We start from the raw sequence: 56,359 nt of genomic DNA on the forward strand, positions 1-56,359 counted from the left end.
ATCGCCTAGTCGGGCGGCTTGCATCAGCGGGGTGGTGTTGTTGTGGATGGTTACATTGAGATTGTCTGCCGGAAAGCCTTGTGCTGTCAGCCAGGCAGTGAGTGTGGGCGATAGGGTCATGGCCGGGTCTTTCAGGTGCGGGGATAGGGCGGCAGGCTGGCGATGCGATGGTCGGTTAGCGGGTAGCCTACGGTAAAGTGGTACATCGATTGGAATGTGGTGTCTTGTAGCCCGAGCAGGTCGTGGCAGGTGTCGTCGAAGTAACAGCCGATACCGGTGCCGCGCAGGGTGGCGGCTTCGGCTTGCAGGTATAGCACTTGTCCTAGCAGTCCGGCTTCCCAGTATAGTTGGCGGTAGCGCCAGGAAGCGTCTTGCAGCGTTGCGTCGAATTCGGCGAGCATGGCCAGCGTGAAGGTGCTGTCGGTGGCGATGGCCTGATGGCAGCTGATGGCTTTCAGTGCTTTGCCCAGATTGGCAACCTCTAGCAGGTATAACGGGAGTTGTTCGGGGCAGCCTGCGGGTTTTTGCCAGAGAAAATCGGCACGCATCGTGGCCTGCATTTGCGCTTGAGCCTTGGTGCTGCGTGGCAGCGCGTAGATGCCGGGTGCGAGGCCGTCGATGCGGTGGACGAACAATACCGGATGCACGCGCGGTGTTTCGTTCCATACATCCCAGGGCGTGCCGGAGTCGGGTAGCAGCGCTGCCAGCATGGTGTAAAAACTGTCGACATCCTGCACGTAGCGGGGTTCGAAGTGCTGGGCACTGCGGCGCTGACGGATCAGGGTAGCTGCTGTTATGGTACAGGACGATTTCGCAGCGGACATGGTCGGACGATATGTTGATGGTAGCGTTACCGATTTGCGGCTGGCTGCGGCTACTTCGGCTATGACCGGCCAGCGGTACATGGGGTGATGGTCGAGTATGTTGGCCTGTCCGCACCAGTTGTTTCGCGTTGCTGCCAGCAGCCAGTCTATGGTTGCTTCCGTATCTGGTGCCGCGGTGATTTCCAGCAGCAGCTCAGCTTCTTCGCGCTCGGCGTGGGTAAAGTCGGCATCTCTATCTAGCCCCAGCCATTGCGTGAGTTGGTGGTGGCTGACGGTATCCGCAATACGCACATGCCAGCCCAGTGTAGCAGCGGCATAGCGCAGTGCGCCGATGGCGTGGCCGGTATCGAGCTGACAGTAGCGGAAAGCACGTTCGCCATATTTCCATGCTTCACGCCAGGTGATCGACGATATGCCGACTAGCAGGCCGGGTTGATTAACAGGTGCGGCGGCGATGTGGCAGCGCTGTTCCAGCGTGTGGTCGCGGCTCAGGTAGTGATAAACGCCGTCATCCAGATCGGGGATGTCGCGGCTGATGATATAGGCTTCGGTCGGGTGCAGGTTGCCGCTGGATGGGTTGCAGCGCACGGCCCAGCGATCTGGACCGTATTCTTTCCATGCGGACAAACCGAATGCCAGCTCCAGCATGGCGGCGACGTGATCCAGTGTGAATGGCTGTGGGGCAATAGCGCCGGGTATATGCAATGCGGCGAAGCTGGCGGTTAACTGGTCTGCGACCAGTGGCAGCATGACACGCGGTGCGCCGCTGAATTCACGGAATGGGTTAGGTTGCGCGCTCCAGTCCAGAGTTTCCGGGCCGGCGGCATAGCGTTCCAGACGGTGTTTGGTACGTTGGTGATAGGCGATGACTTGCACCAGCTGTGGCGAAACCGCACCCGATGCAGGCTGGGTGCGGTTGTTTTCGTCAGGGGTAAGCGTCATGCCTGATGCACGGTGATCAGACCGGGCGATTTTCGCGGATTTTGATTGGGCCCATAATCTTGAGACCTTCTTCAAAGCTGATTTCTTTCCATTTGGCGGAGAAGTTTGCAGCTTTATCAGCGATAGCATCCAGCTTGGCGCCAGTATCGAGTTTTTTCAAGTCGCTCTTCTCTATGCGGAACAAGTCCAATAATTCATTGTATACCGTTGCTTCATCCAAAGGCATAACCCAGAAAGTCGTGCCCGCATAAGGAATCTGGTATTTCTCGGAGATGTCGAGGTTGGCGGCAAAGAAGAAGTATTTACCAGTGGGCGATAATTTGTCGCCGACCTGTTCGCATAGCAGCTTTAAATGTTCTAGTGATGGGGCGAAACCAGCGAGGAACGAAATCGTGCTATCTCCGGCAGTAGCCACCATCATGACCTGGTCGAGCTTGATTTCGGGCGGGCGTTTTTCGTCGGCCATGGATTCCTGGAATGCCAGTGCAATTTCACCGCGGAAGCCAAAACGGCCAGGTTTGGTGGTTGCGCCTTTGAATACCGGGCTGAGTAACAGACCGGCTGCGTCCAGCTCGGCAAATGGGGTTTCGGTGATGAGGGTCATGGGATACTCCTTGGGGTTGTGCAGAACATCTGCGGTTTAATTAAAATTAAAATCGATTGTTAACTTCGTACTACCGGGATGCCGATAGGAACTGCGCGTCCCAATGCGGAATCAACCTTACGTCGTACAGTTTCTATCCTGAGTGGCGTCAGCAGTGTGCCATTAGCACCTTGTTCAAGTGCCAACTTAACCGTACTGTCGTCGGCACTGTCACAAACCAGCAATATCCGTACATCATTCATGGCTGCCTTGATCAGACTGATAAGGGACGCGCCTTCATTACGTACCATCCCTATACCCAATAACACCAGATGGGGTGGCCATGCCTTGGATTTGTCTATAGCGGCAGCGATGTTGGAAAAAACATGGGTTTCGTTTTCATCAGCCAGCATGAATTGCAGACCCATGCTATTGATATCATCGTTTTCCACTACAAATACGCGCTTGTTTTCTATTGAGCGCTGACTATCTACTCCGATTTGCATACAGCCTCCCTGGTTACATTTAGCAGGCACGTCAGTCGTGCGAGTGCTACATATGCAAGCTTCGTTCCAGTTATTGAAACTATCCGATAGTCAACTCTGTACACCTTTATACATAAGGCGTGCAGCGCTACCGACAAAAAAATTGTAGCGTTCGTCGCATGCAGGTGGCGTTGTATTGTTTGCTACAGAGGCAGGCTGTTTTGTGAGTTTTGTAACAGATGATTATTTGCTGTAAAAACACCAATTTTAAAAATTAATATAAATATAATCATGTAGTTACGTGTTTATTTTTGGACTGGCACGGCAGTTGCTAATGCTGGACTGCACCTAAAATGTTTTGCCGAACGAGTGACTTGAAGACTAAGAATTATTAAGAGTATTCGGAGGGCGTCATGTCGGTCGCATGGTTATCTGGCAATTACCAGGTTTTCAATTTGAACTGAACTTGTTATTTTTTAAGGAGCTACAAAATGGCTGCATTAAGACAAATCGCGTTTTATGGTAAAGGTGGTATTGGTAAGTCTACGACTTCACAAAATACCCTAGCCGCACTTTCTGATCTGGGTCAAAAGATCCTTATCGTTGGCTGTGATCCTAAGGCTGACTCAACCCGTCTGATTCTGCACGCTAAGTGTCAGGACACTATTCTTTCATTGGCTGCTGATGCTGGCTCCGTGGAAGACCTGGAACTGGAAGATGTAATGAAGGTTGGTTTCAAAGACATTCGTTGCGTTGAATCTGGTGGTCCTGAGCCTGGTGTTGGTTGTGCTGGTCGCGGTGTTATCACCTCGATCAACTTCCTCGAAGAAGAAGGCGCTTACGACGGTATTGACTACGTTTCTTACGACGTGCTGGGTGACGTGGTATGTGGCGGCTTCGCTATGCCGATTCGTGAAAACAAAGCGCAAGAAATCTACATCGTTATGTCTGGCGAAATGATGGCTATGTACGCTGCCAACAACATTTCTAAAGGTATTTTGAAGTATGCCAACTCGGGTGGTGTGCGTTTAGGTGGCTTGATTTGTAACGAACGTCAAACCGACAAAGAGTTGGAATTAGCTGAAGCATTGGCCGGCATGCTCGGTACCAAGCTGATTCACTTTGTGCCACGCGACAACATCGTTCAACACGCTGAATTGCGTCGTATGACTGTGATCGAGTACGCACCTGACTCTAAACAAGCTAACGAATATCGTCAGCTTGCCGACAAAATCCATGCAAATGCAGGTAACGGGACTATCCCAACACCTATCACTATGGATCAATTAGAAGACTTGTTGATGGAGCATGGTCTCATGCCAACCATTGATGAATCTTTGGTCGGTAAAGGTGCTGAAGCAGCTGTAGCGTAATCACCGAATTTGGGTCTGTTAAATAGGTTTAGCAGACCCAGACGGGTAGCAACACCGGGAGATCTCTGTAAATGGCTGCAGGTTTGCAGTCTGGACTGGGAGCCATTTGCAGAGCGCTTTCGGAAGTATGGAATCTCAATCACGTTTTTTGATTTTTTAATGTTAGGAGGGCAAAAATGAGCCTCACAGTGGAAGAAACCAAAGTACGCAACAAAGAGCTGATTGACGAAGTTCTCAAGGTTTATCCTGAGAAAAGCGCTAAACGGCGTGCCAAACACCTCAGCGTTCATGAGGAAGGCAAGTCTGATTGCGACGTCAAATCAAATATCAAATCACTACCAGGTGTGATGACCATCCGTGGTTGCGCCTACGCTGGTTCCAAAGGCGTGGTATGGGGTCCGATCAAGGACATGATCCATATCAGTCACGGTCCAGTTGGTTGCGGTCAGTATTCATGGGCTTCACGCCGTAACTACTACATCGGCACAACCGGGATCGATTCTTTCGGCACCATGCAATTCACTTCCGATTTCCAGGAAAAAGACATTGTGTTCGGTGGCGACAAGAAGCTGGAAAAGATCATGGACGAAATCGAAGTCCTGTTCCCGCTCAATAAAGGTATCACCGTACAGTCAGAATGCCCTATCGGTCTGATTGGTGACGATATCGAAGCGGTATCCAAGAAAAAATCCAAGGAATATGGCGGCAAGACTATTGTGCCAGTTCGTTGTGAAGGTTTCCGCGGTGTATCGCAATCACTGGGTCACCATATCGCCAACGACGCAGTTCGTGACTGGGTGTTTGAAAAAGCTGATCCAGAAAAGAACAAGTTTGAAGCTACACCTTATGACGTAGCCATCATTGGTGACTACAACATCGGTGGTGACGCATGGTCTTCACGCATCCTGCTGGAAGAAATGGGCTTGCGCGTAATCGCTCAATGGTCTGGCGACGGCACCATTGCTGAGTTGGAAAACACACCTAAAGCTAAATTGAACGTGCTGCACTGCTACCGTTCGATGAACTACATCTCTCGCTACATGGAAGAGAAGTACAACATACCTTGGGTTGAGTACAACTTCTTCGGTCCGTCGAAAATCGAAGCCAGCTTGCGCGAAATCGCCAGCCACTTCGACGACAAGATCAAGGAAGGCGCAGAACGTGTTATCGCTAAGTACAAAGCGCTGACCGATGCTGTGATCGCCAAGTACAAACCACGCCTGGAAGGCAAAACCGTGATGCTGTTCGTGGGCGGTTTACGTCCTCGGCACGTGATCGGCGCGTATGAAGACTTGGGCATGAACGTGGTAGGTACTGGTTATGAATTCGGTCACAACGACGATTATCAACGTACCACACACTATGTCAAAGACGGCACGCTGATTTACGACGACGTCACTGGCTACGAGTTCGAGAAGTTCGTCGAAAAGATCCAGCCTGACCTGGTTGGTTCCGGCATCAAGGAAAAGTATGTATTCCAGAAGATGGGCGTACCTTTCCGCCAGATGCACTCGTGGGATTACTCCGGTCCTTATCACGGCTACGACGGCTTTGCCATCTTCGCCCGCGACATGGATATGGCGATCAATAGTCCTGTGTGGGCGCTGACCAAGGCGCCTTGGAAAAAGTAACGCAGCAAATGTAGGGTGGGTTGAGCAACGCAAACCCACCACCGAATCGGCGGGTTACGGCGCGATCAACGCCTAACCCACCCTACAGCTTAAGGAGATTTGAAATGAGTCAAAACGCTGAAAAAGTTATCGACCACGAAATGCTGTTCCGCGAGCCGGAATATGTGGAAATGTTCAAGAACAAGAAGGAAAACTTCGAGTTCGGATTCCCCGTGTCGAAAATGGAAGAAGTCCGTGACTGGACTAAAACCAAAGAATATCAGGATCTGAACTTCGCCCGCGAAGGATTGACGGTCAATCCTGCTAAAGCTTGCCAACCACTGGGCGCCGTGTTCGCTGCCGTCGGCTTTGCCAAGACCCTGCCTTTCGTGCACGGTTCGCAAGGTTGCGTGGCTTACTACCGTTCACACTTTTCCCGCCACTTTAAAGAGCCTACCTCTTGCGTATCGTCTTCGATGACTGAAGATGCTGCAGTGTTTGGTGGTCTGAACAACATGGTGGACGGTTTGCAGAATGCTTACAACATGTACAAGCCAGATATGATCGCGGTCAGCACCACATGTATGGCTGAAGTGATCGGTGACGATCTGGGTTCATTTATCCGCACTTCCAAGCAAAAAGGTAGCGTGGCTGAAGATTACGATGTGCCTTACGCACATACTCCAGCTTTCGTCGGCAGCCATATAACTGGTTACGACAATGCCCTAAAAGGCGTGCTGACTCACTTCTGGGATGGCAAGGAACGCACTCCAAATGAATCTATTAACTTCATAGGCGGCTTCGACGGTAATGTGGTTGGTGACATGCCTGAAATTCGTCGCATCTTCGACCTGTTCGGTGCTGACTATACCGTGGTGTGTGATCCTTCTGATGTGTGGAATACCCCTACTGATGGTGAGTTCCGCATGTACGACGGCGGTACCACCAAGGATGAAGTCAAGAATGCATTGAATGCTAAAGCGACCTTGTCATTCCAGGGCTTCTCTACTGAAAAGACCATGAAGTACATCCATGAAAAAGGTCAGGAAACCGTGTCCTTGTACCACCCTATGGGTGTAGCTGGCACTGACAAGTTGTTGATGGAAATCTCCCGTCTGACTGGTAAGCCTATCCCTGAAGCACTGGAAAAAGAACGTGGTCGTCTGATGGATGCCATCGCTGACTCCAGTGCACACATCCATGGCAAGAAATTCGCGCTGTACGGCGATCCTGATCTGATGCTGGGCATGACCGCATTCCTGCTGGAGTTGGGTGCTGAGCCAGTCCATGTGTTGTCTACCAATGGTGATAAAGACTGGGCTGAAAAAGTACAAGCTTTGTTTGATGCTTCACCGTTCGGTGCAGGCTGCCATGTCTATCCGAAGAAGGATCTCTGGCACATGCGTTCGTTACTGTTCACAGAGCCAGTTGACTTGCTGATTGGTAACACCTACGGCAAATATCTGGAACGTGATTGCGGCGTACCGCTGATCCGCATGGGTTTCCCGATTTTCGACCGCCACCATCATCATCGTTTCCCGATCTGGGGCTACGAAGGTTCGATGCGCGTCATGGTTGCGATACTGGATGAAATTTTCGAAGCGCTTGATGCTAATACCATCGACACAGCGAAAACTGACTACAGCTACGACATTATCCGTTAATCGGCTTTGGGCGGCAGGCCAGGCTTGCTGCCCATAGATTGCCAAAAGGAAAAGCAAAATGGCCACAATTACTTTTAGTTCTCCCCTGATGGAAAAAGACCTTACGGTTTACGCCGTAGCTGGGGAAACTGCACACAGCGTGCTCAAGCTTGCCAAGAAAAACAAGATACCTTTGCCATTTGAATGTGAAGACGGCGAATGTGGTTCTTGCGTGATCAAGGTGACTTCACTGGAAGATAAGCCACGCATGAGTCAGGCGCTGACTGAAAAAGAGCGTCATACACTGGTAGCAGAAGGTTTGATTACCAAGCAGGAATTGAAGGATGCAGAAGTGGCAGATATGCCGCCTGCTTATCGACTGGCTTGCCAGTTTATCCCTCGCGATGAAGATATTCTGGTGCGCTTTAGCGGCGAACCAGGTGTTGGCATCAGCTAGCAGCAAAGTTACAAGGGGTGAAAGCTATGGGAAACGTAAGCTTTATAGGCATGAAATTGCCGGATCGGGTAAGGGTAGATGTGCACCGTGAAGCGGGGCGTAACTTACTTGATGTAGCAATGGAACATAGCATTCCACTTCCTTGTGATTGTATGCGTGGCAATTGCGGCGCATGTGCCGTTAAGGTGGCGTCATTATGTGGCAAAACTAACATGATCCGGCTCAGCGACAAGGAACGTTATCTGTTGCTGACTGCTGGCAAGATTTCCCAGATGCAGTATGACGCAGCATCATTACCAGACCATCCACCGTTGTGGCGACTGGCCTGTGAGTATCAGGTAGCAGACGAAAAAATCATGGTGGCTTTTTAGTAACCTAGTTGGGATGGGATAGAAAATGTCGGCTAAACTTGCGGTGAAAGTACAGGAAGTCCTCAACGAACCCGGTTGCGATGCTAACCAGGGCAAGTCCGAGAAGGAGCGCAAGAAAGGCTGTACCAAGCAGCTGGTGCCAGGTGCAGCAGCGGGTGGCTGCGCATTCGATGGTGCCAAGATTGCCCTGCAACCGCTGACCGACGTAGCCCATCTGGTGCATGGCCCCATTGCCTGCGAAGGCAATTCCTGGGATAACCGCAGCGCCAATTCATCCGGCTCCACGCTCTACCGTACCGGTTTCACCACCGACATTGGCGAACTTGACGTCATCTACGGCGGTGAGAAACGCCTGTATCGCTCTATCAAAGAAATCATCGAAAAATACGATCCGCCTGCTATATTCGTCTACCAGACTTGCGTTACTGCGCTGATCGGCGACGACATCGAGGCAGTATGCAAGGCGGCAGCACAGAAATTTGGCAAGCCGGTTATTCCTGTGGATGCACCCGGTTTCGTCGGTAATAAAAACCTCGGCAACAAACTCGGCGGCGAAGCGCTGCTGGATTATGTCATCGGCACTGCTGAGCCAGAGTACACCACACCTTACGACATTAATATCATCGGCGAATATAACCTGTCCGGCGAGCTGTGGCAGATCAAGCCGCTGTTGGACGAGCTCGGCATCCGCTTGCTGGCTTGTATCAGCGGCGATGCCAAATACAAGGAAGTCGCTTATTCGCATCGCGCCAAGGCAGCGATGATGGTGTGTTCAAAAGCGATGATCAACATCGCGCGCAAGATGGAAGAGCGTTACAACATTCCTTACTTCGAAGGTTCATTCTATGGCGTGTCCGACATGTCGGATTCACTGCGTCAGATTTCCGGCCTGCTGGTGCGCCAGGGTGCGCCAGCTGAATTGCTGGATCGCACCGAAGCGCTGATCAAGCGCGAGGAAGCGCGCGCCTGGGAACGCATGAAATCCTACACGCCGCGTCTGCAGGACAAGCGTGTGCTATTGATTACCGGCGGTGTGAAGTCCTGGTCAGTAGTGGCTGCCTTGCAGGAAGTCGGTATGGACGTGGTCGGTACCAGTACCAAAAAATCCACGGTTGAAGATAAGGAAAAGATCAAGGGCATGATGGCCGACGACGCGCATGCAGTCGACGATATGACGCCCCGTGAGCTGTACAAATTGCTCAAGGACTCACGTGCCGACATTATGCTGTCGGGTGGCCGTTCGCAGTTCCTCGCGCTCAAGGCAAAGATGCCCTGGCTGGACATCAATCAGGAACGTCATTACGCCTACGCTGGTTACGAAGGTATGGTCGAGCTGGTCAAGCAGATTGACAAGTCGTTGTATAACCCGGTCTGGCAGCAAGTGCGCATTCCCGCGCCTTGGGAGGTGTGACATGGCTAACGTCGTCGAATCGAAAAAATCCTGCACAGTTAATCCGCTCAAAATGAGCCAACCGCTGGGCGCCAGCTACGCCTACATGGGTATGAATAACTGCATGCCGATGATGCACGGCTCACAAGGCTGTACTGCATTTGGTCTGGTGCTGATGGTGCGCCATTTCCGTGAAGCCATACCGTTGCAAACCACGGCGATGAATGAAGCCACGACCATATTGGGCGGCATGGACAATATCGAAAAAGCCATCGTCAATATCAAAACGCGTGCTAAACCGGACCTGATAGGCATCTGCTCGACCGGGCTGACCGAAACCAAGGGTGAAGACGTGGCGGGTGATCTTAAACTTATTCGTGCCAAACACCCCGAGTTGGGCGCGACCGAAGTGGTGTACGTATCGACACCAGATTATGTCGGCGCATTTCAGGATGGCTGGGCTAAAGCCGTGCAAGCCATGATAGTGGCGCTGGCCGTGCCTGCAACCGAGCGCAACGACAAGCAGATCAATGTGCTGGCAGGCTGTCATCTGACACCGGGCGATATCGAAGAACTGCGCGAAATTATCGAATCCTTTGGCCTCAGTGCGATCGTCATGCCTGATCTGTCCGGTTCGCTGGATGGCCATATCCCTGAAGAATTTAGCCCAAGCACGCTGGGCGGTACCACGCTGGCAGAAGTACGCAGCATGGGTGCATCAGCGTTCACCATTGCCATAGGTGAGCAAATGCGCGCCAGTGCCGAGGCGCTGGAATCCATCACGGGTGTCGGCTTCGAGTTGTTTGACCGGCTGACCGGGCTGGAACCTAATGATCGTTTGCTGAAAACGCTGTCACGCATATCCGGGCTGCCGATACCGATGAAATTCCGCCGTCAGCGCAGCCAATTACTCGATGCCATGCTGGACGGGCATTTCTATTTCGGTGGCAAGAAAGTTGCCATCGGTGCCGAGCCTGATTTGCTATGGGCGACTGCCAGCTGGCTGGCTGAAATGGGTTGCGAACTGACTGTGCTGGTGACTACCACCAAATCACCAATACTGAGCCAATTGCCTGTTGAGGAAGTGCTGATCGGTGATCTGGAAGATCTGGAACTGCGTGCCAAAGGCTGCGACATGCTGATTACCCATTCACATGGACGTCAGGCAGCCGAGCGGCTGGATATTCCTTTTTTCCGCATGGGCATCCCGATGTTCGACCGTCTTGGCGGCGCACACAGGTTATCAATAGGCTATCGCGGCACGCGTGGACTGGTGTTCGAGCTGAGCAATATGTTCCTGGCGGCAAAACGTGAAAATCATCCGGACAGCTGGCCATTACCTGCTGCAGAACCGGCGAAGGCGGTGGTTCCCGTAGCTGGCAGTGCTGAACCCGTTGCTGAACTGGTTCATTGATTCATTAATATTGAAAAGGAGTCATCCATGAAAGTCGCATTTGCTACACAAGACATGCAGCGCGTCGACGCCCACTTTGGCTGGGCAAAGAATATAGCGGTCTACGATGTCAGAGCCGATGGTTATGATTTTGTTGAATCGTTTACTTTTGAGGGTGACCTGAAAGAAGACGGTGACGAAGACAAACTGGCGCCGAAGCTGGCTGCGATTATGGATTGTGCCATTCTTTATGTCGCCGCTATTGGTGGCTCGGGTGCGGCGCGCGTGGTCGCCAGCAAGATACATCCGATCAAAGTGCCACAACCAGAAGCCATTATGGACATACTGGAAAAGTTACAAGAAGTTGTAAAAGGGACGCCGCCACCATGGCTGCGTAAAGCACTGCTCAAGGATCAGGAGCGGGTAATGGATTTTGAAGACGAGGTGGAAAATGACTGAAGCCGCAATGATAGAAGCTGTAGTGTCACCGATGAGTTCGGGTTTTGTGCAGGAGCTTGTGAAGCAATGGCGGGCACAGGATACCAATGGTGTATGGGAAGGAAAGTCCGATGAAACATTATTGGCACCTTACATTATTACCAAAGAACAGCGTCGGGAGATGCCTATTATTGGTGATCCTGATCCGGAGACTTTATGGCGTCTGGAGCTGTTTTATAACGCGGTCGGACTGTCTATAGAACGTCGTAGCGGCGTTATGGTTTCTCCCATGATGAAAATGTCGCATGAGGGTTTTGGTCGTCTGGTGTTGATGGCAGGCCGCTTGATAGTCGTCAACAAACAGTTGCGTGACGTGCATAGATTCGGCTTCGTGAGCATGGAAAGTCTGGCAGAAGAAGGCGAGAAATTTGTGACTTCTGGCCTGGACATGATTAATCAGTTCCCTGCTGTGGCGAAATACGGTTAGGAGCTCGACATGGAAGACCTCGACACGATCAAAGCTAAGGTTAAAAAACTTAACCAGCAGGCGACTGCGCTGAAAATGGATTTGCACGACCTGTCGGAAGACTTGCCAACCGGGTGGGAGCGCATCATGGAAGTCGCGCAAAAGGCGTATGACGCCCATGCAGCGCTGATTGAAGCTCGTAAAGCGTTAAGTGCAGCTGGTGGCTGATTTTAAGGAGAAATGTCATGGCCTCTTTTAGTATTACCTTGCCTAGTGGTGAGATTTGGACACCGAATTTTGTTGCTGAACTCAACCAGGAGAAATGTATAGGTTGCGGTCGTTGCTTCAAGGTTTGTTCGCGTGATGTGCTGCAACTGGTGGGCATTAACGAGGATGGTGAAGTGATAGCACTGGCGTCAGATGAAGACGACGATGATGACGAGGAATACGAAAAAAAGGTCATGACCATAGCCCATCAGGAAAACTGTATCGGCTGCGAGGCGTGTTCCAAGATTTGCCCGAAAAAATGTTATACCCACAGCCCGTTACCGGCTGAGTGAATTTCAGGAGAAAAGCATGAATACGAACATACAGGCAGTGAGTTATGACTGGTTGATGGCGCATGCCAGAAGTCCCGAAGATGGCATGACCATGGCGTTTGCCGGGGTGATACAGTCCGCAGGCAAGGGCGAGATTCAGCCCCCGAATCTTGGCATGGGCTTGTCGGTGAATAAATTTATCGAATTGCTGGATCAATATTTCCCCGGTGCAAGTCCTGAAATGTGTGATGTCAGCGATAAAGCTGAGAGTGCGGATTGTCTGCCTTTTCGTATGGATGAATTTCAGGATCTGGTGGAGCTGTTGCTGGAGCATCGTAGCAATGACAGTGAGCAAACTGAATGGCTAGCGTACGCTTTTGCCAGTGGCTGTATGGGTAAGGATCATCTATATGCAGATATGGGATTGCCGGGACGGCCAGCTGTATCTGCATTGCTGGAATTTCATTTTACTGCGCTGTTTCTGAAGAACGAGGGCAGGAAAATGAAATGGAAAAAATTCCTCTATAAACAATTATGTGATCGAGCTGAAATTAAGGCTTGCCCAGCGCCTAGTTGCAGTGTGTGCGACGAGTATCGTAATTGTTTTGGGACTGAGGATAGCGCTGTGAAGGTGCAGCCAGATGTTGTGGTTACAGTTGCTTAGTGTTGATTAACAACCAGCGATGAAGCGCGAGTCTGCATGATTAAACGGCAGGTTGTATATGACCAGCACCCAAACACGGCTACCTGGATCATGTCCCGTACCAGTCAATATGCAATTCAGGCGCTGACCTTTATGGCGATACAGCCATTTGGGACTTTGGTGACTGTGTATGATATTGCGAGTCAGCTTAATGTGCCGGCGGCATATCTTGCAAAGATTATGCAGTCTTTGAACAAGGCGAAGTTTTTATCAACGCAACGCGGTCGTCATGGTGGAATTTACCTGCATGCAGGTGCAGAAACGGTGGGGTTGCTGGAGATACTTGCTTATACCGAGCGTGGCTCGCTAGTGCATGATTGTTTACTGGGGCTGAAAACTTGCAGTGATGAAACAGCTTGCCCGATACATAGTACATGGCAACCGATCAAGCAAGCTATTATAGATTTGCTGGAGGAATGTACTTTGCAGCGGTTGGCAGAGGATGTACGGAGTGGTCGTTATCGGCTGGCAGATTTGCCGCAGGAGTTAATTGCGTCAAGGTTGTCACTTGGGACAGTTTGATTTGCAGCATGTATGTTTAAAGCTTAAATATTGTTGCAGTCGTTATGTAGTTAAAAGTAATATCGCTTATGAGTCAGCAATGCATGGTGATAGCAGGAGATTTTGGCGGCAGGGTGTTTGAGTGTGTGGATTCGATGTGGAGGCAATATGCAATCTAACTTGAAAGTCGATTTTTCAGCGGATATGGGGATCAATGCGATATCGATCATCCCAACGCGTTTTGAATATTTTGAGGAACCTTCTGCGTATGCAGAAAAAGTACTGGGTTACGATCAGAGTGGGCGTTGCTGTTATTACCAGCATGCCTACACGATTACGCGTGATGTGCTGGATGACGACGATAACTTTTACGAGGAAGCGACCTATCACGAAATGTTGACGGCCTGGTTGCTGGATAGTGGGCAATGGCTGAGTCGCACGACTAGTCGTAATGATACGGTGCAGAGCTGTAATTCAGTTATGTCGCCACGTTATGAATTGATACAGAGTAGACCGAGATAATCCACACATGAAAGGAAGCAGATGACTGAATTAAGTAGTCCTGTAATGCGACTGATCGCTGATGAAGGCGGGCGGCAGCGTGGTAAGGGACGTATAGAATTGCTCGAGAAGATTGGTGAGGTGGGTTCAATCTCGGGCGCTGCCAAAGCGTTGGGGCTAAGTTATAAAGCAGCCTGGGAAGCGGTAGAGGGTATGAATAATTTGTCCGATGAACCTCTGATCATCAGGGTCGCTGGCGGTAAAAACGGCGGTGGCTCGGTACTGACTGCCTTTGGCTTGCAGGCTTTATCTGCCTTCAGGCGACTGGAGGGCGAGTATCAGCAGTTTCTAAGCGCTTTGCGAGAGCGTGAGGATTTTGACAAGTTTTTCCACCTAATGAGGAAAATGGATATGAAAACCAGTGCGCGTAATGAATTTCTGGGGCGGGTCAAGACTGTGAATAAGGGGTCGGTCAATGCAGAAGTCATACTCGACATCGGTGGTGGCAACGAATTGGTTGCCATCATTACGCAAGAGAGCGTGGACAATCTGGAACTGGCTGTCGGCAAGGAGGCTTATGCGCTGATCAAGGCACCGTGGGTGATTATCATGGCCGAAGACAGCAATCTTAAAACCAGCGCACGCAACAAATTATGTGGTGTGGTGAGTCGTTGCCAGGAAGGTGCTATTAACGGCGAAGTCGTGATCGCACTTGATGCCGGCAAGAGTGTGGCTGCCATCATTACCAACGAAAGCATCAAATCCATGGGGCTCAAGGAAGGCGTACGCGCCTGCGCCCTGATCAAGGCTTCGCACATTATTCTGGCTGTCATGGCCTGATATCTTTTATTAAGGAGAAAATCATGAAACGTAAATTAACTGGATTATTCACACTGCCTTTACTGCTAGTCGGTATGGGGGTCAGTAGCGTCTATGCAGATGAGGTGCAAGTGGCGGTTGCTGCGAATTTCACTGCACCGATGAAGGTGATAGCAGCAGACTTTGAGAAAGATACTGGTCACAAAGCGTCATTGTCCTTTGGCGCTACCGGCAAATTCTACGCACAGATCAAGAATGGCGCGCCGTTCGATATCCTGCTGGCTGCGGATGATGAAACCCCGGCTAAGTTGGAAAAAGAGGATCTCGGCGTTGCCGGCAGCCGTTTTACCTATGCCATAGGCAAACTGGTGTTGTGGTCGGCCAAGCCTGACTTTGTCGATGACAAGGGAGAAGTGCTGAAAAAAGGCAGCTTTGAACATATCGCGCTGGGCAATCCCAAGCTGGCACCTTACGGTGTTGCAGCAGTTGAAACCATGACTAAGTTAGGTCTGATGAGCACGTTGGAACCGAAATTCGTACAGGGCGAAAATATCGCCCAAACCTTCCAGTTTGTAAGCACGGGAAATGCCGAGCTGGGTTTTGTCGCACTGTCGCAGGTGTATGAGAACGGCAAGCTGAAAAGTGGTTCTGGCTGGATAGTGCCTGCCAATATGCATAATGCCATACGTCAGGATGCGATATTGCTGAGTAAGGGAAAAGGAAATCCTGCTGCCGAAGCGTTGCTTAAATTTCTCAAGTCTGACAAGGCTAAGGCAGTCATTAAGGCCTATGGTTACGATTTATAAGTGTGGGTAGTTGTATATTTTGAAGGAACGAATCATGAATGGAAGATATGCTGTAGTGGTAATGTTATTACTCACATTTTGCGGGTCTGCTAACGCCGATGAGCAGGATACCAGACAAAAAATAAGCATGCCTGAAGCGGTAAAAACCGACATGCTGAGTCGTATGCGTGATCATTTACTGGCTTTGCATGAAATTCAGGTGGCGATAGCGCATGGCGAGCTGGATAAAGCCAGCGATATCGCTGAGACACGTATAGGCGTAAGTTCTATGCAGCCACAAATGCAACAGGGCACTGCAGCTTACATGCCGCAGGCCATGCGTATGATGGGTATGGAGATGCATAAATCGGCCAGTCGCTTCGCCAGAACAGCGACGGAAGGTGATACGATACGGGCCTTGGACAGCTTGTCGACAGTGACTGAGCAGTGCGTCGCCTGCCATGCTGCCTATAAGCTTAATTAAGCATATGCAATTTTTAAACGGAGTGGTAGATACCAGTGGAATCTGATTTTAGTGCTATCTGGCTAACCTTCAGGCTGGCGACGGTAACTACGCTGTTGCTGCTACTGATAGGTACGCCTATCGCATGGTGGCTGGCGCGGACACGATCATGGGTGAAAGGTCCGGTAGGTGCGATAGTCGCCCTGCCTATCGTGCTGCCGCCATCGGTGATAGGTTTCTACTTGCTGTTGGTGATGGGTCCTAATGGGCCTGTTGGTCAATTCACTCAGGCGCTAGGTCTGGGCTTGCTGCCATTCACGTTCTGGGGATTGGTCGTTGGTTCCGTTTTTTACTCCATGCCATTCGTGGTGCAGCCGATACAAAATGCCTTTGAGGCCATAGGTGAACGCCCGCTGGAAGTGGCAGCGACGCTACGCGCATCGCCGCTTGATACTTTCTGGAGTGTGGTATTGCCGTTGGCCAGGCCAGGTTTCCTGACGGCGACCGTACTCGGTTTCGCCCATACCGTTGGGGAATTCGGTGTGGTGCTGATGATAGGCGGCAATATTCCAGATAAAACACGAGTGGTGTCGGTGCAGATATATGATCATGTCGAAGCGCTGGAATACACTGAAGCCCATTGGCTGGCAGCGATCATGGTGGCGTTCTCGTTCCTGGTATTGCTGCTGCTGTATCTGTTTAACCCCACGGGCAGGCGCAAATGACGGCTACTATTTCAGCATCTGTACGCGCGCGATTCCGGCTGGATTATCCGGGATTTGCACTCGACGTTGATCTTGATTTGCCGGGTAAGGGAGTAACTGCGTTGTTCGGACATTCTGGTTCCGGCAAAACCACATTGTTACGTGCAATTGCCGGGCTGGAACGCGTGCCGGGTGGCTATCTGGCAGTGAATGGCAACGTCTGGCAGGATGATGCACGCGGTGTTTTTCTGCCCACGCACTTGCGCCCACTGGGCTACGTGTTTCAGGAAGCCAGCCTGTTTGCACATCTGAATATCCGTCGTAATCTGGAATATGGCCTGAAACGCGTGGCCGAGCAGCACAGGAAAGTATCGCTGGCGCATGCGATAGAGTTGCTGGGTATCGGACATCTGCTGGAACGCATGCCTGACGCCTTGTCCGGTGGCGAACGTCAACGTGTCGGCATTGCCCGCGCACTGGCGGTGAGCCCGCAACTGTTGTTAATGGATGAGCCGCTGGCTGCACTGGATCTGAAACTCAAAGGCGAAATACTGCCTTATCTGGAAAGACTGCACGACGAGCTGGATATTCCCGTGCTCTATGTCAGCCATTCACCAGATGAAGTCGCGAGATTGGCAGATCATCTGGTTTTGATGGAAAAGGGAAAAGTACTTGCCAGCGGCGGATTGACAGAATCATTGGCAAGGCTTGATTTGCCATTAAGTCAGCATGAAGATGCGGGCGTAGTGCTCGCGGGCACAATTACGGCGTGTGATACGCAATGGCATTTGAATTGTGTGAGTTTCGCTGGCGGCCAGTTATGGGTACGTGACAACGGCGCATCATTGCAGCAGAAGTTGCGCCTGCGCATCCTGGCGCGAGATGTTAGCCTGACCCTGACGCCACATACTGACAGCAGCATATTAAATGTCGTATCTGCCACAGTGATCGAACTGGGTGATGACCACCATCCAGCGCTCACACTGGTACGGCTGGACGCAGGCGGCACGCCATTACTGGCACGCCTCACCCGGCGTTCAGCGGCGTCACTTGATCTGTATCCGGGCCGAGCGGTGTGGGCACAAATCAAGTCAGTGGCACTTATTCAATAGAGCTGCCAGCAATAGTTCGATATGAACTCATCATTCGAGGGTGGGTTTAACTAGTAGCGGGATGTATTAATTTTGGATGAGCTTTATATCTGGAAAGCCGGCTTCATTCGGTCGATTTCAGCTGCGGATAATCCCTCGCTCTTGGCTACTTGTGCCCATCCAGATATGGCATCGACGACTTCCTTCAGGATGTCTAGTGCCTCGCTATTTGTCAGACGGTAGAACTCGGCAGTGGACATGGCTATCGCGATGTCTGGCTCGGGGTTGGTATCATCCAGCGCGAGTGCGTGATGTGCCTTGTTCAGATTTGGATTCATGTCGAATGCATCCGAAAGCCGCCATCCGTCCGTAATTCTGATAAATCCATGGTTGCGCAGGTGATCATCCCGATTGCTGACTAGCACGTTAAAAAGAACGCGCCGAAATAACTGAGTCAGGTCAGTTTGAATAGAACCGCTTGCGCCATGTTTGCTGATGAATTCGGCCATATCCAGATAGCTAGAAAATTCGCCGTCTTTTTTCTCAAGCAGCGTCATGGCTGACGCATACATACGCCGAGAGGTGCCTGTTCGGTCAAATCGCTTTACACAAAAGGTGTGATATTTGGAAGCGAGCTGGGTCGCACGCGAGGGAGGCACACAGATTTTGGCTTTTTCAGCTAGACGATGTGTTACGAGTTCCCAAGCGCCAACGTCGTAAATATCGTTTTTTGCTGGAAATTTCGCGATCCAGAGGCTGTTATCAGCCTCTTCGAAGTTAGCTTTCGGTCGAGCACCGCCAAGCGATGAACCGGGGGCAATCAGCAAGGAAAGCCATTTCTCATACTCGGGAAGTTCCTCAACGCCATCTTCCTCCAAACGGTTACAGATTGATGCTAGCTCGTTAAGATCGGTCACCGTTGGGGTAGGTAGCTCGCTGTTGTCCAGGAATGGACCATCTGGGCGGCGAAAGCGCAGGGCACCCTGACGAGTGTGGTCATTCACCCCGAGCAGAAAATCCATTTCCTGAAGCGTTCTGCGGTCGCGCCCCTCTTTTTTTGCCTGGATAGCTTCGCGTCGCTCCATGAGTACACGTCCCCAGCGATCAGGAGCCGAGTCCAGAAATATCCCAAAGGTAAATGAATCTCCGACTGGGTGTTGCTCCCCGGCGTATAACGCAAGTCTGGGATCCAGCATAAACGGTTGCTGGGCTATCCAGTCTGCAGTGTATTCGAAAGAAGGTGGCAGAGCAGTGCGACCCTTGTCACGATAAAGTGTGCCGACCGAGCCAGAATAACCAAGTTCGTTGGCTTCGAGTAAAACTTCGAAAGCGTCCCGATTATTTTTCGCCATCAGTGTTCTCTTTGCGTAGCCCCTGCAGTAATTGGGAAATAGCTTCCTGATTACGTTCTTTTGAGCTTTTGCTGTATGGTGCAGACGTGTTTTTAAGACGAATCTGTTCGTCAGTGCTCTTTTTGGCATTCCTGCGCTGCGGCAACGCTCGATCTTGCAGTTTGCGGCCAATAACATCGTCCTTAGCCACTTGATCGATATCTTGATCCAAGCCTAATATCCGCAAGGCTTTCATATAAGTACCAATGGCGATATTTGGATCCCCTTTTTCCAAACGATTCAGCGTATCGCGGGATACACCCAGCCGCTCGGCAAAAAGCACGGTCGTCAATTCACGGCGCAGCCGGGCATCACGCAGCCGCTCGCCAAGGGCAGTCAGTTGCTTCGTAATAGATGGAAATGGGGGGTGAAAAGTTCTAGCCATGTCCGTTACTTTATGCAATATATTAGTTTTTGTAAATAGTATCGGACATAAATATCTGTCATGGCTACCATCCGATGCGTTAAGAATGGATTAATGTCCGATACTATGGGCGTTTAATTGGTTTTTGTATGATTTATTGGGCACAATAATTTGTTCTGATGCCCGTTACGGACAAATTACTGACTATAGTTGTTATAGATGTAGCTGTTTGGATTTCGGTTCGCATCATCGGATACGGAAAAACTGGGGGAAGTTTTCATACTTAATTTTAATTATATTAAAATTAATGACTTATATTTAGTAACCAAATAATAATATATTTCTTATTGTAATAATACTAGACCCCCTGTTCCAAAAACATGGCCTGACCGCTCTGCCTCAAATATCAGCCAGATATCTGAGTGAGTTCGAGATAACTAACTTGAATATTGGCTTCTTGAAAGAACAGCTGACGCACCAATTCAAAACATGTAATAGATAGCTGAACTAAAAATTTCGAGTATGACTTCGAAAATTCGCTAAAAATTACAAATCATCTTCATTAATAATTACCGAACCATCAGCACCCCAGTTTACTTTGGTAATACCTGGGCTTTCTTCCTCAAGTCTACGCAACGCCAGTTCCTGCTTGGTTAGCTGTCCCTGTTGCAAACGCACCGTGTCTGCCAAACGCTGGTTCTCCATCATCAATTTTCTAAATGCCAATGCCTGCGAAATAGCAGATTTCAAATCAAAATCATTCCATGGCTTACTAATAAAACGAAATATTTCTGCTTCATTAATTGCACTCATCAGTCCAGCCAAATCCGCATATCCACTCAATATCATACGAGCAGCATTAGGCTGAAAGTTTCTAAACGCTTTTAAAAACTCAACTCCACTCATCTCCGGCATTCGATAATCAGAAATCACCAGATCAAAAGCTACTATCTCAGCTCTTCGCAACGCCTCTACTGGAGTATCAAAAATTTCAACCTCCACACTTTCTGTTCTACCATTTATCTCAATACCGCTCACAAGTACGCGACGCAAAGCATTTAATATATTTTTCTCATCATCCACGAGCATAATACGATTCACTTCAACCCCCTTTTTTAGCGTAAATCCAAATAGTGAATAATTGATTTTCTAGTCGCTCAAAGTTCTTGATTTGAGCAATTAACTGCGCATCCAGCACATAGTCTTTGGATAACAATAAATTTCCACCACCCATCATGTCCCTCGATAATTTCATACCAGATTGAAGCTGCCCAGAATTCAACATCATTTCAGGTTTAGGATCAGGCAAATCAGTTGCAATCTGTGCCATCTTACCCAAAAATGCATCAACCACAGCTGGATCATACCGATTACTTCGACCTTCCTGAATATAGGCTATGGCTTCTTGTTGACTTAAATGTTTATTTAAAATTGTACCAAGTTGCACTGAGTCGTAATCATTTGCAACCGCCAGAATACGTGCACCCAATGGTATGGCCAAGCCTGCCAATTTATCTGGATAACCTTGCCCATCAAATCGTTCATGATGTCCACGTATAAATTTTGCCGCACCATGTAGTTGCTCAAGCGCCATCAAAGCAGCCTCACCTTTTGCAGGATGTTTAACCACCTCAGTACGCTCTTCACTAGTCAAACTAGAAAATGACTTTTCAATCAACCGATCCGACAAACCAATTTTACCCACATCATGCAACAATGCAGCCAGAAAGATATCCTGAACTTCCGCATCCGTCATACCCATGCGCTGTGCTATTGCCCTAGCCATGTCCGCAACACGACGTGAATGCCCAGCCATTCGACCTTCGCGCATTTCTATCAGATTTGAAAACACACGAATGGAGGTAATAAAGCTCTTTTTAAGCTTGTCATGTGACACTTCCAGAAAGCCCATTGTCTGACGAACTTCTTCAGTACGTGCTTTTACTCGCTCTTCCAATGTGGCATTCAGGTTTTTTAATTCTTCATTCTGTGCCCGGATCAAAGCTTCCAAGCGATTTTTTTCACGTTCCAACAACTTAGTATCCAGCGCCTGCTTGACCGTCAGGATAATATCGTTATCCTCCCATGGTTTTGAGATATAGCGATAAATACGCCCTTTATTGATCGCATCTATTGTCGCGCCAATTTCCGCATAACCAGTTAATAATATACGAACAGTATCAGGCCAGTTTTCTCTTGTTTTCTCAAGAAACTGGGCACCATTCATCTCTGGCATACGCATATCAGAAACCACTAGATCCACTGACTCATGTGCCATAACTTCCAACCCTGCAGCCCCACTTTCAGCGGTAAATATACGATATCCAAATGGTCGAAATAGTCTTTTTAATGCAGAAAGTATATTTGCTTCATCATCCACAAACAGGATAGTTATCACATCATCCTGCTGGCTTTGGCCTGCTGCAATTAATTGCGACTCACTCATTTTTCCATCCATTTTTCAATATCCAGACCAACATGAATTCATTATTGATTTATCGGCAAACATATTCTAAATGTTGTCCCTTTCCCCACCTCGCTTTGCACTTCAATTTTCCCATGGTGTTTCTGAATGATGCCATATGCCATAGACAACCCCAGCCCAGTTCCTTTACCAATTGGCTTAGTGGTGAAAAATGGATCAAATATACGTTTCAAATTTTCTGGTGCAATTCCCTTGCCTGTATCAACGACTTCCACCCATACTTCTTCACCTTCTTGTCCTGTACGTATCGTAATCGTGCCCCTATCTTCAATAGCATGCGCGGCATTAACAAACAAATTCATGAAGACCTGATTAAGCTGGGATGACAGGCATTTAATTTCTGGAATACCACCATAATTTTTTACAACTTCCGCCTTGTATTTAATCTCGTTATTAACAATATTTAAAGTAGTATCAATACCTTTCTGTAAATCAGCATATTCCCACTCCTCAACCACATCAACATGAGAAAAATCCTTCAAATCCTGAACGATTTTCTTGACCCGTGTAATACCATCTTTTGATTCCCCCATCAGGGCTGGAAGATCCTCCTTTAGAAAGGATAAATCCAATTTCTGTTTGGTAATCTGTAACCGAGCCAGCACATCTCCGTCGACAATAGCACTTTCGGCCAATTCATAGTCATGAACAATTTCAAACAAATTTTCCAGATATTTTTCCAATGTTCCCAAATTAGAATAAACGAATCCAATAGGATTGTTAATTTCATGGGCGACGCCAGCAGCAAGCTGACCTACTGAAGCCATTTTTTCCGACTGCATTAATTGACTTTGTGTTGCATTCAATTGCTCTACCAAAACCTGCAATTTCAATCGTTCAGCATGCAAAGAACGATTGCTGTGTTCCAGCGCCCTTAACAAATCCAGTCTTTCCAGCACACGGGTAACATCTGGCATTAATTGTTCAAACATTGTTATGTCATCTCGACTAAAACAATCTGCTTCGACTCGACCTAACAAAACAAATACGCCTACAGTATTGCCACCTATCTGAACGGGTGATAAAAGCATAGGTTGTTCCATAATTTCAGGTACACCACCAATCATTCCATTTTGTGAAATCACACCATTTTCAGCAAATGTTAGACGTATCCTATCCCGGAAACTAGCAGTACTCTTCAACTCAGCTAGTACCGCAGCATTTACATTCGGACTGACTAAACCTTTTGGAGCTCCAGTATTATCCAATGAGACATAAATTCCATTTTTTGAACCTGTTGCTTCTTGCAGATCACCCAACACCTCTTCAAAAAAACGCTTTATATCACTCGATGTTTTTACAAGTTTATCCGCCTGACTTAACCGTTCCTGAACATCTGCCATCACAACCATACGTATACTACCTGCCGCTAAGCTATTTGCTTCACGGTTGCTCATTTCATATTTTATGTACAGACGTTCAAGTAAACTATTAAAGCTACTAATCAGTGAATTAAACTCTTCATTACTCTCTGAAGGGGATGGAATAAACTGTTTAAAATCGGTAATCGCATTAATTTCCATTATCAATGAATGGACACATGGAATATTTTGCATAAAAACTCAACCCCTATTAAGCAACAGATTTGTTTACACTAAGCATCCCAGATTAAACACTCTCAAAATTCCTCCATCGAAAAAATCGACAAATTCGTTAACTAAATGATGCTTAATAATTATTATCAGCTTTCCTCATGTTTGATTGGTAACCACACAGTGAAAACAGATCCTTTACCAACCTCACTCTTCACTTCAATTCTCCCGTGATGTTTTTGGATAATGCCGTAAGATAGCGACAGTCCCAAACCTGTTCCTTTACCCACAGGTTTAGTAGTGAAGAATGGATCAAATATCCGATTCATATTTTCAGGAGTAATGCCGTGACCACTATCCGAGATCTCAACCCATACTTCATTTCCCTGCATTCCGGTATGAATAGAGATTTCACCCCGTTCTTCAATGGCATGAGCTGCATTCACAAGCAAATTCATAAACACTTGATTTAATTGTGAAGATAAGCACTCAACATCAGGGATGTCGCCGTACTCCTTAATAACTTTTGCTTTATATTTAATCTCATTGTTGACGATATTCAGCGTACTCTCAATTCCCACTCTCAAGTCTGCGAAATGCCACTCATCTGTAGCATCCACATGAGAAAAATCTTTTAGATTCTGCACTATCTGCTTAACTCGTGTGATTCCCTCTTTAGATTCACTCATTAACTCACGCAAGTCGGCTTTCAAAAAAGCCAGATCCAATTGGTTTCTTTTTGATTGCAGTTGTTCACGTACATCGTCATCTAAAATTGCACTTTCGGCATGCTCATAAGCATCCACCATATCGAACAAGTCCAATATGTATTTTTCTAGCGAACTTAAATTGGAATAAACATAACCAATAGGGTTATTAATTTCATGCGCAACCCCTGCCGCCAATTGACCAATCGAAGCCATTTTTTCTGATTGTAACAACTGATTCTGCGCTGCTTCCAATTTTGTATTTATTTGCTGCATTTCTTCTAGACGAAGATTGCGATCGAGGTGTAACTGCATGTTGGCCAATGCCAAACTCACCATATTCAATAGTGCTATACCTTGTTCCAGGTCGGCATATGTATATGGCACTTGTCCGCCAAGTCGATTCACACTGATTGCGCCAATGACTCTATTTTCAATTTTTAAAGGCCAGCAAATCGCGGAGCTAACTGATTTAAAAACCAAATCGTGGACATCTCTAACCCGTTCAAATCTGATATCGTTAGTTGCATCACCATTGAGCAATAATGCTTTACCATTTTGCGCAACCCAACCTAACACACCAGTTCCCATTTTTACCGAACTACCGACTACTTCTTCTGGCAAATCTATACCGGCAACTATCGAAAGTTCCGTCCCATCAGCATTACACAAAGCCAAAGAACCACTCTTCCCTTCAAATCCACCCACTACCTGAACGATAATCTGTTGATAAATACTTGCTGTTTCTGCTCGCATAGTCACATCTTGCCCAAGACGATACAAATCGTAGATCCAGGATAATTTTGACATGCGATCAAAAGTCATACATTTACCTTCAAGTTATATCGCCAGCAATAAATCAACACTTGCATCAACCTGCGCAGCATCAGGCAAACATGGTTCAATTTGTTCCCAATGGATTTCAAACTGATTCCGTGAAAATTGTGGTAGCTGCTCAACCAAACCTTCGCCACGCAAACCATTTTCAATTAGCACTGCAACATGAACAATTGCTGTAACCAATTCAAATGGAATCTGATCAGGCGTACGCCAATAACGAATCACATGCACGATTTCGGAAGGAAAATTCCAGCGTTTGACTACCTCAGCCCCCACCATAGCATGGTCGAAACCCAGCAGTAACTGTTCAATTTCAAGCAAGGATTGACCTGATTGCGCATGCTGTTCCAGAATTTTGTCAAATTGTTCATGTATACAAATATCCATCATTAATTGCCCGATATCGTAAAACATGCCACTAGTGAACGCCATTTCCTGATCATACTTCATGCACTTTGCCAGCGCTTTAGCATATATAGCCACCCGAAAACTACGCTTCCAATGTGCATAGTTATCAAAGTATCCTTCGCCGGCAGAAGGGAAAGCCCTCAAAAATGCAGCTGACAACACTAATGATCGGACGTTATTAAAACCCATTATCACCACTGCATCCTGCATAGAAACTATTTTCTTGGGTAGTGCATAAAAGGCGGAATTTACAACACGCAAGACTTTTGCAGTCAATCCTTGATCTTGGGCAATTTTTCCTCCTAAATACCTTGCATCCAAATCAGGATTATTAAAACTTGAAATAACCTCCTGAATCACCAAAGGCATAACTGGCAATTGATGTAATTTATCCAGAACTACTTGCATATCAGTAGCTGCCATATCCCACCTTCAATAATTTCAAAGCCATCATAAGTCACCACCTGTAGCTAGCACATCGGAATCAGCGACAAGTATTACCCCCTTAACATGAGACGTTGCTGACATTGAATAACACCAATAGTTAAATACATCTCCACTAACAAGCTTCATTTGCTCCTTATTTGGTTGTTCATTCAACGCGTGCCCCTTTAGTCCTGTCAGCAATACCTCAGGTAACACCTCTCTGGCCATCTCACCTAACAAAGGACATTTGCCCTGCATTCCAAATAATTTATGCGCTCTTTGGTTAGCGACTGCTATTAAACCATCATCACCCACACCGACCACGGCCACTGGCAAGGAATCCAAAATATCCTGTGAAATTTGAAGTGCATGAAAATTACGTAGAATCTCACGAGTTGCATCCGCAACCCTTTGTTCAAGATCATAATTAATGTCGGATAATGCTTCGTTAGCTGCCTGGAGCTGTTGAGTCAATCGCACATTTTCTAATTTCAGCTCATACCGTTTAAACGCTTCCTCCACATTTTCTCGCAGCAAATCATCTTCCCAAGGCTTAGTCAGAAATTTATATATAGCCCCACGGTTAATTGCATCTGTCACCGAATTTAGATCGGTATAACCACTTAACACGATACGCACCGTTTCTGGATACAATTCCTTCACCTTACTCAAGAACTCTACCCCAGTCATTTCAGGCATACGTTGATCGGATATAATTACGCCCACCTGATTCTGGGACAATAACTCCAATCCCTCCTTACCACCTTTTGCGCGCAAAATTTTATAACCATCTCGGTGCAACAAACGCACTATAGCTGCTGCTATATTTTCCTCATCATCAACCAGCAACAATACTCGTTCCATCACATACACCTCTTTTTCAAAAGATACTCGCCACCTTGCTGCAACAAACGAGTAACTTCATCAGCAGGTACTGGTTTACTAAATAAATATCCCTGCATTTCATCACAATTCATTGCTCTCAAACATTCCATCTGCTCAACCGTCTCAACACCTTCAGCAATCACTCTTAGTTTAAGACCATGACCTAGCGCAATAATCGCAGTGACTATAGCCACATCATTCTGATCAATTGTTAAATTACGTACAAATGACTGATCAATTTTTAACGTATCAATCGGAAAACGTTTCAGATAGCTTAGAGAAGAATAACCAGTACCAAAATCATCAATTGAGATTGTCATACCCACATCATGAAGCATTTGCAATACCGAAATAGTTCCTTCTACATCCTTCATTACCAAGCTTTCAGTCAGCTCAACTTCCAGACAACCTGAGGCACAATCCAACCCAACTTCGTTCATTATGGAAACTATCATCTCACCTAATCCAGCTTGCCTAAACTGCACAGCCGATAAATTAACAGCCACCCGTAAAATGGATGAGTTTGTGTTTTGCCACTCCTTGATTTGTGCTGCTACAGTACGAAATATCCACTCTCCGACGGGAATAATAAGTCCAGTTTCTTCCAACAGAGGGATAAACTCAGATGGCGGAATCAGTCCTCTTTGGGGATGCTGCCAACGTAACAGAGCCTCCACCCCAAAAATTTGTCCACTTTCGAGATATATCTGCGGTTGATAATGAAGTATGAACTCGTTACGTTCCAATGCGCGGCGTAGATTACTTTCAAACATAAGCCGCTGAAGCGCACTGGCGTTCATTTGTTCTGCATAGAACTGAAAATTGTTCCTGCCTTCACTCTTGGCATGATACATAGCTGTTTCAGCATTTTTGAGCAAAATGGTAGTATCCATCCCATCAACAGGGTAAATGCTAATGCCAATACTAAAAGAGATAAAAACCTCATTACCTTCTATGAGAAATGGCATAGAAAGTAGATTTAAAAATGCTTGTGCTTTGTCGCTGACTTCATAAATCGCTGAAAAATCGCTCATCATGAAACAAAACTCATCTCCACCTGCACGTGCAACAGCATCTTCCTTACGAATGCTGCCTTGCAGCCTTTCGGCCACTACCTCAAGTAACTTATCACCAACTGGATGTCCTAATGATTCATTTATTTTTTTAAATAAATCAAGATCTAACATCATGATCGCTACCGACTTCCCACTACGTTCAGCATAAGCTAGTGCGCGTTGTAATCGCTCAACAAATAAGGAGCGGTTTGGCAGATGTGTTATGCCATCGTAATGCATAATTCGGTCAATACGTCGATCTTTCTCATCAATCTTCATCACCAATTCATGGTTAATCAGCGCTAACTGTTTATTAGCTTCATCAATTTCATAAGCTAATTGAGTTCGCTTTTTTGACAACTCAAACTGTAAAAAAGCCGAGTACACATCTGCACGTAATGTCTCGTCATCCCATGGCTTAGTCAGATACTTATAAATTGCACCTTGATTGATTGCAGCTTTGATTGAAGTTAAGTCAGCATACCCACTCAAAATCATACGAACTGTTTCAGGATAAGCATCTCGAGCTTTTTCCAACAATGTTACACCGGTCATTTCAGGCATACGTTGATCAGTCAGAATTACACCAACACTATGCGTTGCTAAAACCTCTAATGCGGCTTTACCACTATTGGCTGTCAACACTCGATAACCATCTTGACGTAATAAACGCACCAATGATGCAATAACATTATCTTCATCATCTACCAACAATAGCGTTCTATCCATGATTATCCTTTTAATTTGAGACAGCACATCAGAACCGCAAACACAACGAGTTTATGTTGATATAACATTCAAGCGATAATTTACTAAACTGACCAACACAACATATAACGTTTGTTAATTCACCAGCTTGAATCAATTTGAAATTTTTATGAAAATAGCTTACGTTTATACTGAGTTGACATAACAGCATCAGGTTTAATTTAATAGATCACACAGACATAACTTCTGCTGCTAAAGTTATGAATACTCGCATTAAACACACAACTTTATTGAAATTTTTATCTCTCTCATTAGAGCAACCATAGTCGCTTTATTATATTTTTTCTGACAGCGTAAATTGTAATGCTATTAGCAAACTACTTACAACTCAAAAATCAATGCCATAGTAGATGATAAACCAAGCCCCTCAACAATTCCAATAGAGATAGTTATCAATCAAAAATTCTCATTGGAATATATTCAAGGTAAATGCGTGTTATATATTGATCAGATAAAATCAACATCCTGCTTATTTTATGCAAAGAAAAGCAAAGCAATCGGTCTAATCACGTAGACTTATATTCATTGTATATATCATTTCAGAAATATTTCACGATTTAGGTTGCAAATAAACCACTGTTAAAAACTAAACAGGCACAGGTGATCAGTTTTAGGAGTGCGTCAACAGTCCTGAATTATTAAAGTAGGCATTCGTTTGCATGGTTTTTAAGTTCTTCTGACCGACTCCTTTGGCCGAGGAGGCGGTAGTAATATCGTTCAGACTGTATCCCCATTCAGGGTGGGGAATGCTCAGTCTTACCTTTACAGTTGTCGGCGCGTCAGGAAGCAATAGCATCAGTTTCAATGCATCAGTGATTGATTGCTAGATCACCTCACCAGCCAGATCGCGTATGACTGAGCTGCCTACTGTATCACTGGGATCCAGTTCTCGTAGTTTGTCGAGCAGCGCCAGGCTTTCAGCGCGTCGTCCCAGACGCAGGCGGATGAAAGCCAGTGCTTTGATGGTAAACAGGTAGAAGTGTTGCGGTTCTTCGGTTGGGCTCCAGTTTGTGCTCTGTATCGATAACTGGGACCAGTCTGGAGAAAAACCGCCCTTCTGTGCGGCAGTTGCCAACCCCATCAGGGCTACTTTTTCTGCATCTGCCAGACGGAATTTATAGAAATAGAATTTGTACAGGGCGAAGTAAACTGGCAGGCAGGTGGGGCTGATAGCCTGGGCACTCCATAGTATCGCTTCGGCGCGGCTGGTTTGCTGATATGCGGCTGCAGCATCCTGTAGTAATTGTGCGATGACAGGGCTTGCTTCGCCACCGAACAGATCAACCGGGTCGCCGATAGTATTCATGGATTTCATTACCAGCTTCCTGCAGGAACACGTAAACGTTCAACAGGTACATCATTAATAAGGTGTGAATCGAGAATCTCCATAACATCTTCTTTGGTGACATGGCCATAGAGTATGCCTTCTGGATAGACCAGTACGTTTGCACCTTGATCGCAGGGGCCGAGGCAGCCGGAATAAGTCACCGCGATACGGTCATAGGCATTGCGCTTTTGCAGTTCTTGCCAGAATGTCTGCAATACGTCGTTACAGCCTTTTTGTGCACATGAGCCGCGTGGATGACCAGCAGGGCGAGATTGTGAACAGACAAATACGTGTTTGACTGGCTTGGACATGGTGTTTCCCCTTTAAGAAGTAAAGTTGTGTATTCAGTAACCTGGTTTTATCGTCACATCACCGAGCACCAGCGTCTGGCAGGCAAGGCGCATATTGGCCTTGGCCTTTTTTTCAGCGAGCGTGGCGAGTTCTATGGGGGAGGGGATAGACAGATTCTCCATGCCCGTAACGATTTCAGTTAAGCAAGTGCCACAATCACTTTCGCGGCAGCCGTAAACAATGCCTGCGCCGACCTTTTCCGAGACTTCTATGATGCGGGTGCCTGCTGGTACCGTGACTGATACGCCGATGTCGGCGAAGGTAAGTATTGCTTTGGCCATGACGGTTCTCCTCGAATATGTGGGTGGTTATATAGGCGCCACGGTAGCGTCACCGAACACTTGTGTCTGGCAGGCAAGACGGCATGTTTTTCCTGCAAAATTTTCACGACGCATCATAGACTGAAGTGACTCAAGATCACCTGCGCTACGCCAGCCATCCAGCACTTCCTGAAAGTGTGCGAATAAGGTGGCTTCCTCCAGGGAGGAGGGCGTGGAGAGATTTTCTGCACCGTCAAGCACAGTAAATAAACAGCTGCCACAATCCCCTTCACGGCAGTTGTAAGCGATGTAAGAGCCTACTTTTTCTGATATTTCGATGATGCGTGTGCCAACGGGTACTGTGACAGTGACATTGACATCTGCAAATTTTATTTTCGCCTTAGCCATGATTATTTCCCGATATTGAGTTTATAAATTGGATGTTATCCACATTGTTTGTCGCTACAGTTGAGACATATCTATTTCCCGTGCGCGTGGTTTGCCCATGAGAAAAGCACCAATATCCCGACCATAATCCCGACAGTCTTCCAGTTCGACATCGCTCGGAATAAGCTTGATACGCAAGCCGCCAGCGGGTACGCGCATTTTTAGACCTCTTAGCCTGTCCTCGACCATACGCACCGCTTCGCCTGACCAGCCATAGGAACCAAATGCGCCTGCAACTTTGCCTTTTACGTTGATTTTGGCGAAGGAAGACAGCAGATCCCATACTGGCTTTACTGCATCACCATTGATGGTGGGCGAACCGACTAAAATAGCATCTGCATCTTCGACCAAGTCAACAAAGGGTTCGACTTCTCCACCTTCCAGGTCATACAGGGAAATACGAAAGCCGCCGATTTCCAGCGCGCCATCACGTATTGCTTCTGCCATGTGCATGGTGTTGCCATAGGAGCTGATGTAGAAAATAAGCATGGTTTTGACGTCATGGTCGATTTCCAGATGCAGTTGAGGTGTGGACAGTTCACGGTAGCGTTCAACGTAATGACGTGGATGGTCGCGCAGGATAGGGCCGTGCGTGGGTGCAATAAGGTTGATCTGTAACGGTTCGATCAGCTCCAGTGCACTCAGCACATACTGCTTGAATGGCCGCATGATATGCGAGTAATAGTATTCGAAGGAGAAGCGGAAGTCGCCCACGCTGTCGTTGAACAGCTGTTCGTCACAATAGTGGCAGCCGAACACGTCACCGGAGAACAGTACGCCTTCTTCTTCCAGATAAGTGCATTGCGTATCCGGCCAGTGCAGGTAAGGCGTATTTAAAAAACGTAAAGTGCGGTCGCCAAGACTGACGCGATCGTTGGTGGTGACCGGCGTATAGGCGATGTTGCTGTTGTTAAGCAGCGCCTTGAGCATGAGCTGAGCGGCATCTGAAATGTACAGTGTTGCCTGCGGTGCACGACGCATCAGTTCCGGTAACGCGCCAGAGTGATCCGGCTCCAGATGATTGAGTACGATGACCTTGATTTCGCTATAGTCTGCAACCGCTTCCAGCCGGGTAAAAAACTGGTCGGCTGTTTCAGCCTTGACGGTGTCGATGACCGCGACGCCTTCGGAGCCGCGTACCAGATAGGCATTGTAGGTGGTACCGTTCGGCGTCTTGAGAATAACGTCGAAAGTACGCATCTTCGGGTCGAATGCGCCTATCCAGTGGACCCTGTCGGTCACTGCCATCGGCTCAGCCGTAGCTTCATGCCTGGACATGATATTAGCCGAATTTAAACAGCACGCCGTAGCCGCCGCGCGGATATTCCCAGGCCACGTTGCGATGATCGTTGCAGATGATGCGACAGGTGCCGCATTCCAGACAACCGTCGGTAATCAGTACGACGCGGCCGTTACCTTCCAGTGTGTAGCAGCCAGCTGGGCAACATACAGTGCATTGCTGGGTTTCACACTCTGACGCACATAATTCTTCATCCTTGATCTGGATGTGCGGGCGTCCGGCATCAACGCGATAACGGTTCTGGAACAGCTTTTCTTCGACTTTGACGTTGGTGCTCATTCGAAAGCCCTCCACAGTTTATAGGCGTCGCCCATCAGTCCGAACAGCGAACGCCGTTGTTTGAAATTGGCCATGATCTGCTTTTCCTTGGTCTTCTTGTCGATGCCGTCAACCCGCAGCATCTTGTGCGCGGCCTGATTGAGCATTTCCGGATAAGTCGTGAAGAATTGCGGATTGGCATGGAACACATCGGGCATGTTCTTGTATTTCTTCAGATCCTTGATGACGAAGGATTCATTCAGTTTTTCGCGATAGCGCGCCAGATTTTTTGCCGTAAATGGTTTTTGCTCGGCAGCGAGTTCGATCACCGTTTCTGCAGCAAAACAGCCAGTGGTCATCGCCAGATTGGAGCCTTCGCGGTGCATGGCGTTGACGAACATGCCGGAGTCGCCGACTATCATCCAGCCGTCGCCGCATAATTCCGGAATCGCCTTGTAGCCGCCCTCGGGGATCAGATGTGCGGTGTATTCCTTCATTTCGCCGCCTTCCAGTATCGGGGCGATGGAAGGGTGGGCTTTCATTTCTTCCAGCAGCTGATACGGTGTGATTTTCTGCTGCTTGAGATCGGAGAGCATGCAGCCTACGCCTATGGTCAGCGATTCTTTGTTGGTGTAGAGGAAGCCTGTTCCCATCATGCCTTTGGTGATTTTGCCTGCCATTTCGATGACCACACCCGCGTCGCCGTTGACGTTAAAGCGCGCTTCCACGGTTTCCTGCGGCATGAAGTGGATTTCCTTCACCGCCAGCGCTACGTTTTTCGGTTCCAGTTCGGGGTGGAACCCGGCTTTGGTGGCGAGCAGCGAATTGACTCCGTCGGCGAGGATGACGATGTCGGCATAGATAGAGCCACCAAGGCGGTCGGTCTGTACGCCGATGACACGTTTGCCGTCCATCAGCAGGTCGGAAACGGTCGTTTCGCAGATCAGCATCGCGCCAGCTTCCTGCACTTTCTCCGAGAACCACTTGTCGAACTGGGCGCGGATGATGGTGTAGCGGTTGTACGGTGGCTTATTGAAGTCATCCGAACGATAATTGGAGCCCACATAGGATTCATCATCCAGCACCCACATGCGTTGCTCGATGATGTGGCGTTCCAGCGGTGCGTCGTCGCGGAAATCGGGGATGATTTTTTCCAGTGCATCCGAATACAGGATCGCGCCTTGTACGTTCTTTGAACCCGGGTATTCACCACGCTCCAGTTGTAATACCTTGAGTCCGGCTTTCGCCATGGTGTAGGCGGCGGCATTGCCGGAAGGCCCCGCGCCGACTACGATAGCATCAAATTTTTCAGCCATGATTTTCTCCTTTAGCTCGCCACGCGCGCGACTGCGAGTTGTTGCTTGAATGTTTCCGTCAGCGCCGGCAGTATGGTCATGGCGTTGCCGACGATGCCGTAAGTGGCGAATTCGAAAATGGCGGCGTTCGGGTCGTTATTGATGGCAATAATGACGTCCGAGCCTTCCATGCCGACGCGGTGCTGGATCGCGCCAGATATGCCGGCAGCGATGTAGAGCTTGGGACGTACGGTTTTGCCCGATTGCCCGACTTGACGTTCGGCATCTACCCAGCCTGCCTGTACCACTGGCCGTGTAGCACCGACTTCTGCGCCTAGCACTTGTGCTAAATCCCATATCAGCTGGAAGTTTTCTGGTTTCTTCATGCCGCGACCGCCAGCAATGATGATGTCGGCAAACGGCAGCTGAGGTTTGTCCTGGTTTTCGTCGGGTATGTATGCCAAAACTTTGGTGATAATGCTGGTCTCGATCAGCCCTAGTGGGTGCTCGATGATGCGACCTGTGCGAGTGGCGTTGCGGTCGGGCATGGACATCACCCGCGGGCGTATGGTTGCCATTTGCGGACGGTAATTCTTGGTGATGATGGTGCACAGCAGGCTGCCGCCGAAAGTTGGGCGTGTTGCTGCCAGACCCCGATTGTCCGGATCTATATTCAGCTCGGTACAGTCAGCGGTAAGACCCGTTTGTAACGTAGTAGCGACGCTACCAGCCAGATCACGTCCCTGGGTGGTTGCACCGAGCAACAGGATTTCTGGTTGGTAGGCGTTGACCAGATCGGTGAGCCCTTTGGTAAAGGATTCATTGCGATAATTGCTGAGGACAGTATCTTCGATCAGATAGCAATTGTCGGCACCGTGGAAGAAAGATTCCTCACAGAAGCGTCGCGTGGGTAGTCCCGGCGCTCCCATGACCACGCCAGATAATTCAACACCTAACTTGTCGGCCAGTTTGCGGCCTTCGCCCAGCAATTCCCACGATACCGGGTGCACTTCACCGCGTTCGTGTTCGATGAAGACCCAGACGCCTTTATAGGCTTTGAGTCGTTCGTCGAGTTCAAAATTACCGCGTCCTGCGGGTTTTTTTGCTGGTGCTGCGTTTGTTTCGCTCATGATCTACCTCGCTTAAATATGCCGGCTTGCTGTTCAGGCTGCTTGCTTGACTATGCTGTCGCACAGTTTCGGATGCTGAGTGAACAGCTTGTTTATCAGCGTCAGCGAAATGTCGCGTGGTTCGTGGCTTTCGGTGTCGATGATTTCGGCGGGTTTGGTGTTGGGCTGTGGCGCGAACACCTTGCTCACCAGCGTCGGTGAACCTTTTAAACCGATTTTGCTGACGTCTTCGATACCGGCTGTATCCTTGTTCCAGAAATTGACTGGGTAACGCGCAGCGCGGAACATGTTTTCCATGGTGGCAAAACGCATTTCGTTGGTACCTTCGAGCATGGTGATAAGGCACGGCAGTTTGGTTTGCAGGACTTGCACGCCGCCTTCGGCACGGCGTTGTACCTGAATTTCTCCCTTGCTCATATCCAGCGTGTCAATTTGCGAGACATAGGTGAGTAATTGCATATTCAGTCGCTTGGCAATGCCAGGGCCAACCTGTGCAGTGTCGCCGTCTATGGTCTGTTTGCCAGCGAAGACCATGTCTACTTTCATGTCCTTCTCTATCTGCTGGATGGCAGAAGCCAGTGCAAATGAAGTCGCCAAGGTATCGGCACCAGCAAAGGCGCGATCGGTAACCAGAATGGCAGCGTCAGCACCGAAGGCAATGCATTTCTTCAATGCACCTTCTGCCTGCGGGGGGCCCATGCTGATCACCGTGACACGACCACCGTGCTTGTCTTTCAGACGTAGCGCCTCTTCCAGAGAAAATAAATCGTAGGGATTGACGATGGCGGGTACACCCTGGCGCATGATGGTATTAGTCACTGGGTGGACACGTATCTGTGCGCTATCTGGTACTTGCTTGATACAGACGACGATATGCATGGCTGTCTCCTTAACTCACCGTAGGCAGCGTGGATCTGAGTTTATCCAGACCAAAACTTTTGGCTTCAGCATCCTGAAATACTTTGAATACTTTTTCCTGTGCGGCATTGGAGTTAACGAAATCTTCATAAGCACGCATCAAAAATCCCCGGTACTGTTTGAACAAGGCAACTTCGTCTAGCACTTCAGGACTTTTATCCTGACGCATGTACTGATAGAAGCGCTTGAGGATGTGTAGTCGGTTTACATTAACGACTGTCTCATCGTAAGGAATTCCAAAATAGTTAAGGAACTCTTCAGCGGCAGAAAATTGTTTCAATTGTTGTATCATTTCACTCATAGCAGTTTCTCCTTAGTGATGTTTGGATGAATGTTTCGATGTCTGGGTGGTGTCAGCTTTCAGGCTGCCATCGAAAGTGGGTTGTGCACAATTATCGCTATCGCAGGTTTGGCAAATGCCGACAGTGCTATCTTCACCTGCCAGTTTTGCCACTTGCTGCTCTAACCCGGCAATGCGGTCTAGCAAACAGCTGATGGCTTTACCAACTGGGTCAGGCATGCGGTGGTGGTCGAGATCAATGCCATCTGCTGTAATGCGGCGCTGATGCTTGGGCAACACCATGCGACCAGGAATGCCGACCACGGTCATCTCTGCGCTAATATCTTCTATTACTACGGAATTGGCGGCTATGCGGGCATTCTGGCCAATGGTGATTGGGCCCAGTATCTTTGCCCCGGCACCTACTACTACGCCATCGTTCAGTGTTGGGTGACGTTTGCCAGGATTCCACGTCGTACCACCAAGAGTGACACCGTGATACAGGGTAACGTCATTGCCAATTTCTGCAGTTTCACCGATGACAACGCCGCAGCCGTGGTCGATGAAAAAACGGCGTCCTATAGTTGCGCCCGGATGGATGTCGATTTGCGTTAGCATGCGTGCAATAAAACTGATACAGCGTCCGCCATAGCGTAGTTTGCGCCGCCATAATGCATGGGCGACGCGATACAGCAGCAGTGCATGAACGCCAGGATAAAGGCTGACTACTTCCAGCATATTGCGGGCAGCCGGGTCGCGCTCAAATACACAGGTGATATCCTCGTGCACCATTCCCCATAAGGTTGGCTTAGACAATGCTTCAACCTGTGGGGCTGCTTGGGTAGGGTTGTCAGCCAGTGCAGTCATGGTGGGTTTCTCGTTAATCACGATGGCATACCTGTACAGGCAGCATTTTCTAGATAGAAACGCTTTAAATCATCGACGCTGGGTGTGCATTTGGTGAGGATGGCATGTATCCGTATCATATTTAGCAACGAATGTGCTTCCAGCTCGCTGAGGATTAGCCCAAGCTTGGCGTAGGCATCAATGACTGAATGTGAACCTGAATGTTTACCTAATACAGTGCGGTGTTCCCGACCAACTTCAGTCGGGCTGAAGCCTTCGTAGTTGAGTGGGTTCTTGATAATGCCATCCACATGGATGCCTGATTCATGGGTGAAAACTGCATCGCCAACTATGCTTTTGTTCACTGGAACAGGTCGTCCGGAGGCGGCCGCTACCAGCTGTGAGATGTGCGGGAATTGTGTTGTATCAATATTGCTCTCGATGCTATAGAGATGTCGCAGTGACATGACGACTTCTTCCAGTGGCGCATTGCCGGCGCGTTCACCTAGTCCGTTTACCGTTGTATTGGCGTGAGTAGCACCAGCGAGTATGGCTGCCAGTGTATTGGCAGTAGCCAGCCCCAAATCATTATGCGCATGCATTTCAAGGTCGATATCGACTTCCTGACGTAGCAGGTTGAGACGTCCATAAGTGGCGAACGGATCAAGCAAGCCTAGTGTGTCTGCAAAGCGAAAGCGTTGCGCGCCTGCTTGCTGTACAGTTGCAGCTACGGTTAGCAGAAAATCACTATCTGCGCGTGAGGCATCTTCGCCACCGACACATACTTCAAAACCAAGGTCTAATGCGCGTGGTACAAATGCCTGTATCTGCTCCAGCACCCATTCACGATCACGTCCCAGTTTGTGTTTGATTTGGACATCCGACACTGGAATGGAAAGATTAACAATGTTGACGTTACAACGGGCAATAGCAAGTAAATCAGATTCGCACATGCGTCCCCATGCCATGAGTCTGGCTGGTAAATGCAAATGGGTTATCGCCTGAATTAATTCAATTTCAGCTGTTCCCATCACTGGAATGCCAATTTCCAACTCTTGTACACCTGCACGCGAAAGCGCTTCGGCAATAGCGATTTTCTCGTCTGCGCTGAATGCTACCCCAGCGGTTTGTTCGCCATCGCGTAGTGTGGTGTCGTTGATCGTTACCATGATGTCATTGGCTTCCGTTAGCATGTTGAATAGTGCTTCAGATCATATTGAGCAATAGCTGTGCCAACTTGATATTTTTTAATTTAGTCTTTATTTTTCAATGTGTTGTGTATATTTTAATGATTTGTTTTTATAGGCGGATTGGGGCGAATGTCGGGTTTGTCGTTTTTGTAACAGGGGCTGTCAGTGTAGATATGATGAGGTAATGCAGGTACGAAGTTTGAGTGTCAGGGACACTCAATTTGCTTAGTGTTCTTCGTGCGCAAGATTGAGTGAGTAGCGTGGTAATTCCACCAGTAAGTCAGTTTGCCGTAGCACGACCTGGCAGGCCAGACGTGAATGCGGATTGAGTCCCCATGCTTTGTCGAGTTGATCTTCTTCATCTTCTTCAGGTGCGGTCAGTGAGGCATATCCTTCATGAATGATGACGTGGCAAGTGGCGCAGGCGCAGGATTTCTCACAGGCGTGTTCTAGTTCGATATTGTTTTTAAGCAGAGCATCACACAGGAAACCACCTGCTTTGGCAGCGAATGTTGCACCTTCTGGACACAGGGTGTCATGAGGCAGTATGGTAATCTGTGGCATCGCGATTTCTCCAGGTGTGGGGGCTAAACGTGGCTTTCCAGGTCCGTTAATTTATGTCCGGTGAGGGCGCGTTGTATACTCGCATCCATGCGCCGGGCAGCGAAATTCTGGGTAGCCTGGTTGAGCGCATCACTTGCCTGCCGGAGAGGTTTCAAACTGTCACCATCGCCAGTTTCTATCACTTCTGCCAGTGCGTGCATGGCTTTTGTCAATGTGATACGTTCGGCAGGAGAGAGCAATGTGTCGCCATCCTGATGAATGGCGGCATCAGTGGCATCAAGCAGGCGTCGTGCATCTACCTGTGCTTCGCGTAGCATACGCACTTGCATGTCAATGTCTGCTTTGCCGTAGGCATCCTGCAGCATTTGTGCAACTTGTGTGTCGCTCAAACCATATGATGGTTTGACGATAACAGATGTTTCTATCCCCGTGCTTTGTTCGCGGGCACTGACATTTAACAGTCCGTCGGCATCGACTTGCAGCGTTACCCGGATACGTGCTGCACCCGCAACCATGGCTGGAATGCCACGTAATTCAAAGCGCGCCAGTGAGCGGCAATCTGCCACTAATTCACGCTCGCCTTGCAGCACATGAAAACTCATGGCGGTCTGACCGTCTTTGAAGGTGGTAAATTCCTGCGCCTGTGCAACCGGGATACTGGCGTTGCGTGGGATGATTTTTTCCACTAATCCGCCCATGGTTTCTATACCCAGCGATAGCGGGTTGATATCCAGCAATAACCATTCTTCGTTACCACGATTACCCGCCAGTACATTGGCCTGCATTGCCGCACCAAGGGCGACAACCTGATCAGGGTCGACATTGGTTAGAGGGGTCTGCTGGAAATAGTCGGCTACTGCCTTACGTATATGTAACATGCGGGTGGAACCGCCAACCAGTACTACACCTTTGACGTCTTCGATCCGTAATTTTGCATCACGCAACGCTTTACGTGTGGGTTTGAGTGAACGTGCCACCAGCTCTGCGGTGATGGTCTCAAAAGTTTCTCGTGGCAACAGGATATCAACAGTGCGGCCATTGCTCAGCGTGGTGTTTATGTGAGTGATGGTCTCAGTCGATAATGCTTCTTTAGCTGCACGTGCCTGGGTTAGCAGTCGTTGTGTATCATGTGCGTTCAGTGCGGGCAGCGCCAATTGGTCGATGATCCAGCTTGCAATGGTACGATCGAAATCATCACCACCCAGTGCTGAATCACCGTTAGTGGCCAGTACCTCGAAAATGCCTCGTGATAGTTTGAGGATGGAAATATCAAATGTCCCACCTCCCAGATCATAAACGGCATATATACCTTCGGCAGCATTATCCAGACCGTAGGCAATAGCAGCAGCCGTTGGCTCATTCAATAGTCTTAACACAGTTAACCCGGCCAATCTGGCCGCATCCTTGGTGGCCTGGCGTTGCGCATCATCAAAATACGCAGGGACAGTGATAACGACACCAGTCAGTTCACCGCCTAGTGCGGCTTCGGCGCGCAGGCGCAGGGCTTTTAGTATTTCAGCGCCGACTTCAACTGGTGTTTTAATACCCGCGGCAGTAGCGATACTGACCATGCCTGGGGAGTCAATTAGTTGATAAGGTATTTGTGCTGTGTCTGCTACATCTGCCAGTCCACGCCCCATCAGGCGTTTGGCTGAGGCTATGGTATTGAGGGCGTCGCGACTTTGTTGAGCCAGCGCGGTATGCCCCGTCTCTATACTGCCATCTGCCAGATAACGAACCACTGACGGTAATAAACTACGGTCGAGTTCATCACGAATGACTGTGCCCGAACCGCTGATAACGCTGGCTACCAGTGAATTGGTCGTGCCGAGATCAATACCTACCGCCAACCGGTGTTGATGCGGTGCGGCGGACAGGCCGGGTTCGGATATTTGTAACAGTGCCATAATAAAAGTCCCGGTTTATTAGTCAGAAAATGGTCAGACCTTGAAACTCTCACCACAGCCGCAAGCATCCTTGACGTTGGGATTGTTGAATTTGAAGCCCTCATTCAAGCCTTCGCGCACAAAGTCCAGTTCGGTACCTGCCAGAAAAACATGGCTTTTCGGATCGACTAATACGCTTACGCCGTAGCTTTCAAACAGCAAGTCATCTTCTGCGGTTTCGTCAGCAAATTCGATGGCATAAGCCAAGCCTGAACAGCCGCTGGTTTTAACCGCCAAGCGCAGGCCAACGCCTTTACCGCGCTTTTCGATAAAACTGCTGATGCGTTTAGCTGCGCTTTCAGTCAGGGTGACGGTCATAATGGTCTCCTTGGGTTGCGTTTACATCGAGAACGAACTGCCGCAACCACAAGTGGAAGCTGCATTTGGGTTCTTGATGAGAAAACGGGCGCCTTCCAGACCGTCTTCATAATCGATTTCGGCACCGGCCAGATACTGGAAACTCACCGCATCCACGATCAGATTGACGCCATGCTTGGCGATGCAGGTGTCGTCTTCGTTGATGGTTTCGTCAAAGGCAAAACCATACTGGAAGCCGGAACAGCCACCACCGGTGACATAAGCGCGTAAATTTAATTTCGGATTGCCTTCTTCCACGATCATGTCTTTCACTTTCAGTGCAGCACTTTCAGAGAACTGGATCGGAGTGGCAAAGTCGGTGAAATTTGCCGGTTGGGTGGTTTCAGTCATGGTTTCTAACATGGTCAGCTCCTGTTTATCAGCGGTTAAAATATCAATGGGTGGCAACGGGTGCGCAGATTGGATAGTCGGTTTCGCCTGCTTCGTGTTTGGAGCGATAATCCGCCACGGCTGCCTTGATCGCATCTTCGGCGAGGATGGAGCAGTGGATTTTTACCGGCGGTAAAGCCAGCTCTTCGGCAATGGCGGTGTTTTTGATATCCAGCGCCTGTTCCAGTGTTTTGCCTTTAACCCACTCGGTTACCAGCGAACTGGATGCAATTGCAGAACCGCATCCGTAGGTCTTGAATTTTGCGTCTTCGATTACGCCATCAGCATTGACCTTAATTTGCAATTTCATTACGTCACCGCATGCAGGTGCGCCGACCATGCCGGTGGCTACGCTGTCGTCGTCCTTGTCAAAGGTACCGACGTTGCGCGGGTTTTCGTAATGGTCTATGAGTTTGTCGCTGTATGACATAGTGTTCTCCTGAATTTAGTGTGCAGCCCATTGCACCGAGTTGATGTCGATGCCGTCCTTGTACATATCCCATAGCGGCGACAGCTCGCGCAGTTTGCCGATTTTTTCCTTAATCAGTTTGATCGCGAAATCCACTTCCTCTACCGTAGTGAAGCGCCCCAGACTGAAGCGGATGGAGCTGTGTGCCAGTTCGTCGTTGCGACCCAGTGCGCGCAGCACGTAGGAGGGTTCCAGACTGGCCGAGGTACAGGCGGAACCGCTGGAAACCGCAATGTCCTTGATCGCCATTAGCAACGATTCGCCCTCGACATAGTTGAAGCTGATGTTGAGGTTGTGCGGTACGCGCTGGGTCATGTCACCGTTCACATAAACTTCTTCCAGCTCCATGAAGCCGGCGAGCAGGCGATCGCGCAGCTGGCGGATACGTGCGTTTTCGGCAGTCATTTCTTCGGCGGCAATCCGGTAAGCCTCGCCCATACCGACAATCTGGTGAGTGGCCAGCGTGCCAGAACGCATGCCGCGTTCGTGACCGCCACCATGCATCTGCGCTTCCAGACGTATACGCGGCTTGCGGCGTACGTATAGCGCGCCTATGCCTTTAGGGCCATAAGTTTTGTGGGCGGAAAACGACATCAGGTCTACTTTGAGTTTGCTGAGATCAATTTCTACCTTGCCGGTCGCTTGCGCAGAATCAACGTGAAAAATAATGCCTTTGTCACGGCAGATCTGGCCTAGTTCAGCAATTGGCTGAATTACGCCGATCTCGTTATTAACGAACATCACCGATGCCAGGATGGTGTCTGGGCGTATTGCCTGTTTGAATACGTCCAAGTCGAGCAGGCCGTCTTCGCGCGTATCCAGATAGGTGACTTCAAAACCCTCGCGTTCGAGTTCACGGCAGGTATCGATAATTGCCTTGTGTTCGGTCTTTACCGTGATCAGATGCTTGCCTTTAGCTTTGTAGAAATGCGCCGCGCCCTTGATCGCTAAATTGTTGGATTCGGTTGCGCCGGATGTCCACACAATTTCTTTGGAGTCGGCATTGATCAGTTTGGCAACTTGTTCGCGCGCCTCCTCGACAGCTTTGTCAGCATCCCAGCCGTAAGCGTGTGAACGACTGGCCGGATTACCAAACATCACGGTCAGATAGGGAATCATTTTCTGCGCCACGCGCGGATCAACCGGGGTGGTTGCGGAATAGTCGAGATATATAGGTGACTTGGGCATAGTGTCGTTGTATCGCGAGTAAAGTTTGTCGGTTAACAGTGAGTACGTTCCACTATCAGCAAATAGCGTACCAATGCGATATTATTTTATAAGTAATTGATTTTATGATATTTATTTTATTATCGTGGGTTGGTGAAGATTGTTGGATTTGTATGATTTGGTACAAATCGTTAACGACAAAATGTAAGCGTTAGGGCGGGAAGGTGTAGCGTTATGTGCAGGCACACTTAAATATAAATGCGTGCCTGCGGATTTTATTTATTTGGGGATTTCTGAGGGTTTGTAATTACTGAAATGGCCTTCGCGGGCTGCATGACTACGTGCACGTTTGCGCAAGACGTCAATCTTGCTTTTGGGCATAGGCATGGACACGAGTTTTTCCAGTTGTGCGCTACCACATTCCGGGCATGCTATTACGGTGGTAGATCGGACCAGTAACTCGAATTTATTGTTGCAATTGCTACAATGGTAATCATAAATAGGCATATATCCTCCTGTAGGAAAGCTTACAAAAATGTACATCTATAGTCCTAGTAGCAAAAAAAATGCCATTACTGTTTGATGGCATGTGTTAATTGCTCCCGAGTTATGCGTTCATGATTATAAAAAGATTTTTTTATTAGATACCGTGTTTCCGAGATGAAATAGGCGGTTTGCCAGTAAATAAGAGCGTGCTTGTTGAGCAAATTGCATGTCAGTGATTTGTAAGTGTTTGTCCAACTTGATTCTGGGTACATTTTTTGCATTAGAGAAACATTATTTAGGTATTGTAAAAACATGCCAAGGTATTCGGTGGGTAATCTAACGATATGATTATCTTTATATCATAAGTTTGGTGGCGATATTTGGGCTTTAAGCAAGCGTATCCAATATGGAATTTAGGAGTGACAAATGGCTAAAACACTGGATGTAAATAGGCGTTTGGAGTTGTCCACCATTTATGAAGTTGGCAAAATTCTGAGCTCTTCGCTCGATTTGTCCAAGACGTTCCGTGAGGTTTTAAATCTGTTATCCATTAACTTGGATACGCGTCGAGGGATGATTAGTTTGTTGCAAGAGTCAGGTGAGTTGCATTTAATTGGTGCAAGCGGCTTGTCGGCGGATGAATTTAAGCGCGGACGTTTTAACTCTGGGGAAGGTGTAACAGGTCGTATCCTGCAAACGGGTATGCCAGTCGTTGTGCACGATATTTCCAAGGAGCCGCTTTTTCTCAATCGTACAGGCTCGCTAGACGAAGTAGCAACCCATCCTATTGCTTTTATTGGTGTGCCGATTAAGGCTGGATCAGAAACGATCGGTGTGTTGAGTATAGATCGCTTGGCAGAAAAACAGGGTCAAAAATTTCAGGATGATGTTCAGCTATTGACAATGGTGGCTAATCTGATTGGGCAGGTTGTGCGTTTGAACCAAACTGTAACGGCAGATCGAGCACTACTACTGCAGGAGCAGCAACGTCTGAAAAGCGAATTGCATGGTAAATACAGTCTAGATAATGTAGTAGGCTACTCCAAGCCCATGCAGGAAGTTTTCGCGCAAGTGCATCAGGCCGCGCCTGGAAATGCTACTGTGTTACTGCGTGGTGAGAGCGGTACTGGTAAGGAAGTCATTGCTCGTGGTGTACATTTTCTCAGCCCACGTAAGGACGGCCCCTTTATTAAAGTTAATTGTGCTGCGTTGACTGAAACCCTACTCGAATCTGAATTGTTTGGCCATGAAAAAGGCGCTTTCACGGGTGCACAAGCTGAACGTAAGGGACGCTTTGAGCAAGCTCACGGCGGAACGCTGTTTCTGGATGAGATCGGCGATATTTCGCCCGCATTTCAGGCCAAGCTGTTGCGTGTATTACAGGAGCGAGAATTTGAGCGCGTTGGTGGTAATCGTTCCATAAAGGTCAATGTACGTTTGATTACTGCGACTAACCGCAATCTGGAACAGGCGGTGTCTAAGGGTGAGTTTCGGGCTGATCTTTATTACCGCATCAATGTAGTAAGTATATTCCTTCCACCGCTGCGTGACCGGCGCGAAGATATACCTTATCTGGTGGAACGTTTTCTCAGTAAATTTAATCAAGAAAACAAGCGCAAACTTACTTTGTCGCCTGAGTCTATGCAAGTGCTGGTTAACTGTTACTGGCCAGGTAATGTGCGCGAATTAGAAAATTGTGTAGAGCGTACAGCTACTATGGCACGTACCAGTGTTGTTCGCGAAGTCGACTTTCCTTGTCAGCATGCCAAATGTCTCACTCAGACACTGCACGGCGATGTCGTGCCTATTCCCATTGTCATTCAACCTGTGCACGCTGAAAAGAAGCCTGCGATAACTGATAGTGCCAGTCATGAGCATGTGGTTTCTGAACCTGTTGCCGTATCGCCTCCATCCACTGAGCGCGAACGGTTGATATGGGCACTGGAACAATGTGGTTGGGTACAGGCGAAAGCGGCACGTTTGCTTAATATTTCACCAAGGCAGATGGGTTACGCGTTATTGAAATACAACATAGAAGTGAAGAAATTCTGAGGGTTGGCAAGTATCGTGGTAATTGCAATACGGCTGGGTCAGAATGTTCGTTAAGTATTTCGTTACTTAAATTTGAGTTAGGGCGGCAATGGAAAGTACAAGCGTATTTGAACATAATCGCGTGATTTTGTGCCATTTTGACAGCTATAGTGCGGCCTCAGTGTTTGCGCGATATGGAACTAGCATATTGGCGCCGGTACCTTTGCCAGAAGATGCCAGTGTCATGGCTGAGCCTGTTGATATTGGCGAATACTATGCACCGGAAGTAGTAATGGCAGCGTTATCTGCATTGTATGGCTACAATCTGGCTGAAATAAGATCTGTCCCAGGTTTTCAAGTATGGATGCACAGTAGTTCAGGTCCAATTCGCATCCATCTTCTATGCTTTACTACCCTTGATGCACCTAAGGCAGCAATAGAACCTAATGGCGGTTTATTCAAATCTATCAGTGAAATGCGTGGCACGCCGATGATAGAGCTAAACCTGCTACGACTAGCGTTTGATTTGGTGATGAGTGGAGGGTGAGCCTGCTGTATTGGGTCGTGGAGCGACAAATCTAAATATTGGAGATAAGCAAATTGTCTTCAAACTTTTATTTGTAAATCAATTTTGTTGGTGCGCCCGACTGGAGTCGAACCAGTGACCCTTGGCTTCGGAAACCAATACTCTATCCATCTGAGCTACGGGCGCTTTGAGTTCGACAGCATAGCGATTTTAAGGGTTAACGTCTATAGATTTGGTATTTATCCATGTTGTTGATAGGTGGATTTTTCATATGGTGCTTTTGCGATTGAAGAATTGACGTTATAATCGCGGTTATTCAAAATTTATGACATTTTTTAAGGATGCAGTAATGAGTGATGAACATGCAAAAATGACTAAAACGACTCCCCAGCAATTCTTTTTTGCTTTGTGGGGTGGTTTGTTTGCACCGCTATTTGCGATTTTGTTGATTGTAGGTTTAGTGGCAAAGATACAAGGTAGTCACTCCCATGAAGAATCAATGGCGTATAACGATGCGGCTGTTGAGGAACGTATTCATCCAGTAGGCGAAATTAGTCTGGCTGATCCTAATGCAGTGCATGTTGATAAAACAGGCGCTGAAGTATTTGCTGCTGTTTGTATCGGTTGCCATGGTACTGGGGCATTGGGTTCACCAAAATACCAAGATAAAAGTGCTTGGGGTCCTCGTATTAAGCAAGGTTATGATACTTTGATTCAGCATGCTTTAAGCGGTATTCGTCAAATGCCAGCACGTGGTGGTAATCCTGATTTGACTGATACTGAAATCGCAAATGCGGTGGCTTTCATGGCGAATGCAGGTGGTGCTAAGTTTACACCGCCTGAAGCAAAAGCGCCTGCTGCTGCACCAGCGGGTGCAGCTCCGGCAGCAGCTGCGCCAGCACCAGCAGCAAAATAAGTTAGTGCTCGTTAAAAAGGCGCTCTATTGCAGAGCGCCTTTTTTATTGCCTGTTGTCTGTTTGGTAAGTGGTTATAAAGTACGTTCGGGTACACGCTGCGCACGAGCACAGAGTAATTCATAACTGATAGTCCCGGCTGCTGCGGCGACGTCTTCAACAGGTAAACCCTGTCCCCACAATATCACCTGGCTTCCTACCTTGGCATCGGGGATTTCAGTCAGATCGACAAATAACATATCCATGGAAACTCGCCCCAGAGTGCGGGTACGTACGCCATTGACCAATATGGGTGTGCCAGTAACTGCATGGCGTGGATAGCCATCGGCATAACCACAGGCGACGACACCAATACGACTATCACGGTCAGCAACCCATAAACGGCCATAACCCAGTGCATCACCGGTTTTGAGTGTCTGTATGGCAATGATTTGACTGTGCAGGGTCATCGCTGGGCGTAAGTTTAAGCTGGCAGCAGATGTGTCAGCGAATGGTGATGCGCCATAGAGTGAAATGCCAGGACGTACCCAGTCACGATGTGTATCTGGGTAACGCAGGATAGCTGCGGAGTTGGCCAGACTCATAGGATAAGGCAGTAGTGCAAAATGTTGCTGTATCTCCGCCAGTTGCGTGGCTATGCCATATTGATCATCTGCAGTCGCAAAATGGCTCATTAATGTAATGGGCGAGAGTGTGGGTATAGACTGAATTTGCGCTAAAGCTATGCGGAAGTTTGCGGGCGGGAATCCCAGGCGATTCATGCCGCTATTGAATTTGATAAATACGGGTATGGATTGTTTTAATTTGGCGGCGCGTAACCAGTTGATTTGTTCACTGTTATGAATAACCAGACTTAATTGATGTGTGACGCACAGGCTGATTTCTGACGCATCAAATATTCCTTCTAATAGCAGTATGGGTTTGATCCAGCCGAGGTCGCGTAATTGTATGGCTTCATCTACTGAAGCAACGGCAAAACCATCGGCATCCCACAGCGCGTAGGCAACACGCGCCAGACCATGGCCATATCCATTAGCCTTGACCACTGCCATGACACGGGAATGAGGCGCGTGGCGACGAGTAACCGATAAGTTATGTTGTAGCGCTTCGGTGTCGATATGCGCAAATATCGGACGTGACAATTAATAGTCCCCGCTTTGTCCGCTGGCGTAGTTTTCAAAACGGGTATGTTCACCCAGGAAGGTGAGTCGTACTGTACCGATAGGGCCGTTACGCTGTTTACCAATGATGATTTCTGCGCTGCCTTTGTCCGGGCTGTCAGGGTTATAGACTTCATCACGATAAATAAACAATATTACGTCAGCATCTTGCTCAATCGCGCCGGATTCACGTAAGTCGGACATGACAGGGCGCTTGTTAGGGCGCTGTTCCAGTGAGCGGTTGAGCTGAGACAAGGCGATGACTGGGCAGTTGAGTTCTTTAGCCAGTCCTTTGAGTGAGCGTGATATTTCAGAAACTTCTGTAGCGCGGTTTTCGCCGCTGGATACGCTGGACATTAACTGAATATAGTCGATGATAATCAGGCCAAGCTTGCCACATTGCCGATGCAGGCGGCGGGCGCGGGCGCGGAGCTCAAGCGAATTCAGTGCGGGTGTTTCGTCGATAAAGATGGGCGCATCGTTGAGTTTGCCGACGGCATAAGTCAGTTTTTGCCAGTCGTCATCTTGCAGCTTACCTGTGCGTAGTTTATGTTGATCCAGTCGGCCTATCGAACCTAGCATACGCATGACTAGCTGGGAGCCACCCATTTCCATGGAGAAGATGGCCACGGGAAGGCCGCTGTCTATGGCGATGTTTTCACCCATGTTAATAGAGAATGCGGTTTTACCCATAGACGGACGACCTGCGACGATGATCAGGTCACCTCCCTGTAATCCTGCGGTTTTTGCATCCAGATCAGCAAAGCCTGTGGGTATGCCGGTAACGTCACTTTGATTATCACGGCTAAAAAGTTCATCGATGCGTTCAACGACTTGCGTAAGCAATGGTTTCATTTCCAGAAAACCTTGCTGGCTGCGTGCACCCGCTTCAGCGATGTCGAATACTTTGGATTCGGCCTGATCCAGTAAGTCATTAGCAGAGCGTCCAGCCGGGCTATAGGCGGATTCAGCGATATCTGTGCCGACTTCGACCAGCTTACGCATAATCGAACGGTCGCGCACGATTTCCGCATAGCGTCGAATGTTGGCAGCTGACGGCGTGTTTTGTGCCAAAGCTACCAGATAGGATAAGCCACCCACATTACCCAGTTCACCCATGTTTTCCAGATGCTCGCCTATGGTAACGACGTCAGCGGGTTTGCCTTGCTCGAGTAGTTTTGTTACTGCCTGATAGATCAGCTTGTGATCATGGCGATAGAAATCTTGTCGCGTAACAACGTCAGCAATTTTATCCCAGGCGTTGTTTTCCAGTAACAGCCCACCCAGTATGGATTGCTCTGCCTCAACTGAATGCGGCGGCAATTTAATGGCGGCAAGTTCTTTATCAACAGGGGGTGAAAATTGGCTCATGGTCTGGAACGCGGATAAAAGTAGTGTTTATTTTAACACGCGTATGGGTTGTCGTTGATGCAGTGTGAGACCTAACAAAATTAAACCAGTGCCTAGCCATACTTGCCAGTGAGTGCTTTCATGATTCAGCCATAGACCTATTAATAACGCAGTAACAGGGGTAATCATAGTAATTAATGCCACTTGGCTCGCTGCAAGTTGTTGGGTAACAAAAAAATATAAGGTAAAGCCGAGTACTGAGCCGAATATGCCTAGATAAAGCGTGGACACAGCAGCCAGGGTTGACCAGTGTGGTATGTGTCCGAATGCCAGCCACCAGGCAGGTAGAAGCAAAGCGACCACTAAGCACAGCGCACCAGTAGTCAGTGCCAGCGGATGTATCGCTGTGCTTACCTGTTTTACCCAGACTAGGCTGGCGGATTGGGTAATAACAGCTGCGAGTATGGCGAAAAAGGCAAGCATGGCATCTGGTGCGATATGAGTACCCGCGCCGAAAATTACGCTTAACCCCATTAAGCCTAACACTATGCCTGCTATTTTTTTGCCAGTCAGACGTTCATCTTTACCCTGTAATGTGGTGATGATGCCGGTAAATAATGGTACCAAACCAAACAGGACAGCAATCAAACCTGATGGTACCTTCGCAGCACCCCAATACACCAGTGCCATTGCCCCGCCTATGCCGGAACCCGCAGCAATATAAGCGTGGATGGCAGCGCGATTGATGGGTAGGCGTATGCGAAATGCAGCGAGTAGAATGAAGCACAGCGCCATGCCCAGACTCATGCGGATCAGTAGTGGAAAAATAAAATCAGCGCCTATGCCGCTCCATTTAATAGCAAGCGGCGTAGTTGACCAGATAGCGATAACGCCAAAATAAGCGGCTATGACGCCAGGTGATTTAGGTGTCATAGCCCAGGTTGGGCGCCAGCCAGCGTTCAGCAGTAGTGATGTCCCAGCCTTTGCGCTGTGCATAATTTTCCAGTTGGTCACGGTCGATTTTGGCGACAGCGAAGTAACTGGACTCAGGATGAGAAAAATAAAATCCTGAGACGCTGGAAGCCGGCATCATGGCGTAGCTTTCGGTAAGCTGCATGCCAGTGTTTTCAACTGCATGCAACAGTTCGAATAAACCTGCTTTTTCACTGTGTTCTGGGCACGCAGGATAGCCAGGTGCAGGACGGATGCCGCGATATTTTTCCTCAACCAGGTCATCATTGTTTAAGGCTTCATCTGGCGCATAACCCCAGAATTCGCGTCGTACGCGTTGATGCATGCATTCGGCAAAGGCTTCGGCAAAGCGGTCAGCCAATGCTTTGAACAGGATGGCATTGTAATCATCCAGATCAGCTTCATAGGCTGCGACTCGCTCGTCCATGCCCATGCCCGACGTGACTGCAAAACCACCAATGTAGTCTGCCACGCCACTATCTTTAGGGGCGATAAAATCGGCCAGACACATATTCGGGCGGCCTGGCGGTTTTTCCATTTGTTGACGTAGTGCGTGGTAAGTCATTGCGACGGTGCTGCGGCTTTCATCGGTATAAATTTCGATGTCGTCGTTGACGCGATTGGCTGGGAATAGTCCGATTACGCCGTTAGCGTGCAGCCAGTTTTCGTCGATGATGCGCTTGAGCATGGCTTTAGCATCAGCAAATAATTTGCGCGCTTCCACGCCGACTATTTCGTCATCAAGTATTTTTGGGTAACGTCCGTGCAGCTCCCAGGTCTGGAAGAAAGGGGTCCAGTCGATGAAGGCTGCGATTTCCGCAAGCGGATAGTCGGTGAATGTTTGTATACCCAGTGTTTTTGGCACCGGCGGCGTGTATAGCTTCCAGTCAGTCACCAGCGCGTTGGCACGAGCTTGCGCCAGCGTGGCGCGTTTGGATTGAGCCTTCTTGCCTTTATGACTTTCACGGATGCGGATGTAATCAGCTTTAACTTCAGCGACATACGCATCATGCAACTCAGGTGAGAGCAGTTGTGTACATACGCCGACTGCCCGTGATGCGTCTTTGACGTATACCGTTGTGCCGCTGTAATTAGGCTCGATTTTGACAGCGGTATGAGCCAGCGAAGTGGTCGCGCCACCGATGAGCAGTGGTAGCTTCATGCCCAGGCGTTCCATTTCTTTGGCGACATGCGCCATTTCTTCCAGTGACGGTGTGATCAGACCTGACAGCCCGATGATGTCTGCTTTTTCATCGATGGCAGCTTGCAGTATTTTTGCCGCAGGTACCATAACTCCCAGGTCGACAACATCATAGTTGTTGCAGGCCAGCACTACGCCTACGATATTTTTGCCGATATCGTGTACGTCACCCTTGACGGTTGCCATGATGATCTTGCCCTTGGCCTGACTGCATTCACCACTCAGCGCTTTTTCTTCTTCAATGTATGGAATCAGGTGGGCAACAGCTTGTTTCATGACGCGGGCGGATTTGACCACCTGTGGCAGGAACATTTTGCCTTCACCAAACAAATCACCAACCACATTCATACCCGCCATCAGCGCGCCTTCGATGACGTGGATAGGGCGTTCTGCCTGTAACCGTGCGGCTTCAGTGTCTTCGATAATATAAGTGGTGATGCCTTTGACCAGCGCATGTGAGAGTCGCGCTTCCACAGGTAATTCGCGCCAGCTCAGGTCTTCTATCTGTTCTTTGGCTGTGCCTTTGACGCTATCGGCGAATTCAACCAGCCGTTCAGTTGCGTCAGGGCGACGGTTGAGAATAACGTCTTCGACGCGCTCAAGTAAATCAGCTGGAATGCTGTCATAAACGCCAAGTTGTCCGGCGTTGACGATGCCCATGTCCATCCCTGCTTTGATGGCGTGGTAGAGGAATACGGTATGGATTGCTTCGCGTACTGGCTCATTGCCGCGGAACGAGAACGATACGTTGGACACGCCACCTGAAATTTTGGCATAAGGCAGAGTGCGCTTGATTTCGCGAGTGGCTTCGATGAAGTCCACCGCGTAATTGTTGTGCTCTTCGATACCTGTCGCCACAGCAAAGATGTTGGGGTCGAAGATGATGTCTTCAGGCGGAAAGTTGAGTTGTTCGGTGAGTAGTTTGTAAGCGCGTGTGCAAATTTCAACCTTACGAGCTTGCGTGTCAGCTTGACCGATTTCATCAAACGCCATCACCACGGCTGCCGCGCCATAGCGCATGCACAGCTTGGCGCGGGCGAGAAACTCTGCTTCGCCTTCTTTCATGGAAATTGAGTTGACGATGCATTTGCCTTGCACGCATTTCAGACCCGCTTCTATGATAGACCATTTGGACGAGTCGATCATGATGGGTACACGAGCAATATCGGGTTCGGAGGCGATGAGGTTCAAGAAACGCACCATGGCTGCTTCTGCATCGAGCATGCCTTCGTCCATGTTGATATCGATGATTTGCGCACCTGCTTCGACTTGAAGTCGTGCTACAGCTAGGGCTTCGTCATATTGCTCGTTGATGATTAAACGCGCGAACATTTTTGAGCCAGTGACGTTGGTGCGTTCGCCGACGTTGACGAATAAATCACCTGCACCAAGATTGAACGGTTCCAGACCCGAGATGCGCAGTTTATGCTCGATGTCGGGTATTTGACGTGGCGGATATTTCGCTACGGCTTCGGCAATCGCAGAAATATGGGCAGGCGTAGTGCCACAGCAACCGCCGATAACGTTGAGCATGCCAGCTTGAGCCCATTGCGCTATGTGCGCAGTCATGGCTGCGGGGGATTCGTCATATTCGCCGAAAGCGTTGGGCAAACCAGCGTTAGGGTGTGCCGAAACGTAACAATCAGCCTTGTTAGATAACTCTTCGACATACTGGCGTAACTCTGCCGCACCAAGCGCGCAGTTTAGCCCGATAGATAACGGCTTCACATGGCGTACAGAATTGAGGAAGGCTTCGGTTGTTTGCCCAGACAGTGTGCGCCCTGAAGCATCAGTAATCGTGCCGGAAATCATAATCGGCAGGCATAGATTATGCTTGTCAAAGAACTGTTGAACTGCAAATAACGCAGCCTTGGCATTAAGTGTGTCAAAAATGGTTTCAACCATGAGTATGTCCACACCGCCATCGATCAATCCTCGGATTGCTTCGGTGTAAGTGTTAACTAACTCATCGTAACTGACATTGCGAAAGCCAGGGTCGTTGACGTCAGGGGACATACTTGCAGTACGGCTGGTCGGGCCTAATATGCCCGCGACAAAACGTGGTTTGTCAGGTGTTTTGCTAGTGTATTCATCCGCAGCGGTACGGGCTAATTTGGCAGCTGCATGATTGAGCTCATATACCAGATCTTCCATGTGGTAATCAGCCATGGAAATTGCGGTGGCATTGAAGCTGTTGGTTTCCAGTATGTCTGCACCTGCTTGCAGGTATGCACTATGTATTGCTTGAATAATATGGGGTTGGGTCAGACACAGCAAGTCGTTATTGCCCTTGAGGTCATGCGCAAAATCAGCAAAGCGTGTGCCCCGATAGTCTGCCTCTTCCAGTTTGTAGCTTTGTATCATCGTTCCCATCGCGCCATCAAGGATGAGTATGCGGTTTTTTAGTGCGGCGAGTAGTAGATCGGTGCGATTAGTCATGGCGAAAACGAGAATGACGGAAAGCTGCTTATGATACGTGGATTCAGCCGTTTAAACTAGATGAACTGCTGAGCGTTAAATGTGTAATGTAAGATAGATTATTACAGTTTAACTATGTGATTTAAAATAAAAATATGACAAAAAATATAAAGTTTGTTAGCATGGTTCAGTCTTTTGTAAGTATAGGCGAAATAAATTTTTCCTTTTTAAAACAGTGACATTTATTAGTAAAGGAGTGGAAGTCATGATGGACATAAACTCACAAGATTTGTCGGAATTTTTGTCGACAAACCCACATGCAACCGTTGTCGATGTCAGATTCGCAAACGAACGTGATGAATATGGGTATGTGCATGGTTCCAAGCATGTGCCGTTGTACACGGGTGATTGGGACGACAATCTTAATTTTGCTGATGAATTGTTCGCTGTTGCGTCGCAAGAAGAACCTGTGATATTTGTGTGCCGCTCTGGTAATCGTTCCTGTGTGGCATGTGAACTGGCGATAGAACTAGGTTACCAGCAAGTTTATAACTTGAAAGGTGGCCATGTGGAGCTGGTTAGTCATTTCACTGACAGGCTGGAGGACAGGCAACGATTGTTGCATATGCCCGCGTAACAACAGGCTGGATACTGATTCCATCGTTATCGCAACGATGAAAAATTGTACTTCTCGCTCGAGGTCGTTACAATCAGCATATGACACAAACTATCGACCTCACTGGACACTTTCTCATTGCCATGCCCGGCATGGAAGACGAGCGTTTTTCACGCACGTTGACGTATATCTGCGAACATAATGAACAAGGTGCGTTAGGCATCATAGTGAATCGACCATTAGATATCGATATGACTGATTTATTCAAGCAGATCGATGTGCCTCTTACCTATCCTGATATTGCTGCTGATCACCTCTATTTTGGCGGGCCCGTTGATGCTGGGCGTGGCTTTGTGTTGCATCAGCCTGTGGGTGACTGGCAAGCCACTCTGGAAGTGCTTGATGGTGTTGGCTTGACGACTTCTAAAGATATACTGGAAGCGCTGGCAGAAGGTCATGGGCCAGCCAGATTAATGGTATCGCTGGGTTACGCTGGCTGGGATGCAGGGCAGCTGGAAAACGAAATGGCGCAAAATGCATGGTTGTCTGTAGCAGCCGATACACATGTGTTATTTGATTTACCCGCTGAAGAACGTTTGCTTGCGGCAATGCACTTGCTGGGTGTGGATTTCGCCAGTTTATCGGAAGAAGCTGGGCATGCCTGAGTTGAAATCAGGCACATTGCTTGGTTTTGATTTTGGACTTAAACGAGTGGGTGTGGCAGTCGGTACGTGGGAATTGGGATTGGCGCACCCACTGGAAACAATTAGCAGCGAAATAAATACAGCACGCTTTGCCCGAATTGCTGAGCTCATCAGCCAGTGGCGGCCTGTGGCGTTAATAGTGGGGATGCCACAATACGATGATGGTGCACAGCATGAATTTGCACCTACCTGTTTGCGCTTCGCTAATCGATTGCATGGTCGTTTTGGATTGCCTGTGTTTTGGGTCGATGAACGATACAGCTCAGTGGCAGCAAGCAGCGTCTTGAATGAGCAGGGCGTCCGCGGCCGTAAACAAAAGCCGATGTTAGATCAGGTCGCCGCGCAACAGATTTTGCAACAATATTTTGATGAATCGGATTCAGCTCATGAACTTACCTAGCGCAAACAGTTTAATCGCGCAGCTTGCCGCCACTATTAAGCCTACTCTAACCAGCAATACCGTGTTGGTCGGTATGCATACTGGAGGGGTATGGGCGGCGGAGCACTTACATCCTTTACTGGACGGAAACATGCCGCATGGCAG

Annotated in this window: 62 protein-coding genes and 1 tRNA gene (2 of these 63 only partly in view); 26 read left to right on the forward strand and 37 right to left on the reverse strand. The window is 48.5% G+C overall.

The window, feature by feature from the left end; translation table 11 throughout:
- The 4 genes in view from SFSGTM_RS02090 to SFSGTM_RS02105 are tightly spaced (at most 59 nt apart) and all read right to left on the reverse strand, a layout consistent with a single transcriptional unit that may run on beyond the window.
- Positions 1 to 120, reverse strand: partial view of an ankyrin repeat domain-containing protein gene (locus SFSGTM_RS02090; protein WP_162083709.1) — the beginning only. The gene continues 321 nt to the left of window position 1, outside the view; 120 of the gene's 441 nt are visible here — the first part of the coding sequence; it begins with the start codon at positions 118 to 120; the stop codon falls past the left edge of the window.
- 11 nt (positions 121 to 131) lie between these two features.
- Entirely contained in the window at positions 132 to 1,766 is a 1,635-nt protein-coding gene (locus SFSGTM_RS02095; RefSeq protein WP_162083710.1) for a SagB family peptide dehydrogenase, read from the reverse strand.
- A gap of 16 nt (positions 1,767 to 1,782) precedes the next feature.
- On the reverse strand, positions 1,783 to 2,370 hold the full coding sequence (locus tag SFSGTM_RS02100) for a hypothetical protein (protein ID WP_162083711.1): 588 nt from the start codon (positions 2,368 to 2,370) through the stop codon (positions 1,783 to 1,785).
- Between the two features lie 59 nt (positions 2,371 to 2,429).
- The gene (locus tag SFSGTM_RS02105) at positions 2,430 to 2,855 is read right to left on the reverse strand and encodes a response regulator (protein WP_162083712.1); all 426 of its coding nucleotides are present in this window, start codon (positions 2,853 to 2,855) and stop codon (positions 2,430 to 2,432) included.
- A gap of 470 nt (positions 2,856 to 3,325) precedes the next feature.
- Here SFSGTM_RS02105 and nifH point away from each other — a divergent pair, with 470 nt between their 5' ends.
- From nifH to modC, 19 genes are all read left to right on the forward strand, one after another.
- Positions 3,326 to 4,207: a nitrogenase iron protein gene (nifH, locus tag SFSGTM_RS02110; RefSeq protein WP_162083713.1), complete on the forward strand. Its 882-nt coding sequence runs from the start codon at positions 3,326 to 3,328 to the stop codon at positions 4,205 to 4,207.
- Between the two features lie 176 nt (positions 4,208 to 4,383).
- The gene (gene nifD / locus SFSGTM_RS02115) at positions 4,384 to 5,838 is read left to right on the forward strand and encodes a nitrogenase molybdenum-iron protein alpha chain (RefSeq protein ID WP_162083714.1); all 1,455 of its coding nucleotides are present in this window, start codon (positions 4,384 to 4,386) and stop codon (positions 5,836 to 5,838) included.
- Between the two features lie 104 nt (positions 5,839 to 5,942).
- On the forward strand, positions 5,943 to 7,481 hold the full coding sequence (gene nifK, locus SFSGTM_RS02120) for a nitrogenase molybdenum-iron protein subunit beta (RefSeq protein WP_162083715.1): 1,539 nt from the start codon (positions 5,943 to 5,945) through the stop codon (positions 7,479 to 7,481).
- Between the two features lie 58 nt (positions 7,482 to 7,539).
- Positions 7,540 to 7,917, forward strand: coding sequence for a 2Fe-2S iron-sulfur cluster-binding protein (locus SFSGTM_RS02125; protein ID WP_162083716.1), 378 nt, complete (start codon positions 7,540 to 7,542; stop codon positions 7,915 to 7,917).
- Between the two features lie 26 nt (positions 7,918 to 7,943).
- A complete protein-coding gene (locus SFSGTM_RS02130) occupies positions 7,944 to 8,288 on the forward strand; it encodes a 2Fe-2S iron-sulfur cluster-binding protein (RefSeq protein ID WP_162083717.1) in 345 nt (114 codons plus the stop codon).
- A gap of 25 nt (positions 8,289 to 8,313) precedes the next feature.
- Entirely contained in the window at positions 8,314 to 9,699 is a 1,386-nt protein-coding gene (gene nifE / locus SFSGTM_RS02135) for a nitrogenase iron-molybdenum cofactor biosynthesis protein NifE (RefSeq protein WP_162083718.1), read from the forward strand.
- Position 9,700: 1 nt separating this feature from the next.
- Positions 9,701 to 11,092, forward strand: a complete 1,392-nt coding sequence (gene nifN / locus SFSGTM_RS02140; protein ID WP_162083719.1) for a nitrogenase iron-molybdenum cofactor biosynthesis protein NifN — start codon at positions 9,701 to 9,703, stop codon at positions 11,090 to 11,092.
- 27 nt (positions 11,093 to 11,119) lie between these two features.
- The gene (gene nifX / locus SFSGTM_RS02145; RefSeq protein ID WP_162083720.1) at positions 11,120 to 11,530 is read left to right on the forward strand and encodes a nitrogen fixation protein NifX; all 411 of its coding nucleotides are present in this window, start codon (positions 11,120 to 11,122) and stop codon (positions 11,528 to 11,530) included.
- Complete coding sequence (locus SFSGTM_RS02150) at positions 11,523 to 11,996, forward strand: NifX-associated nitrogen fixation protein (RefSeq protein ID WP_162083721.1); 474 nt, start codon at positions 11,523 to 11,525, stop codon at positions 11,994 to 11,996. The genes nifX and SFSGTM_RS02150 overlap by 8 nt, the downstream gene beginning before the upstream one ends.
- A gap of 9 nt (positions 11,997 to 12,005) precedes the next feature.
- Positions 12,006 to 12,203, forward strand: coding sequence for a CCE_0567 family metalloprotein (locus SFSGTM_RS02155; protein WP_162083722.1), 198 nt, complete (start codon positions 12,006 to 12,008; stop codon positions 12,201 to 12,203).
- Between the two features lie 17 nt (positions 12,204 to 12,220).
- Complete coding sequence (gene fdxB, locus SFSGTM_RS02160) at positions 12,221 to 12,535, forward strand: ferredoxin III, nif-specific (RefSeq protein ID WP_162083723.1); 315 nt, start codon at positions 12,221 to 12,223, stop codon at positions 12,533 to 12,535.
- A 16-nt stretch (positions 12,536 to 12,551) separates the two neighbouring features.
- Positions 12,552 to 13,178 (forward strand): nitrogen fixation protein NifQ, encoded by a 627-nt coding sequence (locus SFSGTM_RS02165; RefSeq protein ID WP_162083724.1) that lies wholly within the window; start codon positions 12,552 to 12,554, stop codon positions 13,176 to 13,178.
- A 90-nt stretch (positions 13,179 to 13,268) separates the two neighbouring features.
- Positions 13,269 to 13,739: an RrF2 family transcriptional regulator gene (locus SFSGTM_RS02170; protein ID WP_232526022.1), complete on the forward strand. Its 471-nt coding sequence runs from the start codon at positions 13,269 to 13,271 to the stop codon at positions 13,737 to 13,739.
- Between the two features lie 147 nt (positions 13,740 to 13,886).
- Positions 13,887 to 14,240, forward strand: coding sequence for a hypothetical protein (locus tag SFSGTM_RS02175; RefSeq protein WP_162083726.1), 354 nt, complete (start codon positions 13,887 to 13,889; stop codon positions 14,238 to 14,240).
- A gap of 21 nt (positions 14,241 to 14,261) precedes the next feature.
- A complete protein-coding gene (locus tag SFSGTM_RS02180) occupies positions 14,262 to 15,059 on the forward strand; it encodes a TOBE domain-containing protein (protein WP_162083727.1) in 798 nt (265 codons plus the stop codon).
- Between the two features lie 23 nt (positions 15,060 to 15,082).
- Positions 15,083 to 15,844, forward strand: a complete 762-nt coding sequence (gene modA / locus SFSGTM_RS02185; RefSeq protein WP_174237385.1) for a molybdate ABC transporter substrate-binding protein — start codon at positions 15,083 to 15,085, stop codon at positions 15,842 to 15,844.
- 34 nt (positions 15,845 to 15,878) lie between these two features.
- Complete coding sequence (locus SFSGTM_RS02190) at positions 15,879 to 16,307, forward strand: hypothetical protein (RefSeq protein WP_162083728.1); 429 nt, start codon at positions 15,879 to 15,881, stop codon at positions 16,305 to 16,307.
- A gap of 35 nt (positions 16,308 to 16,342) precedes the next feature.
- On the forward strand, positions 16,343 to 17,011 hold the full coding sequence (gene modB / locus SFSGTM_RS02195; protein WP_434784340.1) for a molybdate ABC transporter permease subunit: 669 nt from the start codon (positions 16,343 to 16,345) through the stop codon (positions 17,009 to 17,011).
- On the forward strand, positions 17,008 to 18,102 hold the full coding sequence (modC, locus tag SFSGTM_RS02200) for a molybdenum ABC transporter ATP-binding protein (protein ID WP_162083729.1): 1,095 nt from the start codon (positions 17,008 to 17,010) through the stop codon (positions 18,100 to 18,102). The genes modB and modC overlap by 4 nt, the downstream gene beginning before the upstream one ends.
- An 83-nt stretch (positions 18,103 to 18,185) precedes the next feature.
- On the opposite strand, the gene SFSGTM_RS02205 is transcribed toward modC, so the two are convergent.
- The 28 genes from SFSGTM_RS02205 to SFSGTM_RS02340 form a co-directional block, all read right to left on the reverse strand.
- Positions 18,186 to 19,433 carry a type II toxin-antitoxin system HipA family toxin gene (locus SFSGTM_RS02205; protein WP_162083730.1) on the reverse strand — a complete coding sequence of 416 codons (1,248 nt, stop codon included), beginning with the start codon at positions 19,431 to 19,433 and terminating at the stop codon, positions 18,186 to 18,188.
- Positions 19,420 to 19,857: a helix-turn-helix domain-containing protein gene (locus SFSGTM_RS02210; protein ID WP_162083731.1), complete on the reverse strand. Its 438-nt coding sequence runs from the start codon at positions 19,855 to 19,857 to the stop codon at positions 19,420 to 19,422. Before SFSGTM_RS02210 ends, SFSGTM_RS02205 begins: the two co-directional genes overlap by 14 nt.
- 525 nt (positions 19,858 to 20,382) lie before the next feature.
- Positions 20,383 to 20,937 (reverse strand): response regulator, encoded by a 555-nt coding sequence (locus SFSGTM_RS02215; protein ID WP_162083732.1) that lies wholly within the window; start codon positions 20,935 to 20,937, stop codon positions 20,383 to 20,385.
- Between the two features lies 1 nt (position 20,938).
- Entirely contained in the window at positions 20,939 to 22,216 is a 1,278-nt protein-coding gene (gene nosR, locus SFSGTM_RS02220; RefSeq protein ID WP_232526023.1) for a response regulator c-di-GMP phosphodiesterase, NosR family, read from the reverse strand.
- 107 nt (positions 22,217 to 22,323) lie between these two features.
- Entirely contained in the window at positions 22,324 to 23,877 is a 1,554-nt protein-coding gene (locus tag SFSGTM_RS02225; protein ID WP_232526024.1) for an ATP-binding protein, read from the reverse strand.
- Between the two features lie 125 nt (positions 23,878 to 24,002).
- Positions 24,003 to 25,385 (reverse strand): ATP-binding protein, encoded by a 1,383-nt coding sequence (locus SFSGTM_RS02230; RefSeq protein ID WP_162083734.1) that lies wholly within the window; start codon positions 25,383 to 25,385, stop codon positions 24,003 to 24,005.
- Between the two features lie 15 nt (positions 25,386 to 25,400).
- On the reverse strand, positions 25,401 to 26,231 hold the full coding sequence (locus SFSGTM_RS02235; RefSeq protein ID WP_162083735.1) for an HDOD domain-containing protein: 831 nt from the start codon (positions 26,229 to 26,231) through the stop codon (positions 25,401 to 25,403).
- Between the two features lie 27 nt (positions 26,232 to 26,258).
- Entirely contained in the window at positions 26,259 to 27,098 is an 840-nt protein-coding gene (locus SFSGTM_RS02240) for a response regulator (RefSeq protein ID WP_162083736.1), read from the reverse strand.
- Positions 27,098 to 28,903 (reverse strand): putative bifunctional diguanylate cyclase/phosphodiesterase, encoded by a 1,806-nt coding sequence (locus SFSGTM_RS02245; RefSeq protein WP_162083737.1) that lies wholly within the window; start codon positions 28,901 to 28,903, stop codon positions 27,098 to 27,100. Before SFSGTM_RS02245 ends, SFSGTM_RS02240 begins: the two co-directional genes overlap by 1 nt.
- Positions 28,904 to 29,765: 862 nt before the next feature.
- Entirely contained in the window at positions 29,766 to 30,257 is a 492-nt protein-coding gene (locus SFSGTM_RS02250; protein ID WP_162083738.1) for a hypothetical protein, read from the reverse strand.
- Positions 30,257 to 30,580 (reverse strand): (2Fe-2S) ferredoxin domain-containing protein, encoded by a 324-nt coding sequence (locus SFSGTM_RS02255; RefSeq protein ID WP_162083739.1) that lies wholly within the window; start codon positions 30,578 to 30,580, stop codon positions 30,257 to 30,259. Before SFSGTM_RS02255 ends, SFSGTM_RS02250 begins: the two co-directional genes overlap by 1 nt.
- A 33-nt stretch (positions 30,581 to 30,613) precedes the next feature.
- Positions 30,614 to 30,901, reverse strand: a complete 288-nt coding sequence (locus tag SFSGTM_RS02260) for a 2Fe-2S iron-sulfur cluster-binding protein (protein ID WP_162083740.1) — start codon at positions 30,899 to 30,901, stop codon at positions 30,614 to 30,616.
- A 27-nt stretch (positions 30,902 to 30,928) separates the two neighbouring features.
- Positions 30,929 to 31,288: a 2Fe-2S iron-sulfur cluster-binding protein gene (locus SFSGTM_RS02265; RefSeq protein ID WP_162083741.1), complete on the reverse strand. Its 360-nt coding sequence runs from the start codon at positions 31,286 to 31,288 to the stop codon at positions 30,929 to 30,931.
- A 54-nt stretch (positions 31,289 to 31,342) separates the two neighbouring features.
- Positions 31,343 to 32,575 carry an FprA family A-type flavoprotein gene (locus SFSGTM_RS02270; RefSeq protein ID WP_198420604.1) on the reverse strand — a complete coding sequence of 411 codons (1,233 nt, stop codon included), beginning with the start codon at positions 32,573 to 32,575 and terminating at the stop codon, positions 31,343 to 31,345.
- Positions 32,576 to 32,609: 34 nt separating this feature from the next.
- Complete coding sequence (locus SFSGTM_RS02275; RefSeq protein ID WP_162083743.1) at positions 32,610 to 32,906, reverse strand: ferredoxin family protein; 297 nt, start codon at positions 32,904 to 32,906, stop codon at positions 32,610 to 32,612.
- Positions 32,903 to 34,201, reverse strand: coding sequence for an FAD-dependent oxidoreductase (locus tag SFSGTM_RS02280; protein WP_162083744.1), 1,299 nt, complete (start codon positions 34,199 to 34,201; stop codon positions 32,903 to 32,905). The genes SFSGTM_RS02275 and SFSGTM_RS02280 overlap by 4 nt, the downstream gene beginning before the upstream one ends.
- 11 nt (positions 34,202 to 34,212) lie before the next feature.
- Complete coding sequence (locus tag SFSGTM_RS02285) at positions 34,213 to 35,310, reverse strand: electron transfer flavoprotein subunit alpha/FixB family protein (protein WP_162083745.1); 1,098 nt, start codon at positions 35,308 to 35,310, stop codon at positions 34,213 to 34,215.
- A gap of 33 nt (positions 35,311 to 35,343) precedes the next feature.
- Positions 35,344 to 36,189: an electron transfer flavoprotein subunit beta/FixA family protein gene (locus SFSGTM_RS02290; RefSeq protein ID WP_162083746.1), complete on the reverse strand. Its 846-nt coding sequence runs from the start codon at positions 36,187 to 36,189 to the stop codon at positions 35,344 to 35,346.
- Between the two features lie 10 nt (positions 36,190 to 36,199).
- Positions 36,200 to 36,529: a nitrogenase-stabilizing/protective protein NifW gene (nifW, locus tag SFSGTM_RS02295; protein ID WP_162083747.1), complete on the reverse strand. Its 330-nt coding sequence runs from the start codon at positions 36,527 to 36,529 to the stop codon at positions 36,200 to 36,202.
- 12 nt (positions 36,530 to 36,541) lie between these two features.
- Positions 36,542 to 37,375: a serine O-acetyltransferase gene (cysE, locus tag SFSGTM_RS02300; protein WP_162086171.1), complete on the reverse strand. Its 834-nt coding sequence runs from the start codon at positions 37,373 to 37,375 to the stop codon at positions 36,542 to 36,544.
- A gap of 17 nt (positions 37,376 to 37,392) precedes the next feature.
- Entirely contained in the window at positions 37,393 to 38,547 is a 1,155-nt protein-coding gene (gene nifV, locus SFSGTM_RS02305) for a homocitrate synthase (protein WP_232526025.1), read from the reverse strand.
- 222 nt (positions 38,548 to 38,769) lie between these two features.
- A complete protein-coding gene (fdx, locus tag SFSGTM_RS02310) occupies positions 38,770 to 39,108 on the reverse strand; it encodes an ISC system 2Fe-2S type ferredoxin (protein ID WP_162083748.1) in 339 nt (112 codons plus the stop codon).
- 23 nt (positions 39,109 to 39,131) lie between these two features.
- A complete protein-coding gene (gene hscA / locus SFSGTM_RS02315; RefSeq protein WP_162083749.1) occupies positions 39,132 to 41,015 on the reverse strand; it encodes a Fe-S protein assembly chaperone HscA in 1,884 nt (627 codons plus the stop codon).
- A 33-nt stretch (positions 41,016 to 41,048) separates the two neighbouring features.
- A complete protein-coding gene (gene iscA, locus SFSGTM_RS02320) occupies positions 41,049 to 41,372 on the reverse strand; it encodes an iron-sulfur cluster assembly protein IscA (RefSeq protein WP_162083750.1) in 324 nt (107 codons plus the stop codon).
- A gap of 21 nt (positions 41,373 to 41,393) precedes the next feature.
- A complete protein-coding gene (gene erpA / locus SFSGTM_RS02325; protein ID WP_162086173.1) occupies positions 41,394 to 41,762 on the reverse strand; it encodes an iron-sulfur cluster insertion protein ErpA in 369 nt (122 codons plus the stop codon).
- Between the two features lie 43 nt (positions 41,763 to 41,805).
- Complete coding sequence (gene iscU, locus SFSGTM_RS02330; protein WP_162083751.1) at positions 41,806 to 42,231, reverse strand: Fe-S cluster assembly scaffold IscU; 426 nt, start codon at positions 42,229 to 42,231, stop codon at positions 41,806 to 41,808.
- A 15-nt stretch (positions 42,232 to 42,246) separates the two neighbouring features.
- Entirely contained in the window at positions 42,247 to 43,458 is a 1,212-nt protein-coding gene (locus SFSGTM_RS02335) for an IscS subfamily cysteine desulfurase (protein ID WP_162083752.1), read from the reverse strand.
- A gap of 258 nt (positions 43,459 to 43,716) precedes the next feature.
- Complete coding sequence (locus SFSGTM_RS02340) at positions 43,717 to 43,980, reverse strand: FmdB family zinc ribbon protein (protein WP_332836248.1); 264 nt, start codon at positions 43,978 to 43,980, stop codon at positions 43,717 to 43,719.
- 369 nt (positions 43,981 to 44,349) lie between these two features.
- On the opposite strand from SFSGTM_RS02340, the gene nifA reads away from it, so the two are divergent.
- Positions 44,350 to 45,975, forward strand: coding sequence for a nif-specific transcriptional activator NifA (nifA, locus tag SFSGTM_RS02345; protein ID WP_162083754.1), 1,626 nt, complete (start codon positions 44,350 to 44,352; stop codon positions 45,973 to 45,975).
- 88 nt (positions 45,976 to 46,063) lie between these two features.
- Positions 46,064 to 46,501, forward strand: coding sequence for a hypothetical protein (locus tag SFSGTM_RS02350; RefSeq protein ID WP_162083755.1), 438 nt, complete (start codon positions 46,064 to 46,066; stop codon positions 46,499 to 46,501).
- An 88-nt stretch (positions 46,502 to 46,589) separates the two neighbouring features.
- On the opposite strand, the gene SFSGTM_RS02355 is transcribed toward SFSGTM_RS02350, so the two are convergent.
- Positions 46,590 to 46,666, reverse strand: a tRNA-Arg gene (locus SFSGTM_RS02355).
- 163 nt (positions 46,667 to 46,829) lie between these two features.
- On the opposite strand from SFSGTM_RS02355, the gene SFSGTM_RS02360 reads away from it, so the two are divergent.
- Positions 46,830 to 47,396 carry a c-type cytochrome gene (locus SFSGTM_RS02360; RefSeq protein ID WP_162083756.1) on the forward strand — a complete coding sequence of 189 codons (567 nt, stop codon included), beginning with the start codon at positions 46,830 to 46,832 and terminating at the stop codon, positions 47,394 to 47,396.
- A gap of 72 nt (positions 47,397 to 47,468) precedes the next feature.
- Here SFSGTM_RS02360 and alr read toward each other — a convergent pair whose 3' ends face one another.
- Genes alr through metH form a run of 4 tightly spaced genes read right to left on the reverse strand, consistent with a single transcriptional unit; the run spans position 47,469 to position 54,516 of the window.
- Entirely contained in the window at positions 47,469 to 48,536 is a 1,068-nt protein-coding gene (gene alr, locus SFSGTM_RS02365) for an alanine racemase (protein WP_162083757.1), read from the reverse strand.
- Positions 48,537 to 49,925 (reverse strand): replicative DNA helicase, encoded by a 1,389-nt coding sequence (locus SFSGTM_RS02370; protein WP_162083758.1) that lies wholly within the window; start codon positions 49,923 to 49,925, stop codon positions 48,537 to 48,539.
- Between the two features lie 27 nt (positions 49,926 to 49,952).
- Positions 49,953 to 50,837, reverse strand: a complete 885-nt coding sequence (locus SFSGTM_RS02375; RefSeq protein WP_162083759.1) for a DMT family transporter — start codon at positions 50,835 to 50,837, stop codon at positions 49,953 to 49,955.
- Complete coding sequence (gene metH, locus SFSGTM_RS02380; protein WP_162083760.1) at positions 50,827 to 54,516, reverse strand: methionine synthase; 3,690 nt, start codon at positions 54,514 to 54,516, stop codon at positions 50,827 to 50,829. The genes SFSGTM_RS02375 and metH overlap by 11 nt, the downstream gene beginning before the upstream one ends.
- Before the next feature lie 244 nt (positions 54,517 to 54,760).
- Here metH and SFSGTM_RS02385 point away from each other — a divergent pair, with 244 nt between their 5' ends.
- The 4 genes from SFSGTM_RS02385 to pyrR all read left to right on the forward strand — a co-directional run.
- Positions 54,761 to 55,132, forward strand: coding sequence for a rhodanese-like domain-containing protein (locus tag SFSGTM_RS02385; protein WP_162083761.1), 372 nt, complete (start codon positions 54,761 to 54,763; stop codon positions 55,130 to 55,132).
- An 80-nt stretch (positions 55,133 to 55,212) separates the two neighbouring features.
- On the forward strand, positions 55,213 to 55,776 hold the full coding sequence (locus SFSGTM_RS02390; RefSeq protein ID WP_162083762.1) for a YqgE/AlgH family protein: 564 nt from the start codon (positions 55,213 to 55,215) through the stop codon (positions 55,774 to 55,776).
- Positions 55,769 to 56,215 carry a Holliday junction resolvase RuvX gene (gene ruvX, locus SFSGTM_RS02395; protein ID WP_162083763.1) on the forward strand — a complete coding sequence of 149 codons (447 nt, stop codon included), beginning with the start codon at positions 55,769 to 55,771 and terminating at the stop codon, positions 56,213 to 56,215. Before SFSGTM_RS02390 ends, ruvX begins: the two co-directional genes overlap by 8 nt.
- On the forward strand, positions 56,202 to 56,359 hold the 5' end (the start) of the coding sequence (gene pyrR / locus SFSGTM_RS02400; protein ID WP_162083764.1) for a bifunctional pyr operon transcriptional regulator/uracil phosphoribosyltransferase PyrR. It continues 343 nt past the right edge of the window; the window shows 158 of its 501 coding nt (coding positions 1-158); its start codon is at positions 56,202 to 56,204; its stop codon lies off the right edge, out of view. The genes ruvX and pyrR overlap by 14 nt, the downstream gene beginning before the upstream one ends.

Source organism: Sulfuriferula nivalis (genome assembly GCF_009937995.1).
GTDB classification, from domain to species: domain Bacteria; phylum Pseudomonadota; class Gammaproteobacteria; order Burkholderiales; family Sulfuriferulaceae; genus Sulfuriferula; species Sulfuriferula nivalis.

Excerpts from the sequence above, each read along its gene's own strand:
- SFSGTM_RS02095 (WP_162083710.1), bottom strand. The coding sequence starts at position 1,766 with ATGACGCTTACCCCTGACGAAAACAACCGCACCCAGCCTGCATCGGGT.
- SFSGTM_RS02100 (WP_162083711.1), bottom strand. The coding sequence starts at position 2,370 with ATGACCCTCATCACCGAAACCCCATTTGCCGAGCTGGACGCAGCCGGT.
- SFSGTM_RS02105 (WP_162083712.1), bottom strand. The coding sequence starts at position 2,855 with ATGCAAATCGGAGTAGATAGTCAGCGCTCAATAGAAAACAAGCGCGTA.
- nifH (WP_162083713.1), top strand. The coding sequence starts at position 3,326 with ATGGCTGCATTAAGACAAATCGCGTTTTATGGTAAAGGTGGTATTGGT.
- nifD (WP_162083714.1), top strand. The coding sequence starts at position 4,384 with ATGAGCCTCACAGTGGAAGAAACCAAAGTACGCAACAAAGAGCTGATT.
- nifK (WP_162083715.1), top strand. The coding sequence starts at position 5,943 with ATGAGTCAAAACGCTGAAAAAGTTATCGACCACGAAATGCTGTTCCGC.
- SFSGTM_RS02125 (WP_162083716.1), top strand. The coding sequence starts at position 7,540 with ATGGCCACAATTACTTTTAGTTCTCCCCTGATGGAAAAAGACCTTACG.
- SFSGTM_RS02130 (WP_162083717.1), top strand. The coding sequence starts at position 7,944 with ATGGGAAACGTAAGCTTTATAGGCATGAAATTGCCGGATCGGGTAAGG.
- nifE (WP_162083718.1), top strand. The coding sequence starts at position 8,314 with ATGTCGGCTAAACTTGCGGTGAAAGTACAGGAAGTCCTCAACGAACCC.
- nifN (WP_162083719.1), top strand. The coding sequence starts at position 9,701 with ATGGCTAACGTCGTCGAATCGAAAAAATCCTGCACAGTTAATCCGCTC.
- nifX (WP_162083720.1), top strand. The coding sequence starts at position 11,120 with ATGAAAGTCGCATTTGCTACACAAGACATGCAGCGCGTCGACGCCCAC.
- SFSGTM_RS02150 (WP_162083721.1), top strand. The coding sequence starts at position 11,523 with ATGACTGAAGCCGCAATGATAGAAGCTGTAGTGTCACCGATGAGTTCG.
- SFSGTM_RS02155 (WP_162083722.1), top strand. The coding sequence starts at position 12,006 with ATGGAAGACCTCGACACGATCAAAGCTAAGGTTAAAAAACTTAACCAG.
- fdxB (WP_162083723.1), top strand. The coding sequence starts at position 12,221 with ATGGCCTCTTTTAGTATTACCTTGCCTAGTGGTGAGATTTGGACACCG.
- SFSGTM_RS02165 (WP_162083724.1), top strand. The coding sequence starts at position 12,552 with ATGAATACGAACATACAGGCAGTGAGTTATGACTGGTTGATGGCGCAT.
- SFSGTM_RS02170 (WP_232526022.1), top strand. The coding sequence starts at position 13,269 with ATGTCCCGTACCAGTCAATATGCAATTCAGGCGCTGACCTTTATGGCG.
- SFSGTM_RS02175 (WP_162083726.1), top strand. The coding sequence starts at position 13,887 with ATGCAATCTAACTTGAAAGTCGATTTTTCAGCGGATATGGGGATCAAT.
- SFSGTM_RS02180 (WP_162083727.1), top strand. The coding sequence starts at position 14,262 with ATGACTGAATTAAGTAGTCCTGTAATGCGACTGATCGCTGATGAAGGC.
- modA (WP_174237385.1), top strand. The coding sequence starts at position 15,083 with ATGAAACGTAAATTAACTGGATTATTCACACTGCCTTTACTGCTAGTC.
- SFSGTM_RS02190 (WP_162083728.1), top strand. The coding sequence starts at position 15,879 with ATGAATGGAAGATATGCTGTAGTGGTAATGTTATTACTCACATTTTGC.
- modC (WP_162083729.1), top strand. The coding sequence starts at position 17,008 with ATGACGGCTACTATTTCAGCATCTGTACGCGCGCGATTCCGGCTGGAT.
- SFSGTM_RS02205 (WP_162083730.1), bottom strand. The coding sequence starts at position 19,433 with ATGGCGAAAAATAATCGGGACGCTTTCGAAGTTTTACTCGAAGCCAAC.
- SFSGTM_RS02210 (WP_162083731.1), bottom strand. The coding sequence starts at position 19,857 with ATGGCTAGAACTTTTCACCCCCCATTTCCATCTATTACGAAGCAACTG.
- SFSGTM_RS02225 (WP_232526024.1), bottom strand. The coding sequence starts at position 23,877 with ATGCAAAATATTCCATGTGTCCATTCATTGATAATGGAAATTAATGCG.
- SFSGTM_RS02230 (WP_162083734.1), bottom strand. The coding sequence starts at position 25,385 with ATGACTTTTGATCGCATGTCAAAATTATCCTGGATCTACGATTTGTAT.
- SFSGTM_RS02235 (WP_162083735.1), bottom strand. The coding sequence starts at position 26,231 with ATGGCAGCTACTGATATGCAAGTAGTTCTGGATAAATTACATCAATTG.
- SFSGTM_RS02240 (WP_162083736.1), bottom strand. The coding sequence starts at position 27,098 with ATGGAACGAGTATTGTTGCTGGTTGATGATGAGGAAAATATAGCAGCA.
- SFSGTM_RS02245 (WP_162083737.1), bottom strand. The coding sequence starts at position 28,903 with ATGGATAGAACGCTATTGTTGGTAGATGATGAAGATAATGTTATTGCA.
- SFSGTM_RS02250 (WP_162083738.1), bottom strand. The coding sequence starts at position 30,257 with ATGAAATCCATGAATACTATCGGCGACCCGGTTGATCTGTTCGGTGGC.
- SFSGTM_RS02255 (WP_162083739.1), bottom strand. The coding sequence starts at position 30,580 with ATGTCCAAGCCAGTCAAACACGTATTTGTCTGTTCACAATCTCGCCCT.
- SFSGTM_RS02260 (WP_162083740.1), bottom strand. The coding sequence starts at position 30,901 with ATGGCCAAAGCAATACTTACCTTCGCCGACATCGGCGTATCAGTCACG.
- SFSGTM_RS02265 (WP_162083741.1), bottom strand. The coding sequence starts at position 31,288 with ATGGCTAAGGCGAAAATAAAATTTGCAGATGTCAATGTCACTGTCACA.
- SFSGTM_RS02270 (WP_198420604.1), bottom strand. The coding sequence starts at position 32,575 with ATGGCAGTGACCGACAGGGTCCACTGGATAGGCGCATTCGACCCGAAG.
- SFSGTM_RS02275 (WP_162083743.1), bottom strand. The coding sequence starts at position 32,906 with ATGAGCACCAACGTCAAAGTCGAAGAAAAGCTGTTCCAGAACCGTTAT.
- SFSGTM_RS02280 (WP_162083744.1), bottom strand. The coding sequence starts at position 34,201 with ATGGCTGAAAAATTTGATGCTATCGTAGTCGGCGCGGGGCCTTCCGGC.
- SFSGTM_RS02285 (WP_162083745.1), bottom strand. The coding sequence starts at position 35,310 with ATGAGCGAAACAAACGCAGCACCAGCAAAAAAACCCGCAGGACGCGGT.
- SFSGTM_RS02290 (WP_162083746.1), bottom strand. The coding sequence starts at position 36,189 with ATGCATATCGTCGTCTGTATCAAGCAAGTACCAGATAGCGCACAGATA.
- nifW (WP_162083747.1), bottom strand. The coding sequence starts at position 36,529 with ATGAGTGAAATGATACAACAATTGAAACAATTTTCTGCCGCTGAAGAG.
- cysE (WP_162086171.1), bottom strand. The coding sequence starts at position 37,375 with ATGACTGCACTGGCTGACAACCCTACCCAAGCAGCCCCACAGGTTGAA.
- nifV (WP_232526025.1), bottom strand. The coding sequence starts at position 38,547 with ATGCTAACGGAAGCCAATGACATCATGGTAACGATCAACGACACCACA.
- fdx (WP_162083748.1), bottom strand. The coding sequence starts at position 39,108 with ATGCCACAGATTACCATACTGCCTCATGACACCCTGTGTCCAGAAGGT.
- hscA (WP_162083749.1), bottom strand. The coding sequence starts at position 41,015 with ATGGCACTGTTACAAATATCCGAACCCGGCCTGTCCGCCGCACCGCAT.
- iscA (WP_162083750.1), bottom strand. The coding sequence starts at position 41,372 with ATGACCGTCACCCTGACTGAAAGCGCAGCTAAACGCATCAGCAGTTTT.
- erpA (WP_162086173.1), bottom strand. The coding sequence starts at position 41,762 with ATGACTGAAACCACCCAACCGGCAAATTTCACCGACTTTGCCACTCCG.
- iscU (WP_162083751.1), bottom strand. The coding sequence starts at position 42,231 with ATGTCATACAGCGACAAACTCATAGACCATTACGAAAACCCGCGCAAC.
- SFSGTM_RS02335 (WP_162083752.1), bottom strand. The coding sequence starts at position 43,458 with ATGCCCAAGTCACCTATATATCTCGACTATTCCGCAACCACCCCGGTT.
- SFSGTM_RS02340 (WP_332836248.1), bottom strand. The coding sequence starts at position 43,980 with ATGTACATTTTTGTAAGCTTTCCTACAGGAGGATATATGCCTATTTAT.
- nifA (WP_162083754.1), top strand. The coding sequence starts at position 44,350 with ATGGCTAAAACACTGGATGTAAATAGGCGTTTGGAGTTGTCCACCATT.
- SFSGTM_RS02350 (WP_162083755.1), top strand. The coding sequence starts at position 46,064 with ATGGAAAGTACAAGCGTATTTGAACATAATCGCGTGATTTTGTGCCAT.
- SFSGTM_RS02360 (WP_162083756.1), top strand. The coding sequence starts at position 46,830 with ATGAGTGATGAACATGCAAAAATGACTAAAACGACTCCCCAGCAATTC.
- SFSGTM_RS02370 (WP_162083758.1), bottom strand. The coding sequence starts at position 49,925 with ATGAGCCAATTTTCACCCCCTGTTGATAAAGAACTTGCCGCCATTAAA.
- SFSGTM_RS02375 (WP_162083759.1), bottom strand. The coding sequence starts at position 50,837 with ATGACACCTAAATCACCTGGCGTCATAGCCGCTTATTTTGGCGTTATC.
- metH (WP_162083760.1), bottom strand. The coding sequence starts at position 54,516 with ATGACTAATCGCACCGATCTACTACTCGCCGCACTAAAAAACCGCATA.
- SFSGTM_RS02385 (WP_162083761.1), top strand. The coding sequence starts at position 54,761 with ATGATGGACATAAACTCACAAGATTTGTCGGAATTTTTGTCGACAAAC.
- SFSGTM_RS02390 (WP_162083762.1), top strand. The coding sequence starts at position 55,213 with ATGACACAAACTATCGACCTCACTGGACACTTTCTCATTGCCATGCCC.
- ruvX (WP_162083763.1), top strand. The coding sequence starts at position 55,769 with ATGCCTGAGTTGAAATCAGGCACATTGCTTGGTTTTGATTTTGGACTT.